A 42,705-nucleotide genomic window follows, 5' to 3' on the forward strand; every position below is an offset into this window, starting at 1 on the left:
AGTTCGGCCAGTGCGTCACGGTGGATGGCCAGCGTGAGGGCGCGCTGCGCGTCGCCGCCGTCGGCGCCGCGCGCACGCAGCAGCGGCAGCACGACGAAAGCCAGCGCGAGCAGCAGCATGGCTGCCGCGCCGATCATGAAGGTGTTCAAACCTGCTTCTCCTCGCCGTTCAGCAGCGCGCGTGCGCGTGCGTGTTCATCGGCGCTCAGTGTGTTGGCCGCTGCCGCACGTGCGGCGCGGGTGCGCAGCCGGCGCAGCAGCGCGAACGCCACCGCCCCCAGCAGCACGAAAGGGCCGGCCCACAGCAGCACGGTGGTGGCTTTCAGCGGCGGGCGGTACAGCACGAAATCGCCGTAGCGCTCGACCATATAGGTCTTGATTTCGTCGTCGGTGCGACCGGCGGCGATCTGTTCGCGCAGCTGCTTCTTCAGGTCGAGCGCGAGGTCGGCGTGCGAATCGGCGATGTTCTGGTTCTGGCAGACCAGGCAGCGCAGTTCCTCGCCCAGCTTCTGGACGCGCGCTTCCAGCGCCGGATCCGACGCGACCGGCGCCGCGTCTTCCGCGTGCAGCGCGCCCCAGGGCAGCAGCAGCGCGACAAGTGCCGGCATCAGCAGACGGTGCAGCGGGCGGCTCACGTCGCGGCCTCGAGCTGCTTCACGCGCGGCAGGATGTCGTCGCGCAGCTTTTCCGGGGTCAGCGGGCCGGTGTGCTTGTAGCGGATGACGCCGGCCTTGTCGACGATGAAGGTTTCCGGCGTGCCATAGACGCCGAAGTCGATGGCCACCCGGCCATCGCGGTCGTGTGCCGACAGCAGGTACGGGTCGCCGTGCTGGGCCAGCCACTTCAGGCCGGCGTCCCGCTCGTCCTTGTAGTGCAGGCCGATCATCGGCACCACGCCCGACTTGCCCAGCTCGACCAGCAGCGGATGCTCCTGGCGACAGGACACGCACCAGGAGGCCCACACATTCACCAGCCACACCTTGCCCTTCATGTCGGCCGGCGAAAAGGTCTTGCCCGGGTCTGCCAGCTGCGGCGCGGAGAAGGCCGGTACCGGCTTGCCGATCAGCGGGCTGGGTACCTCGCGCGGGTTCAGGTAGAGGCCGGCAAAGAGAAAGCCTGCGAGCACCACGAAGATGCCCAGCGGCCAGAGAAAGCGATTCACGGCGGAAGTCTCCGTTCGATGTGTCGTGCGCGCCTGACCGGGGTCAGGCGTGCTGTTGCTGTGCAGGCGGCAGCGACGCGGCAGAGGCGCCCTCGGCCTTCTTCGCGTCGCGCTGCGCGAGCTTGCGATAGCGCCGGTCTGCCGCTGCCATGACGCCGCCGACGGCCATGATGAGCGCGCCGAACCAGATCCAGTTCACGAAGGGCTTGTAGAAGATGCGCACGATCCAGGCTTCGCCATCCGGCAGCGGTTCGCCCATGGACACGTACACGTCACGGGTGAAGCCGGAGTCGATGGCCGCTTCGGTCATCGGCATCTGCGACACGCGGTACATGCGCTTTTCCGGCTGCATGATGGCCACCGGGCGGCCATCGCGGGTCACCTCGATGCGGCCACGCGCGGCGTCGTAGTTCGGGCCGTCGTGCGGCACCGCGCCGTGGAACTTGAAGGTGTAGCCGGCGAGCTCGGCGGTCTGGCCAGGGGACATCTTCATGTCGGCGTTCTGCTGGAACGCGCTCACCATCGTGATGCCGACCACCGTAACCGCGACACCGAGGTGAGCCAGCCACATGCCCCAAAAGCCACCGGGCAGCGCGCGCACGCGCTCCACCCAGCTGCCCTCGCCGTTGCGCACGCGCACCCGCTCGACGAAAAGCTGCAGGCTGGTGGCGACGATCCACACCGTGGCAAATGCACCCAGACCCAGCATGGGCTTGAAGTCGCCGCCCAGCAGCACCGCGAGCACGGTGGCGGCCACGCTGACTGCGAACGCCCAGCGCAGGCGTACGGTCAGGCCGGGCGCGTCGTCCTTCTTCCAGCGCACGAAGGGGCCGATCGCCATCAGGAAGAGCACCGGCGTCATCAGCGGCACGAACACCGCATTGAAGTAAGGCACGCCGACCGAAATCTTGCCCATGCCGAGCGCGTCCAGGAACAGCGGATACAGCGTGCCAAGCAGCACCGCCGAGGTGGCCACCGCCAGCAGCACGTTGTTCGCCAGCAGCGAGGTTTCGCGCGACAGCAGCGCGAAGCCACCGCCCAGACCGACCGACGGCGCGCGCAGCGCGAACAGCAGCAGCGAACCGCCGATCACGAACACCAGCAACGCGAGGATGAACACGCCGCGCTCCGGGTCGGTCGCGAAGGCATGCACCGAGGTCAGCACGCCGGAGCGGACCAGGAAGGTGCCGAGAAGCGACAGCGAAAAGGCGGCGATGGCGAGCAGCACGGTCCAGCTCTTGAAGGCGCCGCGCTTTTCGGTCACCGCCAGCGAGTGGATGAGCGCGGTACCGACCAGCCAGGGCATGAAGGAGGCGTTCTCGACCGGATCCCAGAACCACCAGCCGCCCCAGCCCAGTTCGTAGTAGGCCCAGTAGCTGCCGAGCGCGATGCCCAGGGTCAGGAACACCCAGGCCGCGGTGGTCCACGGACGCGACCAGCGCGCCCACGCCGCATCGAGCCGGCCGCCGATCAGCGCCGCCAGCGCGAAGGCGAAGGCGACCGAGAAACCGACGTAGCCCATGTACAGCATTGGCGGATGGAAAATCATGCCCGGATCCTGCAGCAGCGGATTCAGGTCGCGGCCATCGACCGCGGCCGGCAGCAGGCGGTCGAAGGGGTTGGAACTGGCCAGCATGAAGGCGAGGAAGCCGACCGATATCCAGCCCAGCACCGCCAGCACGCGCGCCACCATTTCGTCCGGCAGCCGGCGCGAGAACACGCTCACCGCCAGCGACCACACCGACAGCATGAACACCCACAGCAGCAGCGAACCTTCGTGGCTGCCCCAGGCGGCCGCGACGCGATACTCGAGCGGCAGCGTGGAATTGGAGTTGGTGGCGACGTTCAGCACAGAGAAGTCGTTCAGCACGAAGGACTGGATCTGGCAGAAGAAGGCGAACGCCACGAACACGAACACGCCCTGGGTGAGCGGCCGCGCACTCGCCATCAACCGCGCGTCAGCGCGCTGCGCACCGACCAGCGGAATCAGCCCCAGCAATACCGACAGCGCCAGCGCGATGGCCAGCGAAAAATTGCCCAACTCGGGAAACATGGTGGTTCCTGCCCCTGAAACGTCACACGCCGGCGAACACCGCCGGCGCGTCCGGTCTGGCCCTTACTGGACGACCGTGGATTGCGCCTTCTTCGCCTGTTCCAGCGCGTGCGCCGCTTCCGGCGGCATGTAGTTCTCGTCGTGCTTGGCCAGCACTTCGCTTGCGGTGAACAGCCCGGATTCGTCAAGCTTGCCCTGGGCCACCACCCCCTTGCCTTCCTTGAACAGGTCCGGCAGCGCGCCCTTGTAGGCCACGGTGAGGGTATGGGCGGTGTCGGTCACGACGAATTTCACCGAGGTGCCGTCCTCGCCGCGCTGCAGGCTGCCTTCCTGCACCATGCCGCCGATGCGGAAGGTGCGGCCCTGCGGCGCTTCCTTCGCCGCAACCTGGGTCGGGCTGTAGAAGAACACCATGTTGTCATTGAAGGTGTTCAGCACCAGCGCGACTGCGCCGACCAGCAGCGCGACACCGGCACCGATCAGCGCCATGCGTTTCTGGCGCGGCTTCATGCGCGGCCCCGCTTCTCAGATTCGATGCGGTCCAGCGCGACGTCGCGCTTCACCTGCGCGCGTGCCCGCTTCATGCGGCGCGACAGCGCGATCAGTTCGAAGGCGATGACCGCGGCGGTCACGCCGTAGGACGTCCAGACGAAAAAGCCGTATCCGCCCATGGCCCAGAAGTGGCTGGCGCTTTCCCAGTTCATGCCTTGCTGTCTCCGTTGCTGACAAGCTTGCGCACCCAGTCGGTGCTGCGCTCGCGTTCGATCATGATGGCGCGCACCCGCACGAGCGCGGCGCCTATCGTGTAGGCCCAGGCCGCCAGCGCCATCACCAGCATGCCGGTCAGCATGGTGGTGGCCATGGTCGGCGCAGCCGTCAGGCTTACAGACGCGCCCTGATGCAAGGTGTTCCACCACTTCACCGAAAAATAGATGATGGGCACGTTCACCGCGCCGACGATGGCGATCAGCGCACCGGCGCGATCGGCCCGGCGCGGGTCGTCGATGGCGGCCTGGAGCGCCATGTAGCCGCAGTACAGGAAGAACAGGATCAGTTCCGAGGTCAGCCGCGCGTCCCACACCCAGTAGGTGCCCCAGGTCGGCTTGCCCCACAGCGCGCCGGTCCACAGCGCGACGAAGGCCCAGATGGCACCGGTCGGCGCGAGCGCGGTGGCCATCATGAAACTCAGCCGGGTGTTGAACACCAGACCGACCGCACACCAGAACGCCATCGCCAGATAGACCACCATGGACATCCACGCGGCCGGCACGTGGATGAAGATGATGCGGTAGCTGTCGCCCTGGGTGGCGTCGGTCGGCGCGACGAAGAAACCGATGTAGAGGCCGGCCAGCGTCAGCAGCGCGGCAGCGATCCAGCACGGCCACAGCAGCTTGCCGGCGAGCGGAAAGAAGGTCTGCGGACTGGCGTAGTAGAAGAGGCTGAAGCCGGACGACGGTGCGCGGGCAGCGGAAGACTGTGTTTCGGACATCAACGAAGCGGGATCACCCGGTCTCGATTTGGTGAGGACGGCAGGCACTCAACGTGCGAGCCCGCATGCCGGCAGACGCCCGCCGGCAAAAACTGCAAGTTTAACCGAGCGCTGCGCGCCGCCCTATCAATCCTGGGCAATGCGTAACGCCGCCGCGCTGGCCACTGGCGCCACCGCCAGCGCCACCAGCAGACAGGCCGCCAGCAGCGCCAGATTGGAGCCGACCTCCAGCCCGGCGCGCCACCGGTCTATCGCGCCGGCGCCGAAAATGAGCACCGGAATGTAGAGCGGCAGCACCAGCAGCGCGATCAGCGCACCGCCCCCGCGCAGCCCCAGGGTCAGCGAGGCGCCGATGGCACCGAGCAGCGACAGCGTGGGCGTGCCGATCAGCAGCGACGCGCACACGATGAGCGTTTCGTCCGGCGTCAGGCTGAACTGCAGCGCGATCAGCGGCGCGATCAGCACCAGCGGCAGTCCGGTCAGCAGCCAGTAGGCGCACACCTTGGCGAGCACGATCACCGCCAGCGGCTCCACGGACAGCAGCATCTGCTCAAGGGTTCCGTCCGCCTCGTCGGATTCGAACAGCCGGCTCACCGACAGCAGCGTCGCGAGCAGCGCCGCCACCCACATGACGCCGCCGGCGATCTGCGCCAGCTGGTCAGGTTCCGGCCCCACGCCGAGCGGAAACAGGCTGGTCACCAGCAGGAAGAAGCCGAGTGCGGTCAGCACGTCGGAACGGCGCCGCCAGGCCAGCAGCAGGTCGCGCCGCAGCACCGCCATGAACACGCTCAGCATGCGTAGTCGTCCAGATTGAGCAGCGCGCGGCGCGGCGCGTCGATGTCCACCGGCTGGTGCGTGGTGTAGATGATCGCGCCGCCGCCGCGGAGGTGATCCGCCATCGCGCCGGCGAGCTGCGCCACCGCGCGCACGTCGAGCGCGGTAAAGGGTTCGTCCAGCACCCACAGACGGGCGCGCGTGCCGCACAGCAGACGGGCGAGCGCGACGCGGCGACGCTGGCCCTGCGACAGATTGCGCGCCGGCACGTCCAGCCGGGCACCGAGGCCGATGTCGACCAGCGCGCTCAGCGCGGTGTCTTCGCCCAGCGCCTCGCCGGCGATGGCGGCACTGGCGCGCAGGTTTTCCAGCGGCGTGAAATCGTCCTTCACCGCATTGCGGTGACCGAGATAGAGCAGCCCGGCGCGCCAGGCGTCCTTCGCCCGGTTCGCCGGCTCGCCGCGCCAGCGCAGTTCGCCGGATTCCGCTTCCGACAGCCCGCACAGGATGCGCAGCAGGCTGGTCTTGCCGCTGCCATTCGTCCCGCCCACCTGCAGCAGCTCGCCTTCGCCCACCGCCAGTTCGAGGCCGGCGAACAGCCGCGCGGAGCCGCGGGTACAGGCGAGCGCATGAGCGGAAATGAGCGGAACGGTGGCCTCGGCCATGAGGATGTGCGGCGGAAGAACGCCGCGGGGTCGGTTGAGGGCCGCGATTATCCCCGAAATACGGCACGCGCAGCGGCCGCACGTCGGGAAAGCCGCCCGTGGCACGCACGGGTGGTGCGATCGCTGGCGAACGGCCAAGAAAAAGCGGCTCGCGATTGCTCACGAGCCGCAAAAAGAACCGGTGCTGTCCGCTAGGTCGCCCGGCCTCCCCATTGCCAGCCCCGCCGAGCGACGACCCGAGGAGCCTTCAAAATCGTCACCACAGGGTTGGCACGTTTTTCTTAGCAGGCTGTGTGCCACCTTCTCAGAAAATCACAAGGCATTGATTTTCAAATGCTTTATTCACCCACCTTCGACGCCACCCTCGCTGCGCGTTGCAACATGCAGCGCGCACACCTGCGTCCGGACATCCTCACAACAAAAACCTCGATGAAACCGGCTCTTGCGCGCCTGTGGTCCTTGTTGAAAATCGCAACGGCTCGTTGCAGCATGCAATTCATGAAACTGCTGCCCCGATCCCTGCACGGCAAGATCCTGCTCGGCTACATCGTGCTGGGCGGCCTGTTCGTGCTGCTGGTGTTCGCCGCGCTCGATCAGGTGCGCCTGCTGCTGTCGCGCGTGGATGACGAACACCACGTCACCCGCATGCACGACGTGATCCGCGAAGCGCGCCGGCTGGAGAAGAACTACCTGCTGTTCCGCAAACCGTCTGAACTGAAGGCGGCGGTGGGCAAGGCGGACGAGGCGCTGGCGCTGATCGCGCGCGACCGCGACCTGATGAAACGGGCCGCCCCCGGCTTCGCGCTGGACGAACTGACCGAGGTGCTGGCCGACTGGCGCGACCTGCTGGACGACCGCCTGCAGCGGCGCATCCGGCCGGGCGACCCGATCTCGCCGCTGGAAGAACGCATGGCGGAGGTGGGCAAGCAGGTATTCGAGGAAAGCGAGCGGCTGTCCGACCAGGCGCGCGAGGCGATGCGCCGCGCGCTGTCCGGTCAGGAATCGCAGCTCTACACCATCATGATTGCCGCGGTGGCGCTGGTGCTGGTGATCGGCCAGCTGGTCACGCGGCGGGTGGTGGCGCCGCTGCGCGAGGTGGAAAGCGATCTTGAGCGGGTGGGCACCGGCAATCAGGCACGGCTCACGCCGCGCGAACGCGACGACGAAATCGCCGCGCTGGTCACCGCCTTCAACCGCGCGCTCGGTGATCTGGAAGAACGCCAGCTGGCGGTGCTGCGCACCGCGCGGCTGGCGTCGCTCGGCACCATGCTGTCCGGCGTCGCCCACGAGCTGAACAACCCGCTGTCCAATATTTCGCTGAACGCCCAGCTGCTGCTGGAAGAGCGCGACGTGTGCGACCCGAAGCAGATCAACGGCTTCGTCGAACAGATCGACGACCAGGTGCAGCGCGCCCAGCGCATCGTGCGCACCCTGCTCGACTTCGCGCGCGACAGCCACTTCGCGCTGGTGCGCCAGCCGCTGCGCCCGCTGGTGGAAGAAACCATCGCGCTGCTGCGCGCCGAGCGGCCGGACGCCGGCGACGCGGTGCACATCACGCTCCCGCCTGAGCTGGAGGTGCATGCGGATGGCCAGCGCATGCAGCAGGCGCTGCTCAACCTGATCCGCAACGCGCTCGAAGCGTGTGCCGACGCCGGTATCGCGCCGCGCATCGAAGTGGCGGCGCGCCTGCGCGAGGGCGGCACCGAAATTACGGTCAGCGACAACGGACCCGGGGTGGAACCGCGCAACCTGCCGCGCGTGTTCGACCCCTTCTTCACCACGAAACCGGTCGGCAAGGGCTCCGGCCTCGGCCTGTTCGTGGTGCATGAAATCGCCGCGGAGCATGGCGGCAAGGCAGGCATCCACAACAGACCGGGCGGCGGCACCACGGTGTCGCTCTGGATACCGGCGGAGGGGGACAAGGCATGAGCAGCGCACACGTACTGCTGGTCGACGACGAAGCGGTGGCCCGGGAAGGGCTGGCCACCGCGCTTCGCCGCGACGGACTCGAAGTGACCACGGCCGACAACGGCGAAGCCGCGCTCGCGCTGCTCAGACAGCGCGAATACGAGGTGCTGCTGACCGACGTGAAGATGCCGGGCATGGACGGCCTCGAACTGCTGCGCCGCGCGCGCGAGGCCTGGCCGGGCATGGAAGTGCTGGTGGTGACCGGCTTCGCCACCACCGAATCGGCGGTCGAGGCAATGCGCGCCGGCGCCTTCTATTACGTGTCAAAGCCCTTCCGGCTGGGCGAAGTGCGCAAGCTGGTGCGCGAGGCGGCGGACAAGGCGCAGCTGCGCGCCGAGAACCAGCGCCTGCGCCAGCTGGTCGAGCACGCGGCGGACGAACGCATCATCACGCGCGACGAAGGCATGCGCGCCATCCTCGACATCGCGCGCGGCGTGGCGCCCACCGACTGCAACGTGCTCATCGTCGGCGAAACCGGCACCGGCAAGGAACTGCTCGCCCGCCACGTGCATGCGCACAGCCGGCGCGCCAGCGGGCCCTTCGTCGCGGTGAACTGCGGCGCGCTGAACGAGGAACTGCTGGCCAACGAACTGTTCGGCCACGAAAAGGGCGCCTACACCGGCGCCGCCCAGGCGCGCGGCGGTCTGGTCGAAGCGGCCCAGGGCGGCACGCTCTTCCTCGACGAAGTGACCGAAATGTCGGCCAGCATGCAGGTGAAGCTGCTGCGCCTGCTGCAGGAGCGCGAATACCTGCGCGTCGGCGGCACCGAGCCGGTCCGCGCCGACGTGCGCTTCCTCGCTGCCACCAACCGCGAGCCGCGCGCGGCGGTCGAAGCCGGCCAGTTCCGGCAGGACATCTATTTCCGCCTCAACGTGGTCACGCTGCAGCTGCCGCCGCTGCGCGAGCGGCGCGACGACATTCCGCTGCTGGCGCAGCAGTTCGTGCGCCGCGCCGCGCAGGCCATGGGCAAGGCGGTGACCGCGATCGCCCCGCCGGCGATGCAGAAGCTGTGCGGCTACGATTTCCCGGGCAATGTGCGCGAGCTGGAAAACATTATCGAACGCGGTGTGGCGCTGGCCGGCGGCACCATGCTGGGCGAAGAGGACCTGCCGCCCGGTCTGGGCGCGCGCGGCGGCGCCGGCGCACGCGGTGGCAGCGGCGAGGTGCGCACGCTGGAGGCGGTCGAACGCGGCCACATCCTCGACGTGCTGGCCGGCGTCGGCGGCAACCGTGCCCTGGCCGCCCGCCTGCTCGGCATCGACCGCGTATCGCTGTGGCGCAAGCTGCGCCGCTACGAAGAACAGGGGCTGATCGAGGCGGACGAAACCGACGGCGCACTGCGGGTGCGCGACGTGAGCGCCTGAGCGCACCGTACCGGGGCATGACAGGGCCCTCACCCGCGCGCCCGACGCCCCGAAACGCTCGCCCCTGCGGGAATTCTCCGGCCTGAGGTCCTCCCGGCACGGCGTGGCACGGATGATGCAGAGCACAGTCCATCCCACGACTGCGCACCGACGTGTTCGCACACCTCCATCACCTGTCGCACCACGCCGCATGGCGCCATCAGCTCGAAATGCTGCTCGAGTCGGCGGGCGAAGGCATCTATGGCGTGGACCAGAACGGCCGCTGCATCTTCATCAACCGCGCCGGGGCCGAGCTGATCGGCTTCGAGCCGGACGAGGTGCTCGGCCGCAACATGCACTACCTGATCCATCACGCGCATTCCGATGGTCGCCACTACGACGTCCATGAGTGCCCGATCTTCCGCGCCTTCCAGGAAGGCCAGGGCGTGCGCATCGAATCCGAAGTGCTGTGGCGGCGCGACGGCAGCGCCTTTCCGGCCGAATACACCAGCTACCCGATCCGCGACGCCGGCCAGATCGTCGGCGCCGTCGTCACCTTTGCCGACATCACCGAACGCAAGCGTGCCGAGGCGGTGCTGCGCGCCAACCAGGTCGAACTGGAGCGCCGCGTATCCGAGCGCACCGCCGCGCTGCAGGACGCCAATGCGCGCCTGCAGCACTCGCACAGCGCCTTGCAGCGGCTGTCCGCCCACCTGCAGCAGGTGCGCGAAGACGAGCGCACCCACATCGCGCGCGAGGTGCACGACGAACTGGGCGCCTCGCTGACCGCGCTGCAGTTCGACCTGAACTGGCTGCGCCCGCGCCTCGCGCACGACGGGGCGCTGGAGCGCAAGCTCGACGACATGATGTCGGTCACCCGGCAGGCGCTGGACGCGGTGCGCCGGATACTCACCGACCTGCGCCCCGGCGTGCTCGACCACCTCGGCCTGTGGGCCGCCATCGAATGGCAGTTGCAGGAAATGCAGTCGCGCCATGGCCTGCGCTGCACGCTTTCGCTGAGCGACGCGGAGCCCGAACGACGCCTCGGCCGCAGTGCCGAAATCGCGGTCTATCGCATCGTTCAGGAAGTGCTCACCAACGTCGCCCGGCACGCGGAAGCGAGCGAGGTGAATGTCGAGCTGACCGGCCAGGCCAGCGCGATCGAACTGTGCATCCGCGACAACGGCCGCGGCATGCAGGTGCCGGCGCAACCGACCTCCTTCGGCCTGCTCGGCATGTACGAGCGCGCCCGCGCGCTCGGCGGCGAACTGCGCATCGACAGCACGCCGGGCGCCGGCACCGCAGTGCATCTGCGGGTACCGGAGTCGACGCGATGAAGCCGGTGCGGGTGATCATCGTCGACGACCACCTGATGCTGCGCCGGGGCATCGCGCAGATCCTCGGCGAGAACCCGGCCATCACCGTGGCCGGCGAAGCCGCGGGCGGGCCGGATCTGATGCGCCTGCTGCGCGGGGACGGCGCCGACGTCGTGCTGCTCGACATCGCACTGAACGACCGCGACGGCTTCGACGTGCTGAAACAGTTGCGGGCCGAATTTCCGAAGGTCGCCGTGCTGATGCTGTCGACCTATCCGGAATCGCAGTTCGGCGTGCGCGCACTGAAGAGCGGCGCCGCCGGCTATCTGAACAAGGGCTGTTCGCCGGACCAGCTGTTCGATGCCATCGCCCGCATCGCCGCCGGCCATCTGTTCGTCACCCCGGAACTGGCCGAGCGTCTCGCCTTCGGCGTGCGTGCCGACACCCCGGCCAGCCCGCTCGACAGCCTGTCGAACCGGGAGATGCAGGTGCTCAAGCTGCTCGCAAGTGGTCAGACGGTCGGTGATATCGCACGGGAACTGTCGCTGTCGGCGAATACCATCAGCACGTACCGCACGCGGCTGTTCGACAAACTCGGCATCAAGAACCCGGTCGAATTGGTGAGCTTCGCGGCGCGGCATCAGCTGGTGGCGCTGTAGGAGCGGTCTTCCGACCGCGACAGAGCCCGTGATCACGCGCCGGCTCCCTGAGCTCCGCTGCGGTCGCGGTCAGAAGACCGCTCCTGCAGGGACGATGCGCCGCGTCGAACGAAGGAGAACGCCATGTCTCTGCCCGCAAACCCGAAAGCCCTGCTGATTGATCTGGCCGGCGTGCTGCACGTCGGCGATCAGGTGATCCCCGGTTCCATCGAGGCGCTGGCGCGGCTGCGCGCCGCCGGCTTCAGGCTCGTGTTCCTGACCAACACCACCCGCACGCCGCGACGCACGCTGGTGGCGAAGATGCGGGCCCTGGGTCTGGACGTGCGTGACGAGGAACTGCTGACTGCGCCGGGGGCCACGATGAATCTCGTGCGCAGTCGCGGCCTGCATCCGCACTGGATCGTGCATCCGGACCTGCGCGACGAAGTCGGGCCCGATGCCGCAGAACCGGACGCCGTCGTGCTCGGCGACGCCGGCCACGGCTTCGACTACGCTCAGCTCAACACCGCCTTCCGCCTCATCCTGCGCGGCCTGCCTTTCATCGCGATGGCGCGCAACCGCCACTTCAAGGAGGCGGATGGCCTGTCGCTCGACATGGGCGCCTTCGTCGCCGGGCTGGAATACAGCACCGGCGTCGCGGCGGAGATTGCAGGCAAGCCCGCCGCCCCCTTCTTCCAGGCCGCGCTCGACACCGCCGGCGTGCGCGCAGAAGAAGCCATCATGATCGGCGACGACCTGCGCGACGACATCGGCGGCGCGCAGGCGGCCGGCATCGCCGGCGTGCTGGTGCGCACCGGCAAGTACGGGGCCGCGGATGAGCACGACCCGGACATCTGCCCCGCGGCCATCGAAGACGACTTCGCCCGTTTCGCCGAACGCCTGTTGTAAGGGCCGGAAAACCCGCTCAGAGAACTGCGGCTCCGGCCACGGATAGCGCGCGATCTTGTGGGAGCGGCCTTGGCCGCGATGCGGCCGCCGCGGTCCGCCGGCTTCGATCCATGTCGCCGTCGGGGTCAGAAGACCCCTCCCACAGAAACCCGGCCCTGGCGCCAGCCGTGGATCGGGCACATCCCCTGTGGGAGCGGCCTTGGCCGCGACACGGCCATTGCGGTCCGCGGGCTTCGGCACAGGCAGCTGTCGGGATTAATAGACCCTTGCCACAGAGCGCTGTCCCGGAACCACTGGAGGCTCAGACCATCTCTCGCCGGCGACGCAGCGCGCCGATCAGGCCCAGACCGGCGGCGAGCAGGGCCCAGGCGCCGGGTTCCGGCACGGCGGTCACGGTGAGCGAAATATTGTCGATGGCGGTGTTGTAGCTGTCCGGGCCGAAACGGAGGACGAGGCCGTTGGCGCTGGATACGCCGGGCGCGAACGTGAGCGGGGTGAGGCCAGCGTCAAAGGCGCCGGAGCTCCACAGCGTTTCACCGGTGAGCAGGTCGAGCACCGTGGCGGACGAGCCGTCGTTGCGGTTCAGGTAGTCGCCGAAATCCATCGAATTCAGCGTCACGCGGAAGCCGGCGCCCGGCGCGAACACGAATTCGGCGACATGGCTGTCCGGGTTCGAGCCACCCCAGGCCACGTCCTGCAGACCGGAGTAGCCGGTCGACCAGTATTTAAGGGCACCCTCCAGGGTCGCGCCGGTGCCGGCCTGGAATGACCGGTGCGACACGTCGAGCAGGCCGGCGATGTCGCCATAGCCCTGGCCGATCGCGCTGCCGTTGCCACAGGCCTGATCGGAGCCGGTGCCGCAGATGTTGCCCGAGAAATCGAGCAGTACGTCGGTCGCGACCGCCGGTGCGGACAGCAGGGCCGCACTCAGGCCGAGTGTGGCGAGAAGGGGCGAGATCCGGGTAAGAGCCATTGAAGTTTCCTCAGTAAGCGATGGGGCGGAAGGCACAAAGCAAGATTCGTCCCTCGTGCAGCAAACGATTGAACACGAAGCATTTTTGTCATGGGCCGCCAACCCGACTGTAAAGCGGCACGACAGCGGACCCACCGCTGCCCGCCCGGCCGTGTAGTGCACGCACTACACGACAATCACATTCGCCGTGATACCGGCGCCCTGCCCCGCTCCCTAGCATCTGTTCCATGAACGCACGGGAGATCAACGCGGTGGCATCGCAGCGCAAGCGCGGCTTCAGGCTCGGCATCTACGTCTTCAAGGACGCCGAGATCGTCGACTTCACCGCCCCGCACGGGGTGTTTTCGGTGGCGCGGCGTTTCGACCCGGAGCTGGAGGTGTTCCTGATCGCCGACGCGCAGCGGCCGGTGCAGGCGCAGGCTGGCTTCACCGTGCTGCCCAACTACAGCTTCGCCGACCGCCCGGCGATGGATGCCTTCCTCATTCCCGGCGGCGCCGGCACGCGGCAGGAAACCTGGAACGGCCGGCTGCACGAATTCATCAACGCGCTGCCCGCCCGCTGCCTGCTCACCAGCGTGTGCACCGGCTCGTGGATCTACGGCCGCATGGGCCTGCTCGACGGCATTCCGGCCACCAACCGCAAGGAACCGGACCGGGTCGAGGCCTCGCACCTGGGCAAGCTGCCGATCGACCGTCTTGCCGAAATCGCCCCCGCCTGCCGCATCTCGCATGCCCGCGTGGTCGATGCCGGCCGCATCGTCACCGCCGGCGGCATCGCCTCCGGCATGGAGCTGGGTTTCCACCTGCTGCGCCGCGCCGGCTACGACGAAGGCTTCATCCGCGACGTGGCGCGCTGCATGGAATACAGCGCCGCCTACGACACCTACGCGCACGACATCGAGTACGCGCCGAACCCCGTCCCCTGTCACGCCCACTGATTCCCTGAACGAGGAGAGCCCAGACATGAGCACCTTCCGCAACCCCTTCGACCCGAACGTGAAGCTGAATGGCTGCTCGTGCGGCCGCCATCACAGCCAGGCCGAACACGATCACGCCGAAACGCTGTCCGAAGAGGCCATGCTGGACCGTGCGGTCGAGGGCGCGGTCATGCGCGCACTGTTCCCGCACGACGAAACCCGCCGCAACTTCATCCGCGCGGTCGGCGCCAGCACGGCGATGGCGGCGATCTCGACCTTCCTGCCGCTGGGCACGGTGAAAGACGCCTTCGCATCGCCCGGTCCGCTGGAAAAGACCAGGCTCAAGGTGGGCTTCATCCCCATCACCTGCGCCACGCCCATCATCATGGCGCACCCGCTGGGCTACTACTCGAAGCAGGGCCTCGACGTCGAAGTGGTGAAGACCGCCGGCTGGGCGGTCATCCGCGACAAGTCGCTGGCCAAGGAATACGACGCCGCCCACATGCTGTCGCCGATGCCGCTGGCGATCTCGATCGGCGCCGGCTCCAACCCCATTCCGTGGACCATGCCGGCGGTCGAGAACATCAACGGTCAGGCGATCACGCTGTCGGTGAAGCACAAGGACAAGCGCGACCCGAAATCCTGGAAGGGCTTCAAGTTCGCGGTGCCCTTCGACTACTCGATGCACAACTACCTGCTGCGCTACTACCTCGCGGAGCACGGCATCGACCCGGACACCGACGTGCAGATCCGCGCGGTGCCGCCGCCGGAAATGGTGGCCAACCTGCGCGCCGGCAACATCGACGGCTTCCTGGCGCCGGACCCGGTGAACCAGCGCGCGGTGTACGACGGCGTGGGCTTCATCCACACCCTCACCCGCGACATCTGGGAAGGCCACCCCTGCTGCGCCTTCGCCGCGAGCAAGGAGTTCGTCACCACCATGCCGAACACCTACAAGGCGCTGCTGCGCGCCATCATCAGCGCCACCGGCACGGCCAGCAATCCGGCGAACCGCAAGCAGATCGCCGAGGCGATCGCGCCGGCCAACTACCTGAACCAGCCGGTCACGGTGGTCGAACAGGTGCTCACCGGCACCTATGCAGACGGCCTCGGCGGCGTGCAGAAAGTGCCGGGCCGCATCGGCTTCGAGCCCTTCCCGTGGGAGTCCTTCGCCGTGTGGATCCTGACGCAGATGAAGCGCTGGGGCCAGATCAAGGGCGACATCGACTACCAGAAGATCGCCAGGGAGGTGTTCCTCGCCACTGACGCCGCCGCACTGATGAAGGAAGTGGGCCTGCCGGTACCGACCACCACCACCAAGAAGTTCTCGGTCATGAAGAAGGAATTCGACCCGGCCAAGCCGGAGGAATACCTGAACAGCTTCAAGATCCGGAAGGTGGCGGCGTGATGAAGAGCAAGCCCTGGCTGGCGCCGCTGCTGTCGGCGCTGTTTTTCGCGCTGTTCATCGCCATCTGGTACGTCGCCACCGCGCCCGCCTCAGGCAGCGGCACTGCCGCGCCGGCAATGGACCCTGAATACGCCGCGCTGATGGGCGCCCAGGCGCAGGCCGGCGGCCAGTCGGCCATGCCCGGTCCGGGCGAGGTGGCGGCCAAGATCTGGGAACACCTGAGCGACCCGTTCTACGACCGCGGCACCAATGACAAGGGGCTGGGCATACAGATCGCCTACTCGATCGCCCGCGTGCTCGGCGGCTATCTGCTGGCCGCGCTGGTGGCGATCCCGCTGGGCTTCGTGATCGGCATGTCGCCGCTGATCTACAGGGCGCTCGACCCGTTCATCCAGATCCTGAAACCGATCTCGCCGCTGGCGTGGATGCCGCTCGCGCTCTACACGATCAAGGATTCAGGCGTGTCCGCCATCTTCGTCATCTTCATCTGCTCGCTGTGGCCGATGCTGGTGAACACCGCGTTCGGCGTGGCGTCGGTGCGGCGCGAGTGGCTGAACGTGGCCCGCACGCTCGAAGTGAGCCCGCTGCGCAAGGCCTTCCAGGTCATCTTGCCGGCCGCCGCGCCCACGATACTCACCGGCATGCGCATTTCCATCGGCATCGCCTGGCTGGTCATCGTCGCCGCCGAAATGCTGGTGGGCGGTACCGGCATCGGCTACTTCGTCTGGAACGAGTGGAACAACCTCTCGATCACCAACATCATCACCGCCATCCTGCTGATCGGCCTGGTGGGCATGCTGCTCGATCACCTGCTGGCCTGGGTGGCGCGCGCCATCTCGTGGCGCGAATGAACGAGGAGACCCGGACATGAGCGCCCTGCCCTCCTCCCACACACCGCATCCGTCGCCGGTCGGCACTCCGCCGCTCGCCTTCGGCGCGGCCCCCGCGGTCAACAAGAGTCCCTATTCGATGAGCAGCCAACCCTTCCTCAAGGTCGAGGGCCTGAAGCGGCAGTTTCCGCAGCCGGGCAACCCCGACCCGGCGCCGGTATTTGAAGACGTGCATTTCGGCATCGAGCGCGGCCAGTTCGTGTGCGTGCTCGGCCACTCCGGCTGCGGCAAGACCACCATCCTGAACATCCTGGCCGGGCTCGACGACGCCACCGCCGGCCACGTCATCATGGACGGCCGCGAAGTGCGCGGCCCCTCGCTCGACCGCGGCGTGGTGTTCCAGGGCCACGCGCTGATGCCCTGGCTCAGCGCGCTGAAGAACGTCGAGTTCGCCGTGCGCAGCCGTCACCCGGACTGGAAGGCGCAAAAGGTACGCGAACACGCGGTGAAATACCTCGAACTGGTGCACCTCGGCCACGCGCTGGACAAGAAGCCGGCTGAGCTGTCGGGCGGCATGAAGCAGCGCGTCGGCATCGCCCGCGCCTTCTCGATCGAACCGAAGATGCTGCTGCTGGACGAGCCCTTCGGCGCGCTCGACGCGCTCACCCGCGGCAGCATCCAGGACGAACTGATCGGCATCGTCGAAGCCACGCAGCAGACCGTGTTCATGATCACCCACGACGTCGACGAAGCCATCCTGCTGGCCGACCGCATCGTGCTGATGACCAACGGCCCGCGCGCCAGGATCGCCGAAATCGTCGTCAATCCGCTGGCCCGGCCGCGCGTGCGCGAAACCCTGCACCAGCAACCCGCCTTCTACACGCTGCGCAATCACCTGGTCGACTTCCTCGTGAAGCGCTCGCGCGAATTCCAGCCCGGCCCCGGCTGGGATGCGAAGAACCCGCCTCTCGTCCACCCCGGCCAATCCAGCCAACCCGCCTGAACACCCCCTCAAAGGAGACTCACATGAAACGCGAAGACGTCACCGATCTCATCGTCGAACGCAAGGTTGCCAAGGGCCTCAAGTGGGCCGACCTCGCCCAGGCCATCGGCCTCAGCAAGGAATGGGTCACCGCCGGCCTACTCGGCCAGATGACCTTCACCGCCGAACAGGCCAAGACCATCGGCGAAATGCTCGACCTGCCGGCCGAGGCGGTCACCCAGCTCCAGGTCGTCCCCTACAAGGGCTCGCTGCCCACCTCGGTGCCGACCGACCCGCTGATCTACCGCTTCTACGAACTGATCAACGTGTACGGCACCACCTTCAAGGCCCTCATCCACGAAGAATTCGGCGACGGCATCATGAGCGCGATCGACTTCAAGATGGATCTGGCGCGTGAGGCGAACCCAGCGGGGGATCGCGTCAGCATCACGATGAGCGGGAAGTTCCTGCCGTACAAGACGTACTGAAGCTGCTAATGCGAAGTGCTTGACCGGCGCCGTAGGCGCTGGTCATATTGAGGCCGCATGATCCTGGGAGGGCATGCGGCTTTCTCGTTTTAATCGTTGCGACTACCTACCGCTGATTGCGTGGTAGATAATAAGACATCCACAGCGAAGGCGACAATGTGAGCATAGGGAGCGGAAGAGTATTAAAAGCATCCACCGACCGTTACGAAAAAATCCGGGGGGCCGGTGACATTGACACAACCCTCCTGCTGGAGGAATTGAAACATAGGTATCGACACTCGTTGAGTCCTGTAGATGTCAGCTTTAGAAGCTTGGTGGAATGGGTTCGAACAGGCGATCAGTTCACTCACCAAATCCACCCTTATCCGGCGAAGCTGCTGCCGCACATCGCGAATTTCTTTATTCGAGCAAGTTCAATACGCAAGGGCGATCAACAAGTCCTGGATCCATTCTGTGGTTCCGGAACGGTTGCTCTAGAAGCATCTTTGGCTGGAGCTCAGCCCCTTATTGCTGACGCCAATCCTTTTGCGTTACTTCTAACAAAGGTAAAGACAACCCCCTACGATCCAGAAGCGCTTCTTAGAGCGGCCGAGATACTTCGCAAACGTATTACGCGCCTGCGAACTGCACCTGAAGTTCCCGTCGTAAACGAGGAGCTTTGGTACGATCCAAAAACAAAGAAGTCGCTGGAAATTATCCTTCGTGCGGTAATGGAATTGGAAGATGACTGCATTCGTGATTTCTTTCGAATCTGCTTTTCAGTTGTCGCAAGGCGACTAAGCTTTGCTGATCCTAGCATAAGTGTGCCAGTACGATTGAAGCAGAAGCCATCTCTGTCTAACAAGGCCAATGAAGCAATTAGCGCCCAGATCAGATGGCTGGAGAACGCGACCCCGTCAACTGAGTTCTTTCGCGTCGTTCAGTCAAATATTGAGCGCGTACTCTCCGCAAATCGCCTATCACCTAAACGGTCTGCAGCGATTCCGGTTGGTATGGATGCGCGCAAACTAGAATTAACAGACGGACGGCGCCTTCCAAATAATTCCGTGAACCTCACTATAACGTCCCCTCCATACGGGAGTGCGCAAAAGTATGTCAGGGCAAGCAGCCTTTCGTTGAATTGGCTTTCTCTCTGCGACCCGAATCAGCTTGCGAACCTTGAGGGTCTTTCTATTGGCCGCGAACACCTCTCAGCCAAAAGGAGGTCGTCGGGCGAAGCTTTTAGTGGTTCTTCTCGATTTCATAAGCTACTAGAGAATATTCGCAAAAAGAATCCATCGAGAAGCATCATCACAGAAACGTATTTGACGGAAATGACCGCTGCTTTGAGGGAACTTCATCGTGTAACAGCTGTAGATGGCCACGTGGTAATCGTTATTGGGAACAATACGGTGACAGGCCTACATCTTGAGAACGACCGCTACATAACTGAAGTTATGGAAGACCTAGGTTTCGAACTTGAGTTAGCACTAGCCGATCGAATACATTCCCGGGGTCTTATGACAGTGCGCAATAAAAATGCCGGCCTTATATCTGCAGAAACGATACTGATGTTGCGGAAACGGGCAGCATGACACCAGCGGAAATCGAACGATCCTTGAGGACTCTTGTTGACCATGCCTGGGACCGCGAGGTGACTTGGGGGCAAATACAAGCTTGGGCGCAGAACTTCAACGGAGCAACGGCTAGTGAGGATGATGAGCAGCGCCATGGGCTCATCGCACTTACTCGATTTCTGTATTTTGGAAAGCGTCAAGTCCGTGAAATGCTTAAGTCCTTATATCGGGACCACTTTGAAGCGCCGCTGATCCAGAGAATTCGGAAGAACTTCGACAACACAAGAGATACGGCAATTCTGAGGCGCCAGTACGAGCAGGAACTTGCTGCAACTCGTTTCGTAGGCGTTGGAAATCCATCGGAAAGCGGGGCGCACTTGCTGTATTATTTTCGCCAGATCAATCATTTGCCGAAAAGCCTCTTTGTCGATTTTGGAGGTGCATTTGTCGAAGTAAATTCAGGTGCGCGCTCTTCTCCGCTACGTGCCGTAGATTCGCAGGTGACAAGATACGTGTTCTTCGATGACATCGTCGGCTCCGCAGATCAGTCGAGCGGGTATCTGAAAACAAAATTGCGACGAGTGCGGAAAGAAAACCCGCGGTTACAGATACGGTTTATGTGCCTTTTTGCCACAACCAAGGGCCTTGAAACTCTTAATAAGCCGGACTTATTTGACGGCATGGCTAGCTGCCTTTTCGAATTGGATGATTCGTACAAGGCATTTAATCCAGAACAACGATACTTTCCGCAGTCGCTAGCTCCTTCGTTTGACGTGCTGGCATTTCAGAACATGGCCACGCATTACGGTAATTCGCTGTTCCCTGGCTGGCCGCTAGGCTATAAAGATGGGCAGTTCATGCTGGGCTTTACCCACAACACGCCAGACAACACTCTCCCAATATTCTGGAACGAGGGCCGAAGCGTTTCTTGGAACCCTATCTTTGTTCGCTACGACAAGGTGTACTAGGTGCATCAATTCGAAGAATCAAACCCATTCGCCCCCATACGTGCTGCAGACTACACCGACGCACAGATCAATAATTTGTGGGTTGAGCTGGGGACCGCAAAAATTGCGTCAATACTTGAGCCGCGCTCTGCTGTTTCCAAGTACATCCTGGGAAGCAAAGGATCTGGAAAGACTCATCTTCTTAGATATCACTCCTACCAGGTAGCACGTCTTCGCACGCCAAAGAAGCCCGGAATGGCTATAGTAGAGAACTGCGGTTGCTTGGCCGTGTTTCTACGAACCACTAATATGGACGCGGGACGATTCGATCTACCTGGAGGTCACGTCGCCGCTTGGCAACAGTTATTCTCAATTCATCTTGAACTTCGGCTCGCCGATTTAGTTATTGACGCACTGCGAGACATCTCAAGCACTGAGCCGAATGCAACATTCAACGACAAACAATTGCTTGGGCATCTGGGCAAGACGATATCCGACGAATCATTCACAAGATTAAAGACAATTTCTCATTTGCAGGAATGGGTATCAAAATGGCTGCGAACGATTGACGATTCCATCAACGCAGCAGCATTTACGGGAAAGATAGATCTTCGTCTTCCATTCTCGATTGGTGGCCTTTGCTTGCCGTTGGGCGCCTCGCTCCGGTTATGGTCACCTGCATTTTCGGATTTTAATCTCATCTACATTCTTGACGAGATTGAAAACCTTTCTGAACAGCAACAAGAGGTGATTAACACACTAGTTAGGTACGCAGAGGCCCGTGCTGCGTTTAGAATAACCGGACGCCTGTATGCAAGAAAGACCTTGGCAACAATTGCAGGCGGAGAAGAGAACCGCGAGGGTTCAGAATTTAAGGTAACGCGCCTTGACGACATCCTTCGGGCGACAAAGAAGTACTCCGAGTTCGCGCAACTCTTCTTGGCGAAGAGAATGGGAATCCCGTCACCGAGGCAGCACAAAAAAAATATAATTGGACGGTTTGATCCGAGATCTATTTTTGAAGAGCTGGATTTCGACGGCTACATTAACAGATTTCTGACCCCCGCGAATGATGCACGATTCGTAAGAGCATTTCGCGACGCGATGTCGAAGAATCGAGATCCGGCGGTTCAGTCAGGTGAGGTCGCAAGCGAAATCATAGAGATTCTTACTGCTGACGTTCCGCCCTTACTTCAGCGTTTGAACGTGTTACTCTTTTGCAAGAAGTTCAAATCAGCGAACAAGGCAAACGTTGTTGCTGGAAAGATTCGTGAAGAATGCTTTTCCTATATCCAACGTCGCGGCGTGTCGCGATCATCCTACGCTACAGCTGTCGGCCATTGGAAATGGGACCTCTTTGCCCAGTTATGTCGTGAATCGAAACGGAGAGATGCAGTAGTTCCATACGCTGGCTTCGAGACTTTCGTCACCATGTCCGCTCACAACCCACGTAACCTGTTGGTGCTTTGGGGCAAGGTGTACGAAGTTGCAAGCTTCAAGGAATTCGATATGACAGCGGGTGCAAAACTTCCCGTCGATATCCAAACTGAGGCGGCCTCTGAGGCGGCCCGATTTGCTTTCGAGGGCGACTCGAACTATGGACATCGCTCTGATCAGGCGAGAGATGCAACAAGTAGGCTTGCTGAAGTATTGCGAACTGCTCGATACGCGTTAAACATCCCTGAGGTTTCCCCATTGGCGGTGAGCTTTCATACGGATGAGCTTAGCCAGGCCGGTCGTCAAACCCTTGAAAGCGCACTAAACTATTCCTTATTGATTGAGATATCCGAGGGGCGACCTGACAGGAACAATCAACGGATATTGAAAAAGATCCAACTCAACCCGATGCTATCGGCCCGTTGGGGATTGCCTATCGGGCGACGAGGCGATCTAAGCCTTGGCGCCGAGATGGTTCATGCCATCTTCGATCCGACAGCCAAAGATGAGTTCGAAGTCCTATTGCGGCAGGCCAGCGCAAAATGGAATTTTCCGTTTTCACCGCACCCCAAGAATCTCAGGCAAGAGAGTCTGTTCTAAAATGGACTATGCGATTTTTTTTCGGCGAGCTATTGCCATCGATCGCCTGACCAAAGAGCTTGGGAAATATGATGTCTTTGTCTCGGCTTATAACTCTAGTGACCGGGTGCAAAGAGTCTTCTCTGAAGTGAGGGCCAGTCGGAAGATCTGGCTAGTTCATCCCGAATATCAATATACAGCGATTGATTTGCCCGATGGTTATCCTACGGTTCTTCCTGCCGACAGGGATGAATTGGTTCAGGTCGACGCGTTACTTTCGGAGATCGGGACCATCGGATCTGGTCATCTATGTATAGACATTACCGGATTCATGCGGCACACGTTAGCCTTCTTACTTCCTAAGCTACTACATGCCGGGATAGGAGAGTTCACCGCACTTTATTCTGAGCCGGTGAGCTACAGCAAGCAAGAGGCGACCCAGTTCAGCACGACCACTTCGGGTTCTGTGCGACCTGTTAGGGGTATGTATGGCTCACCTGGCGCAGGGAAGGACCACCTAGTAATGGCGATCGGATATGACCACAAGCTGATTAGCGAGGTCTCTGCCTACAAAGATGGGGTGATTACCCATCCACTATTTGCATTTCCGTCGCTAAGCGCGGATATGTATCAACAAAGTGCTGTGCGCGCTGAAAAGAGCGGCGATATTGTACTCAAACCAGAATGGGTTAGTAACCGGCTTTTCGCACCAGCGAACGACCCATTTGCAACTGCCGGTGTGGTGTCCGAGTTGGTTCGAACCATTGATACCAAAGGCGTTGGGCAGAATATCTATCTCTCGCCACTTTCTACCAAACCACAAGTCTTAGGCATGAGCCTTTTTTGGCTGCTGGAAGGGCAAAGTAGGGGGCGGTGTTCGTTGCTCTTGCCCGAATGTGTAACATACTCGAGAGAAACCAGCACCGGTTTACGGCGTCTTTGGAAATATCGCGTCGAACTTACGTAAAAAAGCAGCAATATGGACGCAGCAGAATTTCCCCGGATTTTCCCACCCTCTTCCACCACGGCACGGTTCAGCTCATCGCCGTGCTCAGCCCAAGATGTGCGACGAAAGGGTCGAAGTCGCGGTCGCTGTAGAGCAACGCGTAATCCGATTCGATGCAGCGGGTGGCGATCAGCGTATCTATCGTCTTGCGGATCGTGATGCCACGCTCGCGCAACTCGATCGTTGCGCGCCGCCTGTATTGCAATGTCCTGACCGCCGATATCGACAGCGTCCATCCCGGTCAGCAGCGTCCGCGCCTGATCGAAATCCCGCTGGCTGCCGAAGCTCTGCAGCACTTCGGTCAGGGTGAGGTCGCCGATGCTCCGCGGTTCACTGCCCGGCAGTGCGTCCAGCCTTTCGGCCTGCGGGGTGGCGGTGCCCCGGAAACAGTCGATCCAGACGCTGGCATCCCCCCGGATCAAGCGTGGGCCCTCATCGCGTCGAGGTCACCTTCCCACTGAAGCTTGCCCCTGACGCGACGGATTTCTCCTGCTGGGAAGGAATGCCGCTCACGCCTCATCGCGACCCCATGAGCGTTTCCGCCACGCACTAATCCGGCCGGGCGATGATGCCGCGTAACCACGGCTCCAGATGGGCGATGTCAAAGGTGCCGGCGTCGAACATGTCCATCATCCGGGCAAAAACGGCGTCCGGTGACTGATTCAGACGGCAGCCATTGATACGCAGGAAGACGTCGGTCGCGGCGAAGGCGACACGCTTGTTGCCGTCGATGAAAGGGTGGTTGATGGCGAGGCTTTCGAACAGCGCCGCAGCTTCGGCCACGACGTCTTCGTAGTAGCCGGACTGCGGGCGGAACAGCGCGGATTCGAGTGCTCCGGCATCACGCAGGCCCGGGCTTCCGCCATATCGCTGTATCAGCACGGCATGCAGCGCGAGCACGTCGGCAAGGGTCAGGTAATCCCGTGCCCTCACGTGGCGCTCACTTGGCACTCACTTGGCACTCACTTGGCAAGTTCGCGGTACAGGCTGTCGAATTCGCCGAGGCTGTCCGCGAACGCTTCCATGACATGTCTGCGCGGCCGGCCCTGTGCCTTGCGCTCGATATAGTCGCGCAGGGCTTCATCCAGCACCACCTGGAACTGCCGGCCTTCGGATTCGGCAATCTGCCTCAGCGCGGCGAGCACTTCGGGCGAGGCCTGAGATGAGAACTTTTCGCGAGTCTGGGCGGACATGTCGCCTCCGTCAGGATTCATCTTGATGCGTCATGATAGATCACGATGCTGCGACCAGACACGCGTAACAACAGGGGACGCAGCAACATTCCCAACGCACGATTCGCCGCTTTCTGGGCATCACACAACCCGCGCCCTCTCCGACCTGACCGCCGTTGAACCAAGGCATGTGTTTTGCCATATGCCAACCAGACCCCGGGATCGACCATGACAGAACGCCACGCCTCACTGTTCCGCAACGGCCGTAATCAGGCGGTACGCATCCCGCGAGAGTTCGAACCTGAAGGTGCCGAGGTGCTGATCCGGAAGGAAGGCGACAGACTCATCCTCACGCCCATCAGCAAGAACCGCCTGCTGGACCTTCTGGCTTCCCGGGCGCCGCTGGACGAAGGTCTGCCCGAGGTGGAAGACCTGCCGCCCCAGGAACGGGCCGAGTTCTGATGGCGCAACCGCTCTGGATGCTGGATACCCATGCACTGTCAGAACTGATCCGCGACCCGCGTGGCCTGGTGATGCAGCATCTGTCCGATGTGGCGCCCGACGTGGTGTCCCCCCGCATCGTGGTGGCCTGCGAGTGGCGCTTCGGCGCACAACGAAGAGGCTCTGCAGTACTGACCGAACGTGTAAATGCGCTGCCGGATGCAATGGTGGTTCAGCCCTTTGATGAGCCGGCGGACGCACACTATGTCGACATCCGCGCTACGCTTGAACTTGCCGGTACCCCGATAGGCAGTCATGGCATGCTGATCGCGGCACATGCCAGATCACGTACTCTGACGCCGGTGACGCATAAGCTGCGCGAGTTCCAGCGCGTGCCGGGGCTGAAGGTGGAAGACTGGCTTGCACCATCGCCCGCGAAATGAGCGCCGATGCCCCGTACCCTGCCGCCCTTGCCTCGGATCAATCAGCCGGGAAAGCGTCGGTCGGCATGTCGTTTCGCACCTATCAGGATTGCGGATAAGAAAACAGGAGGCCGACCGTGGCATTCGGCCCCCTCAAAACAGGAGTTGTCGATGAGCTACAGTTTTCCGGCCGAAAAATTCTCCGTCGCCCGTGATGCATTGATTCAGCCGCACCCGGACGGTCAGCATGTGTCGCTGGAAACGGCGCTCATCGAGTGCCGTGTCGGCCTGCACCGGATGAACCGTTCCAAGCTGGATTCAACTACCCGGTCTCGGATTTTCAGGCTCGAAGGCTTCATGGATTCAACGGGCTTTTCCGAAGCCGATGGCGACAGCGCCTGGACGGTACGGCTGAAAAGCCTGTCCGATCAAGAGCGGTCGGAAATCTTCCGTCTGGTGGATGATCTGGCGAATTTTTTCGCCAGCCAGGAGGCGTAGGGAGCGCTGTCGGGCGTGCCGTCGTCCCGCGTCCGGACGGCGGCGGAACCGGGAACCGCAGGGTCAGGCGCTGAGGTTTTCTCTGCGCCCCAGCCCTGCCCCACGTGCCGCCCTATCGCCGGCGGCTGCCCGATCAGTCGCTTGAAGCCCTGCGAGATCGCAGCTTCGGATTCACGCCCGATCTCCTGCGCGAGGGTGAGCGGGTCGAGACGGGCTTGCCGATCAAGGGCATCGGCCACCGAGGTGTCTTGGCCTCCTCACGTCACCTTCACTGCCCGCTCAGCCGCTTCCCGAAAGAGATCGCGTAAGCCGGCGACCGCATGCGCAGGATGGGGTCATCGCCGGCGCGGATGCCTTCGCTCAGCACATTGGGGTCGAAATTGAGGCCGGTGCAGGCGTCGCCGCCGACGGCGGTGATGGTGAGCGTTCCGGCGTTCAGTTCCGGGCGGTCGCTCGGCCAGGGGCGTGACGGGTCGGATTCGTTGTCGCCGGGCTGGCCCAGCGTAACGATCCAGTCGAACTGCACCGGCGCGGAGGCCACCTGCTGGCTCAGTCTCGCCGCAAGGAAGTCGGCCGGGGCTGAAGCCAGCTCGGCGTCGGTGAGACCGCGGATGCCGTCGCGCGGCTGCAGGCGCCAGCGCACGGCGCGCTCGCCGGCGGCGGTGGCGAAATGGAAGGTGTGCAGGCCGAAATAGGCGGCATTCGCGTAGCTCCACGGCGGCGGATTGCCCTGCAGCCACTGGAACTGGGCCTGGGTGTCCGGATGTGCCGTGCGATAGGCCGCCAGCTTTGCGCTGTCCGGCTTGCCGTCAGGGCCCGGCAGCGAGGCGCGCAGCAGGCCGAGGAAGCTTTCGGGCGTGGCGGCACCGAATACCGGGGTGCTGAGCGTGGCGATGTTGTGCACGCGGTCGTCGGGCAGCGAGAACTGGGCGGCCAGGCCGCGCGGCGACCGGGTGGCGTCGGGCACCGCCGGGTTTCCGCCGGCCATCGAGAAGCGGATCTGCGCCGGCCGGCGCTCCCCCGAAAAGAGCGGTGAGGTGAACAGGCGGGCCGCCTCGGCGCTGCCGGTAAAACTGCCGACCGCGCACACGCCCTTGGCGTGGCCCTTGCGCGCGCCCTTGTGTTCGCCGAACAGCCCCTGGAAGGCGTCGATGAAATCCTTGGCCTGGGCCGGCGGCTCTTCCGCACGCAAGGGGCTGCTGGCGATCGCCGCCAGCACGAACAGGGTACTGATGCGCATGATTCACTCCGAAAGGCAGGGCAGCCGGGGACGGCCGCGACCGCCAACAGACCGCCTGCGCGCGGCCGGGTTCGCGGCGCCGTGCCGGCGCAAGCCTACGCCGGGTGACATGTTCGCGCGGTAAGCTCATCCGGTTCCGTTCCGACTGCCTGCCATGAAGCGTCGTCTTTACCGATATTTCTTCCGCGGCCTGATCACCTTTCTGCCGGTGTTCCTGACCCTCTACGTGCTGGTGGTGTTCGTCACCTGGACCGAAAGCGTGGCGATGAAGCTGGTCCATCCGCTGACCGGCGATTTCTATCTGCCCGGCCTGGGCATCGGCCTCGGCGCGCTGCTCATCATCGGCCTCGGCGCGCTCGTGTCGCGGCCGGAAACCGCGCGCTGGCTGTCCATGCTCGAACTGCCGTTCAACAACCTGCCGGTGGTGAAAAGCATCTATTCGTCGCTGAAGAACTTCGCCGACTATTTCGCGCCGCACGCGAAGTCGCCGCAGCAGGTGGTGCTGCTGCGCATGCCCGGCAACGAGATGGGCATCGTCGGGCTGATCACGCGGCAGTCGATGGCCGGCCTGCCCGCCGAACTGTCCGCACTGGAGGACCAGGTCGCGGTGTATCTGCCGATGGGTTACATGATCGGCGGCTACACGGTGTTCGTGCCGCGCGCCTGGGTGACGCCGGTGAACATGTCGGTCGAAGAGGCGATGCGCATGGCGCTGATCGCCTTCATGTCGTCGAACCGGAACGGCGCGGGCAGCAGCTCAGGCGGCGGATCGGCCACCCAGTAAGCACAGCACCGACCGCCCTGGGCAGCGGCAGGCGGTGCGCGGCGCCGGCATGCGTGCCACCGGTCACGGCAGCCACGCTCAGGCATGACCCACTACGCGCATATGCGTATTGAGTCATGCCGGGCTGCCGACCAGAATGCGTTCCGCACTCCGGCGCGTGTCCCTGTCATGCGGACGACCGCGGCCGGGCGGGGTCAGCCGGGCTGCGCCAGCCGCTGCTGACCGTGGACCACACCGGACACAGGACACGCCGACATGAAACCCATCCCGCTCATTGCCTCCCTCATTCTCGGCCTGTCGGCGCTGTCGCACGCAGGCGGGGCGGCCGCCGCCCCCATTGTGCTGAGCACGCTGCCGTCGTGGAACGGCACCGACAGCATCGGCGAATTCGGTGCGGCCGGCTTCTCCGCCTGGGGGCAGTTCTTCCGCGCGCCGACCGGCGTGAACCGCATGCTCGACTTCACCTTCGTGCTGAGCGACGCCATCCAGGGCAGCGACGCCACGCCGGTGCCGGTCACCTTTCAGGCCTATCTGGTGCCGTACGACATCGCGGCCCGCCGCATCACCGGCCCCGCGCTCTACACCAGCGCGCCGGTCACCGTACCGCTCACCGACGGCCTGCAGTTCGTGCCCTACACCTTCGACATGGACGTGGAGGTGGCGGCGGCCAGCGGCTACCTGATGTTCCTGTTCGCCAACAACTACGAGTTGCGCATTCCGCTGGATTCGCGGCTGCGTCTGGCGACCGCGGGCGAGTCGCTCCCGGTGGGCGCCTACAACTTCGTACTCGATGCCGACGCCAGTCTGGATAGGGTACTCGCGGCCCAGTGGTTCTCGCTGGCCGGGCCGGATCTGGCGTTCTCCGCGACCTTCGACAACCGCCCGACCGACGTGCCGGAACCGGGCACGCTGGCGCTGCTGGCCGGCGCCGGCCTCGCCGGCGGGTGGATGCGCAGACGGCGAACCTGAGCGCACGGCGCCCCTTTACCGGACGCCGGTGGCCGGGCGTACGCTGCGGTGATCCGCTGCTTCCGACACCGGCACCATGACAGCCCCCGCCCCGGCACCGCTCGACCGCTTCCTGTCCGCCCAGGAGCGCGACTACACCGTCGCGCTGCAGGAACTGAAGGACGGCCGGAAGCGCAGCCACTGGATCTGGTATGTGCTGCCCCAGCTGCGGGCACTGGGCCGCAGCCCGCGGGCCCGCGAATACGGCATCGCCGACCGGGCCGAGGCAGCGGCCTACATCGCGCACCCGGTACTCGGGCCACGGCTGATCGAATGCGTGCAGGCGTTGCTCACCCATCCGGAGCGCAGCGCGGTCGACATGCTGGGCGAGGTCGATGCACTCAAATTCCGCTCCTGCCTCACGCTGTTCGCCGAGGTGGCACCGGACGAACCCTGCTTCCGCCGCGCACTGGCCGTGTTCTACGACAACGAGCCGGACCGCGAAACGCTGCGTCTGCTGGCAGGCTGAAGCGCAGCAGCGCCCGGCAGCAGACGACCGCGGGGCGGTAACATCGGCGCTGCCGTCCGGCCGCCCGCCCGGTCACCGATCCCGCCGCCATGACCACCCTCACCGTCCGCACCTTCCGGCTCGCTGCTCCGTTCTGGCGTGATCCGGCCACCCGACGCACCGCATGGCTGCTGGGGTGCGTACTGCTCGTGCTGACCGCGCTGGTGACCGGCCTGAACTACGGGCTCACGGTGACCCAGAAAACCTTCTTCGACGCGCTGGAAGCCCGCGACACGCCGGGCTTCGCGCACGGCGCGACGCTGTTCTTCGCCGCGGTGGCCGCCTGGATACTGGCTGCCACGCTGAAGAACTACATGGAACAGGCACTGGAAATCCGCTGGCGCCAGCGACTGACCGCCACCACGCTGGCGCGCTGGCTGGACGGCCACACCTTCTACCGCATCGAGCGCGACCGCAGCTGCGACAACCCGGACCAGCGCATCAGCGAGGACATCACCGAATACGTGCGGCTCATGATCCTGCTCGGCCTCGGCTTCGTCGCCAACCTCGGCACGCTGGGTTCGATGGGCTGGCTGCTGTGGACGTCCGCCGGGCCGATGGATTTCAGCGTTGGCGGCCACAGCTTCACCGTGCCCGGCTATCTGTTCTGGGTGGCCATCGGGTGGGGCGTGCTGCAGACCGTGGTCACCCACCTCGCCGGTCACCGGCTGGCCGCGGTAACCGTAACGCAGCAGACGGTGGAGGCGGATTTCCGCTTCGCGCTGGCCAAGGTACGCGACTCGGCCGAGCAGATCGCGCTCTACCGCGGCAACGGGGTGGAACAGCAACGGCTCGGCCGGCTGTTCGACGCGATACGCGGCAACTGGCAGGTGCTCATGCGGCAGAACGTGTGGCTGAATCTGGCCAGCGGCGGCTTTTCCGGCGTGGCGCTGGCGGTGCCGGTGCTGGCGGTGGCCCCCAGGGTGCTGGCCGGCGACATGACGCTGGGCACGCTGATGCAGGACGTGGGCGCCTTCACCGAAACCTCGGCTGCCATCGCCTGGTTCGCGCTCTCTTACCGCGATCTGTTCCAGCTGTCGGCGCGGGTGCAGCGCCTGAACGCGCTGGAGGCGGCGATGGCGCAGCCGGAGCCGGACGGCATCACGCTGCGGCGCGATGCGGCCCAGCCCGCGGTGCAGGGCGCGGACATCGCCCTCGCGCTGCCGGACGGCCGGGCGCTCAGCGCGGTCGGCGCACTGCGTTTCGCGCCGGGCGAGCGCTGGCTGGTGCGCGGCCCCTCCGGCTGCGGCAAGAGCACCCTGCTGCGCGCGCTGGCCGGGCTGTGGCCTTTCGGGCGCGGCCGGATCACGCTGCCCGGCGAGGCGCGCCTCATGTTCCTGCCGCAACGCAACTACCTGCCGGACGGCCCGCTGAAGGACGCGCTGGCCTACCCGGCCGACGCCGCCGGCCACGACGACGCCACGCTGGCGCAGACGCTGGCCGACTGCCGGCTGCCGCATCTCGCGGCCCGGCTGGACGAGCACGCCGACTGGGCGCACACGCTGTCACCCGGCGAACAGCAGCGCCTGGCCTTCGCCCGCGCGCTGCTGTACCGGCCGGGCGTACTGTTCATGGACGAAGCCACCAGCGCGCTCGACCCGGACACCGAAGCCCACCTGATGGGCCTGCTGCTGGCGCGCCTGCCCGGCTGCACGCTGGTCAGCGTGGCCCACCGCAGCACGCTGGACGCCTTTCACGACCGGCAGCTGGACATGGCACCCGGCGTATAGCTCACGCGCGGTGCGTGCATCCGGCCAGGCACCGCCGCCCGGCCGGAGATGAAGGCCGGCCACGACATCCGCATCAGGACGGCTGTATATTCCGGTCATCCCGACTGACCGACACCCGCCATGCCGCGCTGCCGTACCGCACTGATTGCCGCCCTGTTCGCGGCGCTGCACACCCCGCTCTCGCTGGCACAGGATCTGCCGCAGGACGACGGGCAGGCACGGTGCGATGCGCCACGTCTGCGCTTGGACGTCAGAAAGGAACACGCGGCGCTGCGCCAGCTTTACTGGGGTCATGTCAACGCGCTGCTGAAGGATGAAAGCTTCCGGACTTTTTCGCGCGCGCTGCTCGAGCGTGACCCGGAACTCGCCGACTCGCTTGCGCTGCATCGCGCGGCACACGCGGAGGGTCGTCACTTCGAACCCCCGAGAAGACTGACAGGCGACAACCCGGCCTATCCCGACCATCTGATCGGCAGGTCCAGCGGCGAAGGGATGGTCCTGCTGCACATGCTGGTGTCGGCGGATGGCACGGTGGAGCGGATCATCCATGTCGACCATCCGGATCTGCCGGTGGCGCAGGCGTTCGTCGACATTGCGATACAGCAGATACGGACGTGGACATTCAGCCCGACGCGAATAGAGGGCGTAGCGGTCGCCAGCGTGGTGACGCAGCCACTCACGTTCAGCAGTCCATACGGCTATCTGCCGCCGGGGCGCACAACACCGCCCGAGCCCGCCCCACCCTCATGGCGCAACGGTAACGCTGCAGACTGGGGCGCACCGGACTGAATCGGACGGCCCTGGAATGCGCCGATCACTTCGCATAGCCAGCGCCTGATCCGCCTGCGCCGGCATCTTTCGCCGCTTTCTGCCCGCAAGTCCGGCCGCACCGTGCCGATTTAGGGTGTATTCCCCGCTGTTCTCGCGCCGCAACACCGGGGCCGGAGCTGGCATGCTCGCCTTTCCGCCCCGACCGCACCCGGACACACCCATGGATTTCATCTCGCGCAGCATCCGCAACAAGCTTCTGGTCATCTGCGGCGGCGGCACCGCCGCGCTGCTGGTGGCGGCCGTGGTCGGCCTCGGGGTCGAGTGGTCGGCCATCGACACGCTGGCCGGCGACATCACGCGCGCCGAGGCACAGGCGATACGCGCCGCCACGCTGGACACGCTGATGCTGATCGGCGCCGCCTTCGCCGTCGTGGTGGCGGTCGCTTTCGGGCTGTTCCTGTGGGCGCTTCAGCGGGCCATCATCGGCCCGGCGCGGCAGCTGTCGGCCGATCTCGAACGGCTGGCCGGCGGCGACTTCCATGCGCCGGTGGCGTGCAGCACCCGCGACGAACTGGGCGATATCGCGCGCAGCGCCGAGCGCATCCGCCATGACCTCGGCGCGCTGGTGTCCCAGCTCACCGAGTCGGCGCATTCGCTGTTCGACGCGTCGCGCACCGTGAGCGGCGAATCGGAACGGGTGGCCGAAGCGTCCAGCGCGCAGACAGTGGCCGCCAGTTCCACCGCCGCCGCGGTAGACGACGTCACCGCCGGCATCCGGCAGGTGGCGGTCAACGCGGGGAACGCGGCGCAGCAGGCGGACGCTTCGCTGGCTCAGTCGGCGCGGGCACAGGACCACCTGGGCGAGCTGCGCGGCGCGGTGGTGCGCGCGGCCGGCGTGATGAACGAAGTGTCGGGCGCGGCCGAAGCCTTCATCGACAACGCGAAGGAAATCACCCAGATGACCCGAGAGGTGCGGGAAATCGCGGATCAGACCAATCTGCTGGCGCTGAACGCGGCGATCGAGGCGGCGCGCGCAGGCGAACAGGGTCGCGGCTTCGCAGTGGTGGCCGACGAGGTGCGCAAGCTGGCGGAGAAGTCCGGCGCATCGGCCGATGCGATCGACACCATCACCCGCTCGCTGTCCGAGCGCGCCGCCAGCCTGTCGGATGCGCTGGCGCACGGACGCGACGCGGTCGGTGAAGCGGAATCGTCGAGCGACTCGGCGCAGCAGGTGATCGGCGCCGCCCACCAGGCGGTGTCGGTCGCGGCGCGCGAGGTGCAGGGCATCAACCAGTCGCTGGAACAGCAGAGCCGCGCCGCGGGCGACATCGCACGCAATGTCGAACAGATCGCCGGCATGTCGGAACAGAACCGCTCGGCGGTGACCACGCTGTCGGCGTCGGTCACCCACCTGCAGTCGCTGGCCGGCCGGCTGAGCGACCTGACCGGCCGCTTCCGGCTGTAAGGGCGCGACGGAGGCTCAGGCCTCCGGGTGGCCGGTCACCACCTTTTCCATCCACTCCTCGATCGGTATCGTGCCGGCCGCCTGTGCACGCGCGGCGTCGGCCGGCGGCAGCACGTCCTGCACCAGGTCGATGCGCTTCCATTCGGCCAGCGGCGTTTCGCACTCTGCGCGCGGCACGTAGCGCGACCGGTCGACCCGCTGGTAGCGGTGGATGTAGCGCGGGCAGTTCTGCCACAGCTCGGACAGTTCGACCCGCACGATGAAATCCGCCTCGGTGTAGAAGGCCATCATCGGGTCGTCACGCGACACCGTGGCGCGCCCCTGCACCCGGATGCGGTGCGGCTTCTCGAAGGAAATGAACAGCAGGCCCACTTCGGCGTTCTGCGCGATATTGCCCATCGAATAGAACATGCCGTTGCCGTCGTAGCTCGGGAACACCAGGGTTGTGCTGTCGACCACGCGCACGAAGCCCGGGTCGCCCCCCTTGTACGACACGGTGGGCCGGCCGCGCGCATCGACCGTGGACAGGAAGAACATGTCCATCGATTCGATGAAGCCCTTGGCCATGTCGTCGAACTCGGTCTTGCAGGCCAGCTCCTCGACGCGGTCGGCCATTGCGCGGGTACCGAATTCGTCCTGGAATGCGCGGTGCTGCGGGTCGTAAAGGCGGCTCATGGATGCGTGCTCCCCCATCGTTGTTATCGGACCCGCAGCATGCCACGAAGCGCGGGGGCGTCGGTCAAGGACTACATGGCGAGTGTGCGCCGGTGTTCCGGCCTAAGATCACAGACAGCAGCCGTATCGATTCCCATCCCTGCAGACCGGAGGATCGCCATGAAAGCCACGCGTCTCAAAGCTTCATACCTCGCCGCCGTCACTCTTTCGCTGCTGATCGCCGCCTGCGGAAAGCCGACCGAACCGCCGGTGCCGGTCACCGCGCCGTCGGCCGATCCAGCAGCACCCGGCGCGGGCGCACCGTCGCCCTCCACGGCCACGCCGGCGCCCGAGACGCCGGCCCCGGCCGCCACCCCGCCCTCGCCGGCCGACACCCAGCAGAACGCCCCCTCCACGCCGAACGGCAGGACACCGCCGGACACCACCGAAAAGCCGCAGCCGATGCCGTCCGGTCAGCCGGCGCCCACCCCCTCGTCGGACGCCAGCCAAGCGCCCCCCGCGCCCGCCGGCGGCGTGACCCCGGTCGCCGCCAACGCGGCAGGCGGCAATATCGTCGCCGGCTGGAAAACCTGGCGCTCGGCCGCCTGCGAGCGCTGCCACGGCGCCGCGCAGGAAGGCATGGTCGGCCCCTCGCTGATCGAGTCGCTGAAGCGGCTGTCGAAGGACGAGGTCAGAAAGACCGTACTGGAAGGCCGGCTGGAGCGCGGCATGCCGGGCCATCCGTATCTGGCGGACAAGTTCGATGACCTGTACGCCTACCTGAAGGGCCGTTCGGACGGCAGCGTGCCCAAGGTCAGACCCGAAGGCGCCTGACCGCGCACGGCCAGCGGCGCCCGGACCGGCGCCGCCTCAGTCGCGGAACGAGCGCCAGCCGCTGATCATGGTCGAGATGATGCTCTGGCGGCTCATGATGTCCTCGCGCAGCGCGGCATAGACGTGCACGAAGATGAAGCTGAGCAGCACCCACAGGCCCAGCCGGTGCAGGCTGTGCACGGTCTGGCTATCGCCGAGCGCCACCAGCACCCAGCCGAACAGCACATCGCTCCAGTGACCGTGGCCGGCGCCTTCGCTGTACAGCGCGAAGCCGGTCGCGATCATGAACAGGCTGCCCAGCACGAACAGGAAGAACATCATGACCGCGGCCAGCGGGTTGTGGCCGACGTATTTCTTCGGCCGGTCCTCCAGGAAGAAGTACCAGCGCAGTTCGAACATGACCTCGCTCCACCAGGCGCCGTTGAACAGCGGCGGCAGGAAGATCTGGCGCGCGTGCTCGTTGCCGGCGAAGGCCCAGTAGATGCGGCCGGCGAACGCGATGGCCAGCACGTAGCCGGCGGCGAAGTGGGCAAAGCGGACATAGCCCATCAGGTACATGCCGGCGTCGTTGCCCGGCAGCATCAGGAAAGGCTTGCCGATGAAGTAGCCGGTGGCCATCAGCACCGTCATCGCCACCACGGTCACCCAGTGCCACAGGCGCACCGGTGCCTGATACACATAGACCGAGTGCAGCGTGCGGCCCTGTCGCGCAGCGTGATGCATCTGTTCGTGCGAAAGCATGTTCTCCCCCTCCGGTCGGTTCGGTTCTTCGCCTGCGGACGGCCGCCTCAGGCGGCCAGCATCATGTCGGCCGGCACGCCGGCGCGCAGCGTGCCCAAGTTGCGGCCGCCACGACGCATCGGCAGCGCGATGTCGAAATACAGCGTGCCGTCGTCCGCCGCGAAGGGCTGCATCAGCAGCGCGCGGTCGCTGCCGGCGGCGCGTTGCGCGATGTCCGCCGGCGCCGGACAGGCGCCGCTGTGGCCCAGCACCTGGCCGGACGGCGTGGTGACCAGCGCGTAACGCAGCACGCCCACCTCGCCACGCAGCGCACCGACCGCCCGCGTCACTTCCGGCAGCGGGGCGACGCGCGACGCGCTGGCCGCCATTTCCTGGCCGTCGTCGTCGACCGCCAGCGCCGGCGCGCCCGCCACCGCGGCGCTGCACTCGTCACGGTAGCGGCCGAGCACGCTGACGATGGATTCGAGCTGGTCGGAACCCACGCGGAAGGAGGCGGCCAGATCCTGGATGCGCTCGGTCGAGCGGCTCACCTTGCCCAGATTGCGCTCGCCGTCGAGCATGAGGCGCGCTACCCGGTCGCAGCCGTCGTGGATGTCGCTCACCAGCGAATGAATGCGTTCGTTGCTGTCGCCCAGGCTGCGTATCGCGTCGCCGGTGCGGGCGATGCGTTCGCCCATCACCTCGTACTCGCCCACCATGTCGCCGAAGCGGCCGGACACCACGCGCACCGCTTCGCCGGTGGCCAGGATGTGATCGCGGATGTCGTCGGTTTCGGCCCGGGTGCCGGAGACGAGCCGGTTCATGCGATCGATGTTCTGCCCGACGTTCTCTGTCGCGGCCTTCACCTGTTCGGCCAGCGAGCGCACCTCGTCGGCCACCACCGCGAAGCTGCGTCCGTTCTCGCCGGCACGCGACGCCTCGATCGACGCATTCAGCGCCAGCAGATTGGTCTGGTCGGAAATGGTGCTGATGATCTGCACCACCTGGCCGATTTCGGCCGACTGGTTCTGCAGCTGCTGCACCGTGCGCTCGAAGGCGCGCACCCGGGTTTCGAATTCATCCACCCGGCGGGCCGCCGCCTGCAGCTGTTCGAGCGAGGTACGGGCCGCCTCGATGTGGCGGCGGGTCGCTTCGTCCAGATCGGCCGCGTGGCGGCGCGCGCTGTCGACCGCGTCGCGCGTGGTTTCACCGGCCACGAACACCTGCTCGGCCAGCGCGCGCTGCGACTGCGCCAGCTCGGCGGTGTCGCGCAGCGAGCGGGTCAGGTGGGCGGTGTGGCAGGCGGCACCCAGCGTGCCGCGGCGCACCCGGAACACCATGTCTCGCACCCGGCCGTCGCGCTCGGCAATGAGCTTGCTGATCGCCTTCACCGGCGAACTTTCGGGCAGCACGAACTGGCTGGACAGGTCGTTCACGTCGCGCCCGGTATCGGCCAGCGCGTCGGCCATCTGGGTAATGGTGCGGTCCATCTGCCGGATGTAGAGCGCATCGGCAAAGGCGATCATGGCCCCGGCGGCGCAGGCCAGCAGCGCGGCCGCCCGTGGATTCACCCAGTCGAAGGCGGCGGCGACCCCGAACAGCGCGAAGAACAGCGCACAGAAGGCGAAACTGCCCATGCGCAGCGGCGCCGACCGGGTCAGGTCGACCGCGCGCGCCGGCGGCGGCGCCTGGTCGGCCAGCCCGTCGTCGAGCGCACCGGCCGCGTGCTTGGAGTGCTTTGTCATCGGTCCATCTCCAGCGAGTTGTACGCGACACCGGCGTGCGATGCCGCAGCGGAATGTTGCCCGCGGACTGCATCCCGGTTCAGGCAACGACCGACTTTACGGCGTCGGTACACAGCGCTTGAGCCGGGAAATCTGTCACCTGATTCGTGACAAATGGCGTCCCGATGAGGCTTTCCGGGCCGTGGCGAAGCAGGGAAAGACGATGACAAAGCCATCTTCCGGACGGCCGTACAAGGGGTCGGCAAGGGCCGGCCTGAAGCGGTGGTCATGCCAGATGTATTTGCGCAACGCAGCACGCGGGCCATGCCACACTGTCCGCCGCACTCATTTAATTTTTTGATGGAGCGCGCAATGCAGCAAATACTGGTCTACGCCGACTCGCTGTCCTGGGGCATCGTGCCCACCACCCGCCGCCGGCTGGACTTTGACCAGCGCTGGCCCGGCGTGCTGGAAAACGCGCTGAATGAGGGCTCACGCCGGGTGCGCGTGATAGAGGACTGCCTGAACGGCCGCCGCACCGTCTGGGACGACCCGTTCAAGCCGGGTCGCAACGGTCTGCAGGGCCTGGCCCAGCGCATCGAAATCCATTCGCCGCTGGCGCTGGTGGTGCTGATGCTGGGCACCAATGATTTCCAGTCCATGCACCCGCACAACGCCTGGCATTCGGCCCAGGGCACGGCGGCGCTGGTGCGCGCGATCCGCGAAGCGCCGATCGAGCCGGGCATGCCGGTGCCGCCGGTACTGGTGGTGGCGCCGCCGCCGATCACCGCGCCGCGCGGACCGATCGCACCGAAGTTCGAAGGCGGCGAACACAAGTGCGTCGGCCTCGCCGGCGCGCTGCGCACGGTGTGCGACGAACTGGGCTGCGCCTTCTTCGACGCCGGCAGCGTCATCCACGCCAGCCCGCTGGACGGCGTGCATCTGGATGCCGCCCAGCACGCCGAACTGGGCGCCGCCCTGGTCGGTCCGGTCAGTGCGCTGATCGCGCCGGACCGCTGACCGCGGTCAAGCCGCGCGCCCTGAGCGGATGCGGGCCCCCGCAGCGAGCAGGCCGAGGCCGGCCATGAACAGTGCGCCGGTGGCGGGCTCCGGCACCGCCGGCAGCGCGGCCAGCGGCGTAGCGCGGTAGGTGAAGTTGTCGAACGCCAGATGGTCCCAGTCGTCGCCGCCCTGACGGAAGGTGATCGCCATGTAGTCGATCGGCCCGCTGTAGCCGCTCGTCATGAACGCGTGGGTGCCGGTGAAACGCATGCGGTTCTGTGAATCCGCGCGGCCGTCGAACACCACCTGCCCGTCATTTGACAGCACGAAGTAGAACGAGCCGTTGGCGTCCGCGCCGCGTCGGCTCCAGAACTCCGCGCCGTCGAACCAGAAATCGGCGCCATCGACCCGGCGTACCGAAATCGCCGTGCCGGAGAAAGCCACGAAGGCGTCGGCCGGCGCAGACGGCAGCGTCATCGCATGCACGCTGCTGCCCCACTGGAAACCGCCGAATCCGCCAGGCACAGGAATGCCTCCGTTGGCCGGCGCCAGCGCGTTGAAGTCCAGCGTGCCGGCGACCGGACCGGCGGCGAGCGCAGCCGGAGTGGCCGTCACTGCGATCAGGACGGTGAACAGTTGAAGTGCGCGCATGGCGTGTTCCAGGCTCGGACATGTGTGGGGTGGGAACCGGCCCCGGAACGACATGCGGGGCCGGCCGCGCAACGCGCTGGATGGGGTCAGGACAGACGACGGCGACCGATCAGACCGATCAGGCCGAGGCCGGCCATCATGCTCAGCCAGGTCGACGGTTCGGGCACCGGGGCCGCAGCGGCCAGGTTCGCGGCCGCCATCTGGGAGCCGATGTAGCGGCCGATTTCCCACTCCTCCGGCGTATCGCAATCGACCGCGCACAGTGCTTCGTGGTCCTCGGCGTCGTACTGGCCGAGGTACTCGTAGAACTCGTAGCGACGAATGATGGATTTCTTGTCGCCGAATTCGGCCAGCGGCTGTTCCAGAATCAGCTCGTCACCACCACCGCCCTTCTTGTTTTCCGGCGCGGCCTGGAAGATGCGCCATTCGATTTCGGTTTCCGACTGTTCGCGCGGCACCACGTTGTTGTCGCTGAGCAGTTCTTCCAGTTCGACCTCGCGCTCGATTTCGGTGGTGAACACCTTGACCCACTGCGCTTCGCCGAAACGGTCACGGTCACGCGCCGGTTCCGGCGCGATCACCGCCTGCACCACCGGCGGCGCCACCGGATCGGCCGGCGGAACGATGTTCCACACCGGTGCGGCGATCTGTACGTTGCTGCCGACCGCGCTGAGCAGACCGGTGCTCACGTCGCCGCGCAGCCAGCGGTAATAGGTCTGGGTGGCGTTCTGGTTCAGGCCAAGGCCGAAATGCTCGCAGCCGCTGCCCAGATAGCCCGCGCCGCCGCCGGACCAGCAGGAATGGCCATCGGTCGCGGACATGCTGGTCGGCACCGGGGTGGCGTCCAGAAAGCGGCCGGCCACGGCGTCGAAACTGCTGCGGTAGCGGACGAACACGCCACCGGCGAAGTCTTCCATCACCGGGCTGCCATAGCGGTTGTAGGTGCCGCCGAAGGTGTAGCTGATGTCCGCACTGGAAACGCCATGCAGTTCGATCTCGAAACCGTGGGTTTCGGCCCCGGTGTCGTTATAGACGTCGAAATTGCTGAGGCTGCCGTACAGCACCGGTGAGGCTGCGGCCTCACCCGCCAGGCCCGCACAGCACAGCGCGCACAGCAGCGCACGCCTCCGGAATATCCCCTTGTTCGCGCTCATGTCTCTTCTCCCTTGTGTTCCTGCCTGCCGCATCGCGGCTCGCCGATCTGCCTGTCGAGGTGTGGTGATTGTTCCCACACTTGCATGATACACAACGTGGGATTATTTACCACGAAAGACGGGCAAAAAAAGACCGGGCAGCAGGCCCGGCCTTGTTTCGCGGCACGGAGGTCGCTCAGAACATGCGTCCGACGATGATGCCGGAGCCCCAGTCCGGGCTGGCATCCGAAAACCCGGTGACGGCGTAGATCTGCGCCTTCCACTGGTCACTGAAGCGGTGCGAGGCGAACAGCGTGATTTCGCTGATTTCGTCCGAGGTCGGCCGCAGGCGCTGACGCCAGTCGTAGCTCAGACCCACCGTGGTGGTCGCGCCCACCCTGTGCGCCAGACCGACCGAGGCGAACACCGGATTGCGGAAATCGGTGCCGTCCGGATCGCCCATGCGCTTGTAGCCCAGCGTACCGAACAGCGACGCGGGCCCGATGCTGCGATAGACGTCGGCCTGCACGGTGAAGTCCGCCTTGCCGGTGCCAAGGCCGCGCGATTCGCTGCCGGTCGGCAGCTTCACCTTGCCGCCCAGATCGAGCACCCAGCCGCCCGACTCGAACACGGTGTAGCTGGCGCCCGCCACCACGTCACCGAGGCCGGATTCGGTGCCGCGGCGATTGCCGGACACCGACCCGATGGTGACCCGGTCGCTGCCCGAACCCACCACACCGCCCGGGCCGCGGATGCTCACCCACGGCACAGTCAGCTTGAACGTCCAGTCACCGGTTTCGTACTTGCCGATCACCGGCACATAGACGGTATCGGTCTTCTGCGTGCTGCCGTACTTGCCGCTGCTGAAATCCAGTCCGCTGCTCAGCGTGAAACTGCCTTCAGCCTGCACCGCCGTCACCGGCAGTGCTGCCAGCATGCCGGCGACGACCGCCGCCCTTCCCCTCATGTGCTTCATGCCTTCTCCCCGACCGGACCCGCGGGTCCGTGCTGCCTCAACGCTCGATCTTCTCGACCTTCTCGATCTTTTCCACCTTCTCAACCTTCTCAACCTTCTCCGGCTTTTCGATCTTTTCGGGCTTCTCGATCCTTTCGACCTTCTCGACTTTTTCGACCTTCTCCACCTTCTCGATCTTTTCCACCTTCTCTATTTTTTCGATCTTCTCGACTTTCTCGACCTTTTCCACCTTCTCGACTTTTTCAACCTTCTCGATCTTTTCAGCCTTCTCGACCTTCTCCGCCTTCTCGATCCTTTCCGGCTTGTCGGTTCTGTCTCCGGCCTCGACCTTTTCCGGGCGGGCGGTCCGCTCCGTCTGTTCGCGTGCGCTTTCGATCTGCCTGCCGGCACGCTCCTGCACTTTCTCCGCCTCGCGACGGGCCTCCTGCGCGGCATCCTCGCTGTCACGCAGCGCTTCGCTCAGCGCTTTCTGGCTGTCGCGCGAGGCATCCGCGCCGCGCTCGGCGGAACGGTTGTCCCCATCGTCACCACCCGGCGCATCGTCGTCGGTGCGACGTCCGCGGTCATCGCGCTCACCGGTGGTACGGCGGCCGGAAGCAGGCTGCGCGCGCGCACCGTCGCTGCGCGAAGCGCGGGTATCCACGCCCTGCGGTACGTCCACATCCACCTTTTCAGCCTGCAGCACGCCGCGCTCGATGCGCCCGGTGATCCGTACCCGGCGGTTGTCCAGCACGCCGGCCGGCCCGCCCTTCAGCGCGTACGGCGCGGCGGCCACCGGCAGCGTGCCGGTGCGCAGACCGCCCGCGCCCAGCGAACCGCTCGCCAGCGTTTCGATCACCACCTTCTGCGCGCGGTCGGCAAAGCGCAGCGTGGGATCGGCCGCGACCGCACGGGCGACCAGCGCCTGCCCGTTCCACTGCCCGGTCACCAGCGCAGCACCGTTCACCGCACGGGCCGGGGCCTTCGCACCCTGCACCGGCGTGCCGTTCATTCGTGCACTCGCACCGGCGCCCGGCTGCAGCACGCCGATGGCCGACGCTTCGTTCAGCCCGGGCGCCGCGTCGATGCGCGAGGCCTGGATGCCGCCGGCGGCATTGCGCAGACCGCTCACCTTCACCATCTGTCCGGGTGCCAGCGCCTGACCGCCGCCCACCCGCGCGCCCGGCATCAGCGCGATGCGCTGTCCCATCACCGAGTAGGCGCCATCCGGCGTGCGGCCGAGCGGCCCTTCGAGCACGTTCACGATGGCGACATCGCGGGCCCGGAAACCGCCGCCCGGCGTCGGGACCGCTTCGATCGACACCACCTGGCCGACCGCGAGCTTGCCGGCGTCGGCTGCGCGGCCGTTCTCGCTGACCGGCGTGGAGGCGTCGTACTCGACATGCACGCCATTCAGGCACACCGAAGCGAAGCCGGTGATGACACCGACGATGCCGACCGGCTGATCGCCGGCGAGATCGATGCCGGTGCCGCCTATGCCTCCATTCCCGCCGCCCTCGCCCGGCGCACGCCCGGTGCCGCCGACACCGCCCG

The 42,705-nt window shown here is 65.4% G+C and carries 46 protein-coding genes (1 of these 46 cut by a window edge); 25 read left to right on the plus strand and 21 right to left on the minus strand.

Annotated features, from left to right (window positions below; genetic code table 11):
• The 9 genes from ccmI to ccmA form a co-directional block, all read right to left on the minus strand.
• Nucleotides 1–149 carry the 5' end (the start) of a c-type cytochrome biogenesis protein CcmI gene (gene ccmI, locus METUNV1_RS07770; RefSeq protein WP_008060541.1) on the minus strand. Its footprint begins 697 nt before the window's first position, so 149 of the gene's 846 nt are visible here — the first part of the coding sequence; its start codon is at nucleotides 147–149; the stop codon falls past the left edge of the window.
• On the minus strand, nucleotides 146–634 hold the full coding sequence (locus METUNV1_RS07775) for a cytochrome c-type biogenesis protein (RefSeq protein WP_008060543.1): 489 nt from the start codon (nucleotides 632–634) through the stop codon (nucleotides 146–148). The genes ccmI and METUNV1_RS07775 overlap by 4 nt, the downstream gene beginning before the upstream one ends.
• Nucleotides 631–1,161, minus strand: coding sequence for a DsbE family thiol:disulfide interchange protein (locus tag METUNV1_RS07780; RefSeq protein ID WP_008060544.1), 531 nt, complete (start codon nucleotides 1,159–1,161; stop codon nucleotides 631–633). The genes METUNV1_RS07775 and METUNV1_RS07780 overlap by 4 nt, the downstream gene beginning before the upstream one ends.
• Nucleotides 1,162–1,204: 43 nt before the next feature.
• The gene (locus METUNV1_RS07785; RefSeq protein WP_008060546.1) at nucleotides 1,205–3,214 is read right to left on the minus strand and encodes a heme lyase CcmF/NrfE family subunit; all 2,010 of its coding nucleotides are present in this window, start codon (nucleotides 3,212–3,214) and stop codon (nucleotides 1,205–1,207) included.
• 63 nt (nucleotides 3,215–3,277) lie between these two features.
• Nucleotides 3,278–3,724 (minus strand): cytochrome c maturation protein CcmE, encoded by a 447-nt coding sequence (gene ccmE, locus METUNV1_RS07790; RefSeq protein WP_008060548.1) that lies wholly within the window; start codon nucleotides 3,722–3,724, stop codon nucleotides 3,278–3,280.
• Entirely contained in the window at nucleotides 3,721–3,918 is a 198-nt protein-coding gene (gene ccmD, locus METUNV1_RS07795; protein ID WP_008060557.1) for a heme exporter protein CcmD, read from the minus strand. Before ccmD ends, ccmE begins: the two co-directional genes overlap by 4 nt.
• Nucleotides 3,915–4,703 (minus strand): heme ABC transporter permease CcmC, encoded by a 789-nt coding sequence (gene ccmC / locus METUNV1_RS07800; protein ID WP_008060559.1) that lies wholly within the window; start codon nucleotides 4,701–4,703, stop codon nucleotides 3,915–3,917. Before ccmC ends, ccmD begins: the two co-directional genes overlap by 4 nt.
• A 126-nt stretch (nucleotides 4,704–4,829) precedes the next feature.
• Nucleotides 4,830–5,498, minus strand: a complete 669-nt coding sequence (gene ccmB / locus METUNV1_RS07805; protein ID WP_008060562.1) for a heme exporter protein CcmB — start codon at nucleotides 5,496–5,498, stop codon at nucleotides 4,830–4,832.
• Nucleotides 5,492–6,142 carry a cytochrome c biogenesis heme-transporting ATPase CcmA gene (gene ccmA / locus METUNV1_RS07810; RefSeq protein ID WP_008060564.1) on the minus strand — a complete coding sequence of 217 codons (651 nt, stop codon included), beginning with the start codon at nucleotides 6,140–6,142 and terminating at the stop codon, nucleotides 5,492–5,494. The genes ccmB and ccmA overlap by 7 nt, the downstream gene beginning before the upstream one ends.
• A gap of 498 nt (nucleotides 6,143–6,640) precedes the next feature.
• Here ccmA and METUNV1_RS07815 point away from each other — a divergent pair, with 498 nt between their 5' ends.
• From METUNV1_RS07815 to METUNV1_RS07835, 5 genes are all read left to right on the plus strand, one after another.
• On the plus strand, nucleotides 6,641–8,071 hold the full coding sequence (locus METUNV1_RS07815; RefSeq protein WP_008060566.1) for a sensor histidine kinase: 1,431 nt from the start codon (nucleotides 6,641–6,643) through the stop codon (nucleotides 8,069–8,071).
• The gene (locus METUNV1_RS07820) at nucleotides 8,068–9,474 is read left to right on the plus strand and encodes a sigma-54-dependent transcriptional regulator (RefSeq protein WP_008060568.1); all 1,407 of its coding nucleotides are present in this window, start codon (nucleotides 8,068–8,070) and stop codon (nucleotides 9,472–9,474) included. The genes METUNV1_RS07815 and METUNV1_RS07820 overlap by 4 nt, the downstream gene beginning before the upstream one ends.
• A gap of 152 nt (nucleotides 9,475–9,626) precedes the next feature.
• Complete coding sequence (locus tag METUNV1_RS07825) at nucleotides 9,627–10,790, plus strand: sensor histidine kinase (protein WP_008060570.1); 1,164 nt, start codon at nucleotides 9,627–9,629, stop codon at nucleotides 10,788–10,790.
• A complete protein-coding gene (locus METUNV1_RS07830; RefSeq protein WP_008060571.1) occupies nucleotides 10,787–11,428 on the plus strand; it encodes a response regulator in 642 nt (213 codons plus the stop codon). Before METUNV1_RS07825 ends, METUNV1_RS07830 begins: the two co-directional genes overlap by 4 nt.
• A gap of 123 nt (nucleotides 11,429–11,551) precedes the next feature.
• Nucleotides 11,552–12,316, plus strand: a complete 765-nt coding sequence (locus METUNV1_RS07835) for a TIGR01458 family HAD-type hydrolase (RefSeq protein WP_008060572.1) — start codon at nucleotides 11,552–11,554, stop codon at nucleotides 12,314–12,316.
• A gap of 301 nt (nucleotides 12,317–12,617) precedes the next feature.
• Here the strand turns inward: METUNV1_RS07835 and METUNV1_RS07840 are convergent, their stop codons facing one another.
• Complete coding sequence (locus METUNV1_RS07840; RefSeq protein WP_008060573.1) at nucleotides 12,618–13,289, minus strand: PEP-CTERM sorting domain-containing protein; 672 nt, start codon at nucleotides 13,287–13,289, stop codon at nucleotides 12,618–12,620.
• 227 nt (nucleotides 13,290–13,516) lie between these two features.
• On the opposite strand from METUNV1_RS07840, the gene METUNV1_RS07845 reads away from it, so the two are divergent.
• From METUNV1_RS07845 to METUNV1_RS07885, 9 genes are all read left to right on the plus strand, one after another.
• Nucleotides 13,517–14,227 carry a DJ-1/PfpI family protein gene (locus METUNV1_RS07845; RefSeq protein ID WP_008060574.1) on the plus strand — a complete coding sequence of 237 codons (711 nt, stop codon included), beginning with the start codon at nucleotides 13,517–13,519 and terminating at the stop codon, nucleotides 14,225–14,227.
• Between the two features lie 25 nt (nucleotides 14,228–14,252).
• The gene (locus METUNV1_RS07850) at nucleotides 14,253–15,614 is read left to right on the plus strand and encodes a CmpA/NrtA family ABC transporter substrate-binding protein (RefSeq protein ID WP_008060575.1); all 1,362 of its coding nucleotides are present in this window, start codon (nucleotides 14,253–14,255) and stop codon (nucleotides 15,612–15,614) included.
• Nucleotides 15,614–16,465: a nitrate ABC transporter permease gene (gene ntrB, locus METUNV1_RS07855; protein WP_008060576.1), complete on the plus strand. Its 852-nt coding sequence runs from the start codon at nucleotides 15,614–15,616 to the stop codon at nucleotides 16,463–16,465. The genes METUNV1_RS07850 and ntrB overlap by 1 nt, the downstream gene beginning before the upstream one ends.
• A 118-nt stretch (nucleotides 16,466–16,583) precedes the next feature.
• Nucleotides 16,584–17,447, plus strand: coding sequence for an ABC transporter ATP-binding protein (locus tag METUNV1_RS07860; RefSeq protein WP_043359392.1), 864 nt, complete (start codon nucleotides 16,584–16,586; stop codon nucleotides 17,445–17,447).
• Between the two features lie 23 nt (nucleotides 17,448–17,470).
• A complete protein-coding gene (cynS, locus tag METUNV1_RS07865) occupies nucleotides 17,471–17,914 on the plus strand; it encodes a cyanase (RefSeq protein WP_008060578.1) in 444 nt (147 codons plus the stop codon).
• Between the two features lie 158 nt (nucleotides 17,915–18,072).
• Nucleotides 18,073–19,488, plus strand: a complete 1,416-nt coding sequence (locus tag METUNV1_RS07870; protein WP_232416230.1) for a DNA adenine methylase — start codon at nucleotides 18,073–18,075, stop codon at nucleotides 19,486–19,488.
• Nucleotides 19,485–20,438, plus strand: coding sequence for a phosphoribosyltransferase-like protein (locus tag METUNV1_RS07875; RefSeq protein ID WP_051165269.1), 954 nt, complete (start codon nucleotides 19,485–19,487; stop codon nucleotides 20,436–20,438). Before METUNV1_RS07870 ends, METUNV1_RS07875 begins: the two co-directional genes overlap by 4 nt.
• Nucleotides 20,439–22,454 carry an ORC-CDC6 family AAA ATPase gene (locus METUNV1_RS07880; RefSeq protein ID WP_008060579.1) on the plus strand — a complete coding sequence of 672 codons (2,016 nt, stop codon included), beginning with the start codon at nucleotides 20,439–20,441 and terminating at the stop codon, nucleotides 22,452–22,454.
• Nucleotide 22,455: 1 nt separating this feature from the next.
• A complete protein-coding gene (locus tag METUNV1_RS07885; protein WP_043359384.1) occupies nucleotides 22,456–23,400 on the plus strand; it encodes a hypothetical protein in 945 nt (314 codons plus the stop codon).
• Nucleotides 23,401–23,467: 67 nt separating this feature from the next.
• Here the strand turns inward: METUNV1_RS07885 and METUNV1_RS19965 are convergent, their stop codons facing one another.
• The 3 genes from METUNV1_RS19965 to METUNV1_RS07900 form a co-directional block, all read right to left on the minus strand.
• Complete coding sequence (locus METUNV1_RS19965; protein WP_008060583.1) at nucleotides 23,468–23,644, minus strand: PIN domain-containing protein; 177 nt, start codon at nucleotides 23,642–23,644, stop codon at nucleotides 23,468–23,470.
• A gap of 344 nt (nucleotides 23,645–23,988) precedes the next feature.
• Entirely contained in the window at nucleotides 23,989–24,372 is a 384-nt protein-coding gene (locus METUNV1_RS07895) for a type II toxin-antitoxin system death-on-curing family toxin (protein WP_008060586.1), read from the minus strand.
• 29 nt (nucleotides 24,373–24,401) lie between these two features.
• The gene (locus METUNV1_RS07900; protein ID WP_008060588.1) at nucleotides 24,402–24,632 is read right to left on the minus strand and encodes a hypothetical protein; all 231 of its coding nucleotides are present in this window, start codon (nucleotides 24,630–24,632) and stop codon (nucleotides 24,402–24,404) included.
• 207 nt (nucleotides 24,633–24,839) lie between these two features.
• Between METUNV1_RS07900 and METUNV1_RS07905 the strand changes: the two genes are divergently transcribed.
• From METUNV1_RS07905 to METUNV1_RS07915, 3 genes are all read left to right on the plus strand, one after another.
• Complete coding sequence (locus METUNV1_RS07905) at nucleotides 24,840–25,073, plus strand: antitoxin (protein WP_008060590.1); 234 nt, start codon at nucleotides 24,840–24,842, stop codon at nucleotides 25,071–25,073.
• Nucleotides 25,073–25,495: a PIN domain-containing protein gene (locus METUNV1_RS07910; protein ID WP_008060592.1), complete on the plus strand. Its 423-nt coding sequence runs from the start codon at nucleotides 25,073–25,075 to the stop codon at nucleotides 25,493–25,495. The genes METUNV1_RS07905 and METUNV1_RS07910 overlap by 1 nt, the downstream gene beginning before the upstream one ends.
• A gap of 150 nt (nucleotides 25,496–25,645) precedes the next feature.
• Complete coding sequence (locus METUNV1_RS07915; protein ID WP_008060593.1) at nucleotides 25,646–25,972, plus strand: hypothetical protein; 327 nt, start codon at nucleotides 25,646–25,648, stop codon at nucleotides 25,970–25,972.
• A 268-nt stretch (nucleotides 25,973–26,240) separates the two neighbouring features.
• On the opposite strand, the gene METUNV1_RS07920 is transcribed toward METUNV1_RS07915, so the two are convergent.
• Nucleotides 26,241–27,212: a catalase family peroxidase gene (locus METUNV1_RS07920; protein ID WP_008060596.1), complete on the minus strand. Its 972-nt coding sequence runs from the start codon at nucleotides 27,210–27,212 to the stop codon at nucleotides 26,241–26,243.
• A gap of 154 nt (nucleotides 27,213–27,366) precedes the next feature.
• Here METUNV1_RS07920 and METUNV1_RS07925 point away from each other — a divergent pair, with 154 nt between their 5' ends.
• From METUNV1_RS07925 to METUNV1_RS07950, 6 genes are all read left to right on the plus strand, one after another.
• Nucleotides 27,367–27,996, plus strand: a complete 630-nt coding sequence (locus METUNV1_RS07925) for a DUF502 domain-containing protein (RefSeq protein ID WP_008060598.1) — start codon at nucleotides 27,367–27,369, stop codon at nucleotides 27,994–27,996.
• Between the two features lie 255 nt (nucleotides 27,997–28,251).
• Complete coding sequence (locus METUNV1_RS07930; protein WP_008060599.1) at nucleotides 28,252–28,965, plus strand: PEP-CTERM sorting domain-containing protein; 714 nt, start codon at nucleotides 28,252–28,254, stop codon at nucleotides 28,963–28,965.
• 76 nt (nucleotides 28,966–29,041) lie between these two features.
• Nucleotides 29,042–29,473 (plus strand): DUF1810 domain-containing protein, encoded by a 432-nt coding sequence (locus tag METUNV1_RS07935; protein ID WP_008060600.1) that lies wholly within the window; start codon nucleotides 29,042–29,044, stop codon nucleotides 29,471–29,473.
• Between the two features lie 89 nt (nucleotides 29,474–29,562).
• Nucleotides 29,563–31,242 carry an ABC transporter ATP-binding protein/permease gene (locus tag METUNV1_RS07940; protein ID WP_008060601.1) on the plus strand — a complete coding sequence of 560 codons (1,680 nt, stop codon included), beginning with the start codon at nucleotides 29,563–29,565 and terminating at the stop codon, nucleotides 31,240–31,242.
• A 120-nt stretch (nucleotides 31,243–31,362) separates the two neighbouring features.
• Entirely contained in the window at nucleotides 31,363–32,031 is a 669-nt protein-coding gene (locus METUNV1_RS07945) for an energy transducer TonB (protein ID WP_008060607.1), read from the plus strand.
• 202 nt (nucleotides 32,032–32,233) lie between these two features.
• On the plus strand, nucleotides 32,234–33,478 hold the full coding sequence (locus METUNV1_RS07950) for a methyl-accepting chemotaxis protein (protein WP_008060609.1): 1,245 nt from the start codon (nucleotides 32,234–32,236) through the stop codon (nucleotides 33,476–33,478).
• 15 nt (nucleotides 33,479–33,493) lie between these two features.
• Here the strand turns inward: METUNV1_RS07950 and METUNV1_RS07955 are convergent, their stop codons facing one another.
• A complete protein-coding gene (locus tag METUNV1_RS07955; protein ID WP_008060610.1) occupies nucleotides 33,494–34,153 on the minus strand; it encodes a pyridoxamine 5'-phosphate oxidase family protein in 660 nt (219 codons plus the stop codon).
• A 159-nt stretch (nucleotides 34,154–34,312) separates the two neighbouring features.
• Between METUNV1_RS07955 and METUNV1_RS07960 the strand changes: the two genes are divergently transcribed.
• Nucleotides 34,313–34,966 carry a c-type cytochrome gene (locus METUNV1_RS07960; RefSeq protein WP_008060613.1) on the plus strand — a complete coding sequence of 218 codons (654 nt, stop codon included), beginning with the start codon at nucleotides 34,313–34,315 and terminating at the stop codon, nucleotides 34,964–34,966.
• A gap of 36 nt (nucleotides 34,967–35,002) precedes the next feature.
• Here METUNV1_RS07960 and cybH read toward each other — a convergent pair whose 3' ends face one another.
• Complete coding sequence (gene cybH, locus METUNV1_RS07965) at nucleotides 35,003–35,707, minus strand: Ni/Fe-hydrogenase, b-type cytochrome subunit (protein WP_008060615.1); 705 nt, start codon at nucleotides 35,705–35,707, stop codon at nucleotides 35,003–35,005.
• A 47-nt stretch (nucleotides 35,708–35,754) separates the two neighbouring features.
• Entirely contained in the window at nucleotides 35,755–37,431 is a 1,677-nt protein-coding gene (locus tag METUNV1_RS07970; protein WP_008060617.1) for a methyl-accepting chemotaxis protein, read from the minus strand.
• Between the two features lie 351 nt (nucleotides 37,432–37,782).
• Between METUNV1_RS07970 and METUNV1_RS07975 the strand changes: the two genes are divergently transcribed.
• A complete protein-coding gene (locus METUNV1_RS07975) occupies nucleotides 37,783–38,430 on the plus strand; it encodes an SGNH/GDSL hydrolase family protein (RefSeq protein WP_008060622.1) in 648 nt (215 codons plus the stop codon).
• 6 nt (nucleotides 38,431–38,436) lie between these two features.
• On the opposite strand, the gene METUNV1_RS07980 is transcribed toward METUNV1_RS07975, so the two are convergent.
• The 4 genes from METUNV1_RS07980 to METUNV1_RS07995 form a co-directional block, all read right to left on the minus strand.
• Nucleotides 38,437–39,063, minus strand: a complete 627-nt coding sequence (locus METUNV1_RS07980) for a PEP-CTERM sorting domain-containing protein (RefSeq protein ID WP_008060623.1) — start codon at nucleotides 39,061–39,063, stop codon at nucleotides 38,437–38,439.
• 86 nt (nucleotides 39,064–39,149) lie between these two features.
• Nucleotides 39,150–40,217 carry a PEP-CTERM sorting domain-containing protein gene (locus METUNV1_RS07985; RefSeq protein WP_008060624.1) on the minus strand — a complete coding sequence of 356 codons (1,068 nt, stop codon included), beginning with the start codon at nucleotides 40,215–40,217 and terminating at the stop codon, nucleotides 39,150–39,152.
• A 175-nt stretch (nucleotides 40,218–40,392) separates the two neighbouring features.
• Nucleotides 40,393–41,172 carry a transporter family protein gene (locus tag METUNV1_RS07990; protein WP_139026324.1) on the minus strand — a complete coding sequence of 260 codons (780 nt, stop codon included), beginning with the start codon at nucleotides 41,170–41,172 and terminating at the stop codon, nucleotides 40,393–40,395.
• 37 nt (nucleotides 41,173–41,209) lie between these two features.
• Nucleotides 41,210–42,705: DUF5666 domain-containing protein (locus tag METUNV1_RS07995; protein ID WP_139026325.1), on the minus strand; the 1,496-nt coding region annotated here is incomplete at its 5' end.

The organism is Methyloversatilis universalis FAM5, from assembly GCF_000214035.2.
GTDB lineage: Bacteria > Pseudomonadota > Gammaproteobacteria > Burkholderiales > Rhodocyclaceae > Methyloversatilis > Methyloversatilis universalis.

Coding starts and splice junctions, on each gene's coding strand:
- METUNV1_RS07785 (WP_008060546.1), bottom strand. CDS start 3,214: ATGTTTCCCGAGTTGGGCAATTTTTCGCTGGCCATCGCGCTGGCGCTG.
- METUNV1_RS07930 (WP_008060599.1), top strand. CDS start 28,252: ATGAAACCCATCCCGCTCATTGCCTCCCTCATTCTCGGCCTGTCGGCG.
- METUNV1_RS07820 (WP_008060568.1), top strand. CDS start 8,068: ATGAGCAGCGCACACGTACTGCTGGTCGACGACGAAGCGGTGGCCCGG.
- METUNV1_RS07815 (WP_008060566.1), top strand. CDS start 6,641: ATGAAACTGCTGCCCCGATCCCTGCACGGCAAGATCCTGCTCGGCTAC.
- METUNV1_RS07840 (WP_008060573.1), bottom strand. CDS start 13,289: ATGGCTCTTACCCGGATCTCGCCCCTTCTCGCCACACTCGGCCTGAGT.
- METUNV1_RS07910 (WP_008060592.1), top strand. CDS start 25,073: ATGGCGCAACCGCTCTGGATGCTGGATACCCATGCACTGTCAGAACTG.
- METUNV1_RS07960 (WP_008060613.1), top strand. CDS start 34,313: ATGAAAGCCACGCGTCTCAAAGCTTCATACCTCGCCGCCGTCACTCTT.
- METUNV1_RS07850 (WP_008060575.1), top strand. CDS start 14,253: ATGAGCACCTTCCGCAACCCCTTCGACCCGAACGTGAAGCTGAATGGC.
- cynS (WP_008060578.1), top strand. CDS start 17,471: ATGAAACGCGAAGACGTCACCGATCTCATCGTCGAACGCAAGGTTGCC.
- METUNV1_RS07845 (WP_008060574.1), top strand. CDS start 13,517: ATGAACGCACGGGAGATCAACGCGGTGGCATCGCAGCGCAAGCGCGGC.
- METUNV1_RS07975 (WP_008060622.1), top strand. CDS start 37,783: ATGCAGCAAATACTGGTCTACGCCGACTCGCTGTCCTGGGGCATCGTG.
- METUNV1_RS07950 (WP_008060609.1), top strand. CDS start 32,234: ATGGATTTCATCTCGCGCAGCATCCGCAACAAGCTTCTGGTCATCTGC.
- ccmA (WP_008060564.1), bottom strand. CDS start 6,142: ATGGCCGAGGCCACCGTTCCGCTCATTTCCGCTCATGCGCTCGCCTGT.
- METUNV1_RS07945 (WP_008060607.1), top strand. CDS start 31,363: ATGCCGCGCTGCCGTACCGCACTGATTGCCGCCCTGTTCGCGGCGCTG.
- ntrB (WP_008060576.1), top strand. CDS start 15,614: ATGAAGAGCAAGCCCTGGCTGGCGCCGCTGCTGTCGGCGCTGTTTTTC.
- ccmE (WP_008060548.1), bottom strand. CDS start 3,724: ATGAAGCCGCGCCAGAAACGCATGGCGCTGATCGGTGCCGGTGTCGCG.
- METUNV1_RS07830 (WP_008060571.1), top strand. CDS start 10,787: ATGAAGCCGGTGCGGGTGATCATCGTCGACGACCACCTGATGCTGCGC.
- METUNV1_RS07915 (WP_008060593.1), top strand. CDS start 25,646: ATGAGCTACAGTTTTCCGGCCGAAAAATTCTCCGTCGCCCGTGATGCA.
- cybH (WP_008060615.1), bottom strand. CDS start 35,707: ATGCTTTCGCACGAACAGATGCATCACGCTGCGCGACAGGGCCGCACG.
- METUNV1_RS07905 (WP_008060590.1), top strand. CDS start 24,840: ATGACAGAACGCCACGCCTCACTGTTCCGCAACGGCCGTAATCAGGCG.
- METUNV1_RS07935 (WP_008060600.1), top strand. CDS start 29,042: ATGACAGCCCCCGCCCCGGCACCGCTCGACCGCTTCCTGTCCGCCCAG.
- METUNV1_RS07985 (WP_008060624.1), bottom strand. CDS start 40,217: ATGAGCGCGAACAAGGGGATATTCCGGAGGCGTGCGCTGCTGTGCGCG.
- METUNV1_RS07920 (WP_008060596.1), bottom strand. CDS start 27,212: ATGCGCATCAGTACCCTGTTCGTGCTGGCGGCGATCGCCAGCAGCCCC.
- METUNV1_RS07900 (WP_008060588.1), bottom strand. CDS start 24,632: ATGTCCGCCCAGACTCGCGAAAAGTTCTCATCTCAGGCCTCGCCCGAA.
- METUNV1_RS07970 (WP_008060617.1), bottom strand. CDS start 37,431: ATGACAAAGCACTCCAAGCACGCGGCCGGTGCGCTCGACGACGGGCTG.
- ccmC (WP_008060559.1), bottom strand. CDS start 4,703: ATGTCCGAAACACAGTCTTCCGCTGCCCGCGCACCGTCGTCCGGCTTC.
- METUNV1_RS07980 (WP_008060623.1), bottom strand. CDS start 39,063: ATGCGCGCACTTCAACTGTTCACCGTCCTGATCGCAGTGACGGCCACT.
- METUNV1_RS07835 (WP_008060572.1), top strand. CDS start 11,552: ATGTCTCTGCCCGCAAACCCGAAAGCCCTGCTGATTGATCTGGCCGGC.
- ccmB (WP_008060562.1), bottom strand. CDS start 5,498: ATGCTGAGCGTGTTCATGGCGGTGCTGCGGCGCGACCTGCTGCTGGCC.
- ccmD (WP_008060557.1), bottom strand. CDS start 3,918: ATGAACTGGGAAAGCGCCAGCCACTTCTGGGCCATGGGCGGATACGGC.
- METUNV1_RS07990 (WP_139026324.1), bottom strand. CDS start 41,172: ATGAAGCACATGAGGGGAAGGGCGGCGGTCGTCGCCGGCATGCTGGCA.
- METUNV1_RS07925 (WP_008060598.1), top strand. CDS start 27,367: ATGAAGCGTCGTCTTTACCGATATTTCTTCCGCGGCCTGATCACCTTT.
- METUNV1_RS07860 (WP_043359392.1), top strand. CDS start 16,584: ATGAGCAGCCAACCCTTCCTCAAGGTCGAGGGCCTGAAGCGGCAGTTT.
- METUNV1_RS07940 (WP_008060601.1), top strand. CDS start 29,563: ATGACCACCCTCACCGTCCGCACCTTCCGGCTCGCTGCTCCGTTCTGG.
- METUNV1_RS07875 (WP_051165269.1), top strand. CDS start 19,485: ATGACACCAGCGGAAATCGAACGATCCTTGAGGACTCTTGTTGACCAT.
- METUNV1_RS07885 (WP_043359384.1), top strand. CDS start 22,456: ATGGACTATGCGATTTTTTTTCGGCGAGCTATTGCCATCGATCGCCTG.
- METUNV1_RS07955 (WP_008060610.1), bottom strand. CDS start 34,153: ATGAGCCGCCTTTACGACCCGCAGCACCGCGCATTCCAGGACGAATTC.